This window comes from Sphingobium jiangsuense (assembly GCF_014196495.1).
In the GTDB taxonomy this organism is placed as follows: domain Bacteria; phylum Pseudomonadota; class Alphaproteobacteria; order Sphingomonadales; family Sphingomonadaceae; genus Sphingobium; species Sphingobium jiangsuense.
On record NZ_JACIDT010000026.1, the window covers coordinates 1 to 44,292 of the forward strand.

Sequence of the window (44,292 nt, forward strand, 5' to 3'; positions counted from 1 at the left end):
ATCTCCGGCGCGATCCAGCATCTTGCCGGCATGAAGGACAGCAAGACCATCATCGCCATCAACAAGGACGAGGACGCCCCCATCTTCCAGGTCGCCGACATCGGCCTCGTCGCAGACCTCTACAAGGCCGTGCCAGAGCTGACCGACAAGCTTTGAGGCAAGGCGGCATCTCATAGAAGAAGGCCCCGGTGCGCAGCATGCGCGCCGGGGCTTTTTTTCTTGACGACCATAGCCATTACTAATGGGTCCGGGTTTGTAAGCGACTACTTCCCCCCTGTTCGGGCTCAGCTTGTCGAAGCCTCGCCTTCCCTTGGGCCAAGAGAAAACAGCCCTTTGACAGGCTCAGGTTGCACCGTCCGGCTTTGGTCGGCCGCAGCTATCCCCGGCAATCCATGCCCTGTCGGAAAAACATTCCCAGCCCGCGCCGCCGGTAAAATTCCGCCAAAATGGATAATGTTTCATCCATATCGGCAGGAATGGGCTGGCCGATCCCGATCCTGCGCCCTATCACCACGATGAGGCGATTCGACGCGATATCAGGGCCATGCCATCCATGCCGGACCAGTTTCGGCGATTGAGGGCAGGCCGATCGCGGCGGACCTGTCGTCTCATGGGGGCATGATCTTGGACTGGATGACGGCAGCACTCACCGCTTTCGCGGCGGTGGAGCATGAAATCATGATGTTCGCTCTCGTCGGCCTGTTGATCGGCGGCCTCGACGATTTCCTGATGGATATGCTGTTCATCGGCCGCGCCGTCTGGCGGGGGCTGACCGTCTACACCCGCTATCCGCGCATGACCGCCGCCACCCTGCCGCCGCCGGAACGCCCCGGCCCGCTCGCGCTGTTCATCCCCGCCTGGCAGGAATCCGGCGTGATCGGCGCGATGCTGCGCCATTGCCTGCGCAGCTGGCGGGCGGAGGACATAATGCTGTTCGTCGGCACCTATCCCAACGATCCCGACACGATCCGCGCCGTTGCCGCCGTCGCGCGGGAGGACGCGCGCATCCGCCTCGTCGTGCTGCCGCATGACGGCGGCACCACCAAGGCCGATTGCCTGAACCATCTCTGGCCCGCGCTGCTGCGCGAGGAAGAGCGGACAGGGCGGCGATTCAAGGGCGTGATCCTGCACGATGCGGAAGATGTCGTGCATCCGGACGAGATCCGGCTGTTCGACCGGATGATCGAGCGGTTCGACATGGTGCAGTTGCCGGTGCGCCCGCTGCTCTCGCCCCGCTCGCGCTGGATCGCCGGGCACTACGCGGACGAGTTCGCGGAAGCCCATGGACGGACGCTGGTGCTGCGCGAGGCGATCGGCGCGGCGGTGCCCTCGGCGGGGGTGGGCTGCTGCTTCGACCGCGACCGTCTGGAACGGATCGCGCGCGACCGGGGCGGCATGCCGTTCGACCCCGCCTCGCTCACCGAGGATTATGAGATCGGCCTGCACATTCGCGAGCAGGGCGGGCGCACCGTGTTCGTCACCATGCTGGACGCGAAGGGCGGCCTCATCTGCACGCAGGAGCATTTTCCCGAAACCATGGATGATGCCGTCAAGCAGAAGGCACGCTGGTTCGTCGGCATCGCGCTCGCCGGGTGGGACAGGCTGGGCTGGCACGGATCGCTGCGGGAAAGATGGATGCGGCTGCACGACCGCCGCGCCGCGCTCGCTGCGCTGGTCATCTTGGCCGCCTATCTGGCCATTCCCGCCCATGCCGCCGTGCTGCTGCTCCGCCATATCGGCCTGCTGCCGCCTCCGGTGCCTTCCCCGCTGGTCGCGCTGGGGTTTCAGGTCACGCTGGCGCTGATGGGGTGGCGGCTGGCGAGCCGGGCCTTCTGGTCCGCCCGCGCCTATGGCTGGCCGCAGGGGCTGCTGGCCATCCCTCGCACCCTGGTCGCCAATTACATCATGATGAGGGCGATGCTGCATGCGATGCGCCGCTATGTCGGACAGTTGAAGGGCGGCGGCATCCTCTGGGAGAAGACCCGCCACATATTCCCGACGCTCCACCCGCCGGAAGCCCATGCCGCCAGCCTGTGACGGCGCGGCGGGGCAGGAAGCCGCCCTGCGCAACAGCCGCCCCCTGCGATTTCTGGCGATGGTGCTGCTGCTATGGGCGGGGATGCGGATCGCGCTTGTGGGCGGCCTGGCGGGCAGCGCGACGGAGGAAGAGGCGCCTGCCCGCAAAGCCGGCTCGACCGCGCCGCGCCCTGCGCGCCCGGCCCTGATCGCGCGGATGCAGCGGCGGCAGGCGCAGGGCGCCGGGACGCCGGCACTGGCGGCGATGCTGCCGGGCATCGGGCCGAGTGGCGGGCCGGGATCGGGCGCAAGGCTCGCGGGAAGGCCAGGCGCAGGCACGGCATCGGTTCCCGTCGCTTTCGCCGCGCGCCATCCGGCCTTGCCGAAGATGCCGGGCGCCGTCTCGCCTTCCATCCTGCCGCCGACGCCTGTCCGTTCCCCCGCGCCGGTCCAGCCCCCTGCCGCCACATTCGGGGAAGCCGGGCCGGGCGACGCCGCGCCGCCCGCCACCCTTCCGCCGGTGCCGCCATGGCCCGCCGATACGGAGGGCGGCCCGCGCAAATGGATCGGCTCCGCCTGGCTGCTCTGGCGGGAAAAGGCTGCTTCCGCCGGACTGGGAAGCGGCGGCCAGCTCGGCGGCGCGCAGGCGGGCATCCGGGTGGACCGGCTGCTCGGCGGCGGAAACGGACCCGCGCCGCTGTCGCTCTACGGCCGCCTGTCCGGCGCCCTGCGCACGCCCGTCGCGCCGGAAGCCGCGCTCGGCATCGCCGCCCGGCCCCTCGCCGGCCGGGTTCCGCTGTCGATCGGGCTGGAACGGCGCATCGCGCTCGACAGGGAGGCGCGCAACGCCTTTGCCGCGATCCTCGCCACCGGCCTCAACCCCACCCGGCTGGGCGGCAGCGTGACGGCGGAAGGCTATATGCAGACGGGCCTTGTCGGCCTGTCGCGCACGGACGCATTCGTCGACGGTCGCCTGTCCCTCACCGCCGCGCTCGACGGCGGAGAGAGGACGGGCGCGGGCCTCGGCCTGTCGGGCGGGGCGCAGCCGGGCGTGTCCCGGCTCGACATCGGCCCGGTGGTGCAGCTGCGCCGCCCGCTGGGCATGGCGGGCACGCGCGTCCTGCTCGAATGGCGCCAGCGCATCGCGGGCGGGGCCGCACCCGGCTCCGGCCCGGCAATCACCCTCGCCAGCGATTTCTGACCTGCGCGATCATCCGCCGCGCGGCCTGCGCCAAAAGGGTTCCGCCCGGACGTTTTGGCCTCTATGACCAGAGCATGGACCTGTACCTGCCCATCGCCAATCTGCCGGTCAACACCGTCTTCATCATCGGCCTTGGCGGGCTGGTCGGCCTGCTGTCCGGCATGTTCGGGGTGGGCGGCGGCTTCCTGACGACGCCGCTGCTGATCCTCTACGGCATCCCGCCGACGGTAGCCGCCGCTTCGGCCGCGACGCAGGTGACGGGCACCAGCGTCTCGGGCGTGATCAGCCATTTGTCGCGCAACACCATCGATGTGCGCATGGGCGTGGTGATGGTCGTAGGCGGCACCATCGGCGCGGTGATCGGCGCGGGCCTGTTCAGCCTGCTCCAGTCGATCGGCCAGATGGATACGGTCATCAGCCTGCTCTACGTGCTGATGCTCGGCTCGATCGGGGCGATGATGGCGTGGGAGTCGGGGCAGGCGCTCATCCGCATGAAGACCGGCGCCCGCCCGCCCGCCCGCAAGCGCCGCCACCATCCGCTGGTGGCGAGCCTGCCGATGCGCTGGCGCTTCTACAAATCGGGCCTCTATATCTCGCCGCTCGCCCCGCTGCTGCTCGGCATGGTGACGGGCATCATGACGATGCTGCTGGGCGTGGGCGGCGGCTTCATCCTCGTGCCCGCGATGCTCTATCTGCTCGGCATGACGACGCAGGTGGTGGTCGGCACCTCGCTGTTTCAGGTGCTGTTCGTCACCATGGCGGCGACGCTGGTGCACAGCCTCACCACCAAGGCGGTGGATTTCGTGCTGGCGCTGCTGCTGCTGATCGGCAGCGTCACCGGCGCGCAGATCGGCACGCGCATATCGCGCCGGATGCAGCCTGAATATCTGCGCGTCATCCTCGCCGCCATCGTGCTGGTGGTGGCGATCCGCATGGCGCTGGGGCTGGGCTGGCGGCCCGACGAGATCTACACGCTGGAAGTGCGCTGATGCCCGCTCGCGCTCTCCGGCTTGCCTGCCTTCCGGCCTTCGCGCTGATGCTCGGCGGCGCGAGCGCGCCCCATCTGGTGCCCGACGTGTCGCAGCGGCAGATCGACATCCAGTACAGCTTCAAGGGCGCGGAGCTGCTGCTGTTCGGCGCCATCGCCTATCCCGACGGCCGGCCGCCGGACAAGCCCGCCGACATCGTCGTCGTGCTGAAGGGCCCCGAACGCCCGATCCGCATCCGCGAGAAGCAGAAGGTGGCGGGCATCTGGGTCAATGCCGACAGCATGCAGTTCCAGTCGGTGCCCAGCTTCTACGCCATCGCCAGCTCCCGCCCGATCGAGCAGATCACCGACGAGCGCACCACCGCCATCTATGAGCTGAGCATCACCAACATCCAGCTGTCGCCCACCTCCTTTTCCGATACGGCGGAGATCGCGCGGTTCGAACGGGGACTGATCGACCTGCAACAGCGGGAGGGCCTGTTCGTCCAGCGGCCGGGCACGGTGGAGATCACCGACGGCCTGCTCTATCGCGTGCGCCTGCCGCTGTCGGCGCGGGTGGTGGTGGGCGACTATACAGCCGAAACCTTCCTCATCCAGGACGGACGCGTGGTGGCGGCGGCGGTGCGCGACATACAGGTCCGCAAATCCGGTTTCGAACGGTTCGTCGCGCTCGCCGCGGAACGCTGGCCGCTGCCCTACGGCCTTGCCGCAACCGCCATGGCGGTGCTGATGGGGCTGCTCGCGGGATGGGTCGGCCGCCGCGTCTAGAGCATTTTCAAGTCAGGCGGACCCACCTGACGACTCGGAAAATGCGGAAGCGAAAGATACTCAGAGCATGATCCGCTTCAGTTGAAGCGGATCATGCTCTGACGCGCGAAAGCGGCCTTTCAAGCTCTTCTTTACCTTATGCGCCTAAGACGGGCGGGTATTTCAGGGGCAAGGAGTGGGCTTACCATGAACGACATGACCGGGAGCTTTTCCCTCACGGCATCGCAACGTCTTGACGAAGCATCCTTTATCGACCGGCAGGTCGCCGCCACCATTCCGGCGATGGGGGTCATTTTCCAGATTTCGGGCCGAAGCTCCCAGGTGCTGATTCCCCTCGACAGCATCGATGCGCTGAGCCGTCACCCCGATCCGTGCATCGCCATGGCGGGACAGGTCGGCAGCCAGGTCAAGATCTGCATGGGAACGCGCTGGACGATTGCCAGCGTCCGCTCGCTGATCCTCGACCGGCGCGACTCCACCCGGCTGGTCGCCGACATCGACTTCCTCGGCGAAGGGGACGAGGAATTCGGCACCGGCAACATCATCAACTTCCGGCGCGGCGTGACGCGCTATCCCGCGCCGGGCACCGAGATATTCCCGGTGTCGAGCGAGGATATGAGCCAGATCTACGCCGCCAACGGCGACTCCCATGTGCAGATCGGCACCATCTTCCCCACCGCCGAGACCCGCGCCACGCTGGATGTCGATGCGCTGCTGGGCAAGCATTTCGCGCTGCTGGGATCGACCGGCACCGGCAAGTCGACCTCCGCCGCGCTGATCCTCCACCGCATCTGCGACATGTCGCCCAAGGGGCATATCGTGATGATCGACCCGCACGGCGAATATAGCGCGGCCTTTTCTTCCAACGGCGCGGTCTACGACACGACGAACCTCGCCCTGCCCTATTGGCTGATGAATTTCGAGGAGCATTGCGAGGTGCTGCTGACCTCGCACGGCAAGGATCGCGACATCGACCGCGACATTCTGGCCAAATGCCTGTTCGCCGCGCGGGCGAAGAACCGCATGGCCGAGGGGATGACGCGCCTGACCGTCGATTCGCCGGTGCCCTATCTGCTGTCGGACCTGACGACCATCATCTCCAACGAAATGGGCAAGCTGGAAAAGGGCACCAATTCCCTGCCCTATATGCGCCTCAAGACGCGGATCGACGAGCTGAAGTCCGACCCCCGCTACAGCTTCATGTTCTCCGGCATGCTGGTGGCCGATTCGATGCAGGCGTTCATCGCCAAGATCTTCCGCCTGCCCGCCTCCGGCCGGCCGATCTCGATCATAGACACCTCGGCCATGCCTTCGGAAATCACCTCGGTCGTGGTGTCGGTGCTCTCGCGCCTGATCTTCGACTATGCGATCTGGGCGCGGGGCGAGCCGAAGCGGCCGATCCTGCTCGTCTGCGAGGAGGCGCACCGCTACATCCCCAGCGACCGCAGCAGCGCGGGCCAGTCGGTGCGCAAGATATTGGAGCGCATCGCCAAGGAAGGGCGCAAATATGGGGTGTCGCTGGGCCTCATCACCCAGCGCCCGTCCGATCTCGCCGAAGGCGTGCTGTCGCAATGCGGCACGATCATCTCGATGCGCCTCAACAACGACCGCGACCAGAATTTCGTGAAAGCGGCGATGCCGGAAGGCGCGCGCGGCTTCCTCGATTCGATCCCGGCGCTGCGCAACCGCGAATGCATCATCTGCGGCGAGGGCGTTTCCGTGCCGATCCGCGTCGCGCTCGACGATCTGGAGGAAGGCCGCCGCCCGGCCTCCGCCGACCCCAGCTTCTCCCGCCTGTGGCAGGAGGAAGGCGGCGAGGAAGATATATTGGGCCGGACCATATCCCGCTGGCGCAATCAGGGAAGATAGACCCGCCCTGGAAGCCGTGGAAGTGTGGCGAGACGGCGCCCGCCATGATATAGGGCGGGGCATGCTGAAATATCTTCATACGATGATCCGCGTCAGCGATCCTGACGCCACCCTCCGGTTCTTCGGGCTGCTCGGCCTCAGGGAGGTGAAGCGCTATGAGAGCGAGACGGGGCGCTTCACCCTCATCTATCTGGCCGCGCCGGGCGACGAGGACGCGCAGGTGGAACTCACCTATAACTGGCCACCGGAGGACGGCAGCCCGGCCGAGGAGTATAAGGGCGGCCGCAATTTCGGCCATATCGCCTATCGCGTCGACAATATCTACGAAACCTGCCAGCGGCTGATGGACGCCGGCGTCACCATCAACCGCCCGCCGCGTGACGGGCATATGGCGTTCGTCCGCACGCCGGACGGCATCTCGGTCGAGCTGTTGCAGGACGGCCAGCTGGAACCGGCCGAGCCCTGGGCGTCGATGCCCAATGTCGGGGAATGGTGAGATGGGACTGGACGTCGCCTGCGTGCCAGTGCTGTCCGACAATTATGTCTGGCTGCTGCATGACGGGGACAGCGGCGAGACGGTCGCCATCGACCCTTCCGTGGCCGAGCCGGTGCTGGAGGCCGCCGCTGCGCGCGGCTGGACGATCGGCCAGATCTGGAACACCCACTGGCACGGCGACCACACCGGCGGCAATGCCGGGATCAAGGCGGCGACCGGCTGCACCGTGACCGGCCCCGCCGCCGAGCGGGCGAAGATCCCGACGCTGGACGTGGCGGTGGGCGAAGGCGACAGCGCGCGCATCGGCGCCCATGCCGCGCAGGTGTGGGAGGTTCCCGCCCACACCGCCGGACATATCGCCTATCATCTGCCCGATGCCGGGATCATCTTCGTCGGCGACACGCTGTTCGCCATGGGCTGCGGCCGCCTGTTCGAGGGAACGGCGGAGCAGATGTTCGCGAACATGCGGCGCCTCGCCATGCTGGACGGCGAGACACGGGCCTATTGCGCGCATGAATATACCCTCTCCAACGGCCGTTTCGCGCAGGCGATGGAGCCGGACAATGAAGACATCGCCCGGCGCATGGACGAGGTGCAGGCGCTGCGCGAGCAGGGTGTGCCGACCGTGCCCACGACCATCGCGCAGGAGCGGGCGACCAATCCCTTCATGCGCGCGGACAGCGCAGCGGAACTGGCGCGGCTGCGCGCGGCCAAGGACACCTTCTGACCTTTAATCCGCTAAACTTTTGCTCGCCTGCTCCATCACGTCGCGCGACAGCTTGGGCTGGGCGACGATCCGTTCCAGCTCCGCGCGCATCCTCCCGCCGCGCTCGACGTCGAAGCGGCGCCAGCGGCCGAGCGGCGGCACCATGCGCGCCGCCGTCTGCGGGTTGATCGGGTCGAGCGCCAGGATGAGGTCCGCCAGCAGGCGATAGCCCTCGCCCGCCCCGCCGCTGTGGAATGCCCACTGGTTCGCCGCGAACGCGCCGTAGAGCGAGCGGACGCGATTGGGGTTGGTCAGCGTGAAATCGCTGTGCCGGCCCAGTGCCCGCACGATTTCCACCGTATCCGGGTGGCAGGCCAGCGCCTGCGTCTGGAACCATTTGTCGAGCACCAGCGCATTGCCGTGATAGCGGTCGTAAAAGGCCGCCAGCGCGCGCTCCCGCTCCGCACTCATGCCGTTGGCCAGCACGCCGAGCGCGCCCTGCCGTTCGGTCATGTTGTGCGCCCCGTCGAACTGGGCGAAGGCGAGCGCGGCGGCATCCTCCGCGCCGCTCGCCGCGATATAGGAAAGGACGACGTTGCGCAGCTTGCGCGCGCCCTTGTCGCCCGCCTCCAGCGAGAAGGCGGGCCGCGCCGTCCGCTGGTGCAGGTCGCGCCACAGCGGTTCCAGCGCGGCGCCGATCGCCTGCTGCATCGCCTCGCGCGCGTCATGGATGCCCTGCGGATCGACGACCAGCATCTGGTCGCCGATATAGGCCTCGCTCGGCAGGCGGATCGCCTCGGCGACGAAGGCGTCGTCCAGCGACGGGTCGGTCGCGCTGGTGCGGATCGCCTCGATCACCGCCCCGGTTTCCAGCTCGCCGGAGGCGACGCCCTCGGTCAGCGCATTGACCATCAGTTGCTGCATCGCCTCATAGCGGGCGAACGGATCGTCGTCATGGGCGGAAAGGAACGCCAGTTCGTCCTGCGTGCGCGGCGCATCGACGATCACCGGCGCGGAAAAACCGCGATTGATCGACAGCACCGGCGCGCTGGTCATGCCCTCGAAGGTGAAGCTCTGCTCCGCCCCGGTCAGCATCAGCAGCCGCTCCTCCCGCCGCTGGCCGGACTGGCGATCGAACAAGGCGGTGCGCAGCGGCAGCACCATCGGCTTCTTGTTCGCCTGCCCCGGCGTGTCGGGAATGCTCTGGCTGAGCGTCAGCGTGACGCGGCGATGCTCGGGATCGTGGATCATCGTCGCGGCGACGCGCGGCGTGCCCGCCTGCGAATACCAGAGGCGGAACTGGGTGAGGTCCACCCCGCCGCCTTCCTCCATCGCGCGGACGAAATCCTCGCAGGTGACGGCCTGCCCGTCATGGCGCGCGAAATAGAGGTCGGTGCCCTTGCGGAAGCCCTCCGGCCCCAGGATCTGCGCCATCATGCGGATCACCTCCGCGCCCTTGTTATAGACGGTCGCGGTGTAGAAATTGCTGATTTCCATATAGCTTTCGGGCCGCACCGGATGGGCGAGCGGGCCCGCATCCTCCGGAAACTGCCCGGCGCGCAGCAAGCGCACATCCTCGATCCGCTTCACCGGCTCGCTGCCCATGTCGGCGGAGAAGCACTGATCGCGGTAAACGGTCAGCCCTTCCTTGAGCGACAGCTGGAACCAGTCGCGGCAGGTGACGCGGTTGCCCGACCAGTTGTGGAAATATTCATGGGCGACCACACCCTCCACCGCATCATAATCGAGATCGGTCGCGGTATCGGGATCGACCAATATGTAGCGGCTGTTAAATATATTCAGCCCCTTATTCTCCATCGCGCCGAAGTTGAAATCGGATACGGCGACGATGTTGAACACGTCGAGATCATATTCGCGGCCATAGACGCGCTCGTCCCACGCCATGCTGTTCCTGAGCGCGGCCATCGCATGTCGGGTCGCGGGCAGGTCCTCCTCCCGCACCCAGATGCCGAGCCTTACCTCGCGCCCGCTCATCGTCGTGAAGCTGTCCGCATTGCAGGCAAGGTCGCCCGCGACCAGCGCGAAGAGATAGCAGGGCTTGGGGAAGGGGTCGTTCCATTGCGCCCAGTGGCGGCCCTCCCCGGCCTCGCCGTTCGCCACCGGATCGCCGTTCGACAGCAGCACCGGGTAGAGCGTCTTGTCGGCCTCCATCCGCACCGCATAACGGCTCAATATGTCGGGCCGGTCGGGGAAGAAGGTGATGCGGCGAAAGCCTTCCGCCTCGCATTGGGTGCAGAGCAGGCCGCCGCTGGCATAGAGGCCCATCAACTGGCTGTTGCGCGCGGGCGCGATCGCCACCCTGGTTTCAACCACATGCTTCGCGCCGTCGAGCGGCAGGATCAGGCGGCCGCCTTCCGGCGCAACCTCCACCGGGTCGCCATCGACGCTGGCGAAGAGCAGGTCCAGCTCCTCCCCGTCGAGCACCAGCGGCCGGTCATGATCGCCATTGCGCTCGACATAGAGCCGCGCGGTGACTTCGGTCCGTTCGGCGTCGAGACGGAAATCGAGCGCGATTTCAGGGACCAGCCAGTCGGGCGCCTTGTAATCCTCGCGGCGGATGACGGGAGGGGTAGCGGGAACGGTGCCGGTCTCGGCGTCGGGCAGGATGTGCGCATCGATCATAATGCCCGGTTCTACGCCGCCCGATGCGGCGGCACAATCTCGAACCGGCGATTCCGGTCTGTCACATGATACAGGATGCGGGAATTATGTAGCATGCGCAACAAAAGCCCACCGTCCTCTCACGTCGTGCCAGCGCAGGCTGGCATCTCAGGAGGCGATGCGCGACATGGCCTGAGACCCCAGCCTGCGCCGGGTGATGGGCTGGCCCGACATCAACCAAAGAATCAGAACAGCCGCGTCAATAGATAGAAGAGCGCGCCCACGATGGCGGAGGCGGGGATGGTGATGACCCAGGCCGACACCACACTCTGCGCGACGCCCCAGCGCACGGCGGAGGCGCGCCGCGCCGTGCCCGCGCCGATCACGCAGCCGGTGATGGTGTGGGTGGTCGATACCGGAATGCCCATCAGCGACGCGGTGAACACCACCGCCGATCCGCCCAGCGAGGCGCTGAACCCCTGATGCTGCGACAATTTGGTGATGCGCGATCCCATCGTCTCGATGATCTTCCACCCGCCGGTCAGCGTGCCGAGCGCGATCGCGACATAGCAGGCGATGGCGACCCAGTGCGGCACCTCGAACTCGCCGCTCAGATAGCCGGTCGAATAGAGCAGCACGGTGATGATGCCCATCGTCTTCTGCGCGTCGTTGAGGCCGTGGGAGAGCGAATAGGCGGCGGAGGAGGCGAGATGCAGATAGCGGAAGCCCGTATCAGCGCCCCGTGCCGACGCATCGCGGCACAGCCAGCTCGTCACCAGCATGATGAGCATCGACAGCATCATGCCCAGCGTCGGCGACAGCACGATCGCGATCAGCGTCTTGTTGAGGCCGCTCCATTCGATGCCGCTGATCCCCGCATGGGCGACGCCCGCACCGATCAGCCCGCCGACCAGCGCATGGCTGGACGAGGACGGGATGCCCTTCAGCCAGGTGACGACGTTCCAGAACATCGCGCCGATCAGCGCGCCGAAGATGACGGCGGGCGTCACCAGTTCCTTGTCGATCAGCCCCGCGCCGATGGTTTCGGCCACCTTGTGCAGCGCCGGAAAGAACAGCGTGAGGAAATAGGCGGCGAAGTTGAAGAAGGCGGCGAACACCACCGCCTGCACCGGGCGCAGCAGCCGCGTCGCCACCACCGTCGCGATGCTGTTGGCGGCGTCGTGCAGCCCGTTGAGATAATCGAACGCCAGCGCGACGAGGATCAGCGCGGCCAGCAGCGGAAGGGCAAGGTCATGCATCGGGCCGGCGCGCGCTCAGGCGTGATCGATCACGATGCCGTCGATCGCGTTGGCGACGTCTTCCATCGCATCGACGATCCGTTCGAGATGCTTGAATATCTCGTTGCGCACGATGAACCCCATCGGGTCGGCAACCCCCTGTTCCTGAAACGCCTTCTTCACCCCGGCGGCGTGGATGGCGTCGGCATGGCCTTCCATCCGCACCATGCGCTCGGTCAGCTCGTGCAGCCGCTTGGCGTTGCGCGCGACGTCGCGCAGCAGCGGCATCGCCTCGGCCAGCACGCGGGTGCTGTCGACCACGATCGCCGCCATGTCGCGCATTTCCTGCCCGAAATCGGTGAAGTCGTAGAGGTCGATCGCGTTGACCGCCGCCTGCATCTCGTCGATCGCATCGTCCATCGATCCGATCAGGCTGATGATCGCGCCCCGGTCGAACGGGGTCAGGAAGGTGCGGCGCACCAGGTGCAGCACCTCGCGGATAATTTCGTCCGCGTCGCTTTCCCGCTCCTGCACCTCGCGGATATGATCGGCGCGGTTGTCGCCGTCGTGCAGCAGGCGCGTGAGGGCATCGGCCCCCGCGCCCACGGTCTGCACATGCGATTCGAACAGATCGAAGAAATTGCCCTGCTTGGGTAAAAGTCGCTGAAACCAGCCGAACATCCTGTTTATCCCCGATTTTTGCGCGACCGCACCGATAAGCGTCTGGCGCCCCGCCGCAGCCTTGAATTCCGACGCGGCGAAGGAGCGGATGAGATCGCGCAGGTCCGGCTCCTCCACCGCCTCGGCGGCTTCCTTCAGCCCGAACCAGCGCCGCTCGCGCTCGTCCCGTTCCTTCCAGTCGGCCAGCTCGCGATTGACGGCGAGGGGAAACACCTCCACGTCCACCATCAGCGACGCGCCGTTGCCGCGCCGCTTGCGATAGCGATAGGAACCGAGCGGCGTCGGGCATATCGCGCCCACGACCCCGGCTTCCTCCTCCGCCTCGGCCGCCGCGCTCTGGTGCGGCAGCAGGCCCTTGCCGGGGTTGCCCTTCGGGATCACCCAGCGTTTCGTCTCGCGCGAGGTGACCAGCAGAATCCGTATCGGCGCATCGAGCGCGTCGCTCTCCGCGCGATAGGGCAGGGCCGCTATCTGCCTGATCGGTTTGATCCCCAATGCCATGACGCCGCCCCCTTGTGACAGATTTATGACAGATGCAACCGTTAAGGCGCATTCCCGCCGCCGGGATGCGATTCTTCGCTTGCGCGGCGCGCGGCTTCGATTATTGTACACCAAGGATACAATTCCTGGGACAGCGGAGCGCCGCCGCCCTGCCCCTCAACCCTTTCAATGGAGTGGATCATGGAAGAACAAGACGTCGTTTCCGTTCATGTCGAGGACGGCATCGCCTGGGTGAATTTCGCGCGCCCCGAAAAGCGCAACGCGATGAGCCCGACGCTCAACCGCCGCATGATGGACGTTCTGGACGAGCTGGAGTTCCGCGAGGATGTCGGCGTGCTGGTGCTGGGCGGCGAAGGCACCGCCTGGTCGGCGGGCATGGACCTCAAGGAATATTTCCGCGAAACCGAGGCGCAGGGCCTGCGCGGCGTGCGCAAGTCGCAGCGCGAAAGCTATGGCTGGTTCCGCCGCCTGCGCTGGTTCCAGAAGCCGACCATCGCGATGGTCAACGGCTGGTGCTTCGGCGGCGGCTTCGGCCCTCTGTTCGCCTGCGACCTCGCGATCAGCGCCGATGAAGCGAAGTACGGCCTGTCCGAGATCAACTGGGGCATATTGCCCGGCGGCGGCGTGACCAAGGTGGTGGTCGACCTGCTGCCGATGCGCGACGCGATGTGGCTGACGCTGACCGGCGACCTGATCGACGGCAAGCAGGCCGCCGCGATGCGCCTCGTCAATGAAAGCGTGCCGCTCGACCGGCTGAAGGAGCGCACCACCGAGGTCGCGAAGATGCTGCTGGAAAAGAACCCGGTCACCCTCAAATTCGCGAAGGACGCGGTGCGCCGGGTCGGCCTGATGACCTATGACGAGGCCGAGGATTATCTGGTCCGCATGCAGGAAGCCTGCAATTTCCACGACAAGACCGACGGCCGCAAGGAAGGCATCCGCCAGTTCATCGACGAGAAAAGCTACAAGCCCGGCCTCGGCGCTTACGACAAGAGCAAGGCGCAGCCGCGCTGACCACCCGTCCGGCCGGAACCGGAAAGGGGGCGCCCACCGCTTTGGGGGCGCCCCTTTTTTTGTAGCCGGCCTTATAAAATCCGATCGCGTCAGAGCGGCGAAAGCTGCCCGGCCCAGAGCAGCGCGATGATGCCCAGCCCCATGGCGATGCGGTAGAGGACGAAGGGCAGATAGGTGCGGGTCGCGACCAGCCTCAGGAAGAAGACGATCACCGCATAGCCGACGACGAAGGCGATCAGCGTCGCCAGCGCGGTCTGCCCCGGCCCGACGACATTCTCCTGCCCGATGCTCTTGAACAGCTGGTAGAAGCCGGAGCCGAACACCGCGGGCACCGCCAGCAGGAAGGAATAGCGCGCGGCGGCCTCGCGCGTATAGCCCATCAGCAGCCCCGCGCTGATCGTCCCGCCGGAGCGCGACACGCCGGGGATCAGCGCCATCGCCTGCGCGAAGCCGAAGAGGATGCCGTCGCGCCAGGTCAGCCGGGCGAGCGGCAGGCGCTTGGAGCCGACGCGATCGGCGACGCCGAGGATGATGCCGAACAGCACCAGCGCGCTCGCCGTGATATAGAGGTTGCGCAGCCCGTGCTCGATCTGGTCCTTGAACAGCAGGCCCAGCACGACGATGGGGATCGATCCGACGATGATCAGCCACCCCATGCGCGCATGGTCGGCGTCATGGGTGGTGCGCAGCACGTTCTGGCGCAGCCATGCCTCGGCGATGCGGCGGATGTCGGACCAGAAATAGACCAGCACAGCCGCCTCTGTGCCGATCTGGGTGATCGCGGTAAAGGTCGCCCCCGGATCGGCCGCCGAGGGAAGGAATTCCCCGGCGATGCGAAGATGCGCGCTGGACGAGATGGGCAGGAATTCGGTCAGCCCCTGAATCAGGCCGAGGATTGCGGCATCGAGCCAACTGATAGTCACGCGGTCGGCATCCTTCGACAATGGAGTAACGGCGGCGGGCGTCCTTTTTGCAGCGCAACAGGCGGAATGCAATGGGCGCCTGCGATAAAATGAAGCGCTGCCCGCCCTTCCGCGATGGGCCGCGCCGGGCGGCAGCGCCGCAGCGAAAAACGCGCCGCATCGGGGGATGCGGCGCGTTTTTTAGTGGGCGCTATAGTGGGAGCCGCCCTTGCTTCCAGTCCGTCACCCCAGCGCAGGCTGGGGCCTCAGGCCATGTCGCGCGCCGCCTCCCAAGATGCCAGCCTGCGCTGGCATGACGAGATTCTCCCACTTTCTCAGCAGGAAATCAGCGCGTCCAGCGCCACCGCGCCCTGTCCCTTCGGCATCACCAGCACCGGGTTCAGGTCCACCTCGCGGATCGAGGGGGTGCCGCGCACTACCCGGCCCAGCGCCTCGACGATCGCCGCCAGCGCATCGAGATCGCACGGCGCGGCGCCGCGGAAGCCGGTGAGCAGCGGCGCCATGCGCAGCTTGCGCACCTCGGCGATGATGTCCTCGCGCGACAGGTCGGGCGGCAGCAGCGCCACGTCCTTCAGCAACTCGGCGGTCACGCCGCCGAAGCCGACCAGCACCACCGGCCCCCATTCCGGGTCCACGCGCGCGCCGACGATCATCTCCACGCCCTTGGGCGCCATCTTCTCGACCAGCACGCCGTCGAGCACGAGGCCGGGGCGATGCTGCGCGATATTGGCGGCCAGCCGGTCCCATGCCGCATCGAGCGCGGCCTCGTCGGCGATGTTGATGATCACCCCGCCCGCGTCGCTCTTGTGGCTCAGAAGCGGCGACTGCGCCTTCAGCACGACCGGATAGCCGAGCTCCGCCGCGATCCCGCGCGCGCCCGCGATATCGGTCGCCATCCTGCACGGCGAGAAGCTGACGCCATGGGCGGCGAGCAGTTCCTTCGACCGATATTCGGGAATGACTTCCCCGGCCGCGCCGCCGCCGACATCGACCGCCGCCTTGTCCGTCACGCCAGTGGAGCGGCGCGAGGCGTCGGCGAAGCGGGACAGCGCCTGCAACACGCGCTCCGGCGTCGGAAAATAGGGGACGCCGAGCTTGCGCAGCCGGGCGACGTCCTCTTCGCGCACGCCGCCGCCTTCGTCCACACCCGCGACGATGATCGGCTTGGTCGCCGGATTTTCCTCCAGGGCACCGGCCACCGCGCTGAACTTGATGCCCGACGTGCTGAAATCGGTCTGGATCAGCGGCACGAAGATGGTCGCGACGCGATCGTCGGCGTTGAGCGCGTTCAGCGTGCGCGAATAAATGCCCGGATCGACCAGCCCCTGCGCGGTCACGTCGAGCGGATTGGTGACGGGCACGAAGGGCGGCAGCGCCTCGCGCAGCGCCGGGCTGTCCTCGTCGCTCAGCTTGGGCAGCGTGATGCCCAGCTTTTCCGCGCGGTCCAGCACCATCGCCTTGAGCGCGCCCGATTCTGAAACGACCGCTACATTATCGACCGGCAGGGTCGGGCAACGCAGCGCGATTTCCGCGATGTCGCCCAGTTCCTCCAGCCCCTCGGCCAGGATCACGCCCGCGCGTTCGACCAGCGTGCGCATCACGTCATGGTCGCCCGCCATCGCGCCGGTATGGGTGGCGGCGCTTTCGCGGCCCGCCTCGCTGCTGCCGGGGTGGAGCAGCACGATCTGCTTGCCGCGCGCCATCGCCTTGGCCGCCGCCGCGAGGAACGCCTGCGGCTTGCGGAAATGCTCGACGATCATCGCGATCACGGCGGTTTGCGGATCGTCGGAGAGATAGTCGATATAATCCTCGACCCCGCTCGCCGCCTCGTTGCCGGTGGAGATGTAGCAGGACAGCGGCACCTCGCGCGCGATCATCGTCGTCGCGACCACGGCCGCCATCGCGCCCGATTGCGACACGACGCCGATGCGGCGGTCGCCCTGCGCCTTCGCCTCCGGCAGCTCGATGAAGGTCAGCGGCACCTTGTCGACGAAATTGACGAGGCCGAGGCAGTTCGGCCCCTCGATCACCATCCCCGCCTCGCGGGCGATGCGAGCGATTTCCTGCTGCTGGGCCATGCCCTCGGCGCCGCCCTCGGCGAAACCGGCGGAGAAGATCACCGCCGCGCCGCACCCGCGCGGGGCGAGCGAGCGCACCGCGTCCAGCACGCCCGCCTGCGGGATGGCGAGAATCGCGACGTCGATCCCGGCGGGCAGATCATCGACCGAGCGCACGCAGGGCCGGTCGCCGATGCTGTCGCGCTTCGCGTTGACGAGGTGGATATCCCCGTCGAAACCGGCGCGCACCAGATTCGCCAGCACCGAGGCGCCCAGCGATCCGGGCCGGTCGGACGCGCCGAGAATGGCGATGCTGCGCGGCTTCATCAGACGGTTGATCGCGGACCGGGCCAAAGCCTGCCCCGCGCCGGACGTATCTCCCTGCATGGTTTCTCCTAATGCACGCGCCGCCCGGAGGGACGGCCTCTCGCGAACTTTGTATCATTGGGATACAAATTGCGCAATCGGCCTTATAAACCTTGCGGAGAAAGCCGCCGCTATTCGACGCCCGTCCGCGCCTTGGCCAGCAGCGCGATCAGCATCTCCCCTTCCTCCGGGGTCAGCGCGGCCTGCATCTTCGCGTCCGCGCGCTTCAGCGCGGCGAAGAACTCGTCCACCATCCTCTCGCCCTCGGCGGTCAGTTGCAGCGCATTGGCGCGCAGGTCGGCCCCCGCCTCGCGCTTCACGAAGCCGCGCCCTTCCAGATAATTGACCAGCTTCATCGCGCTGGAGCGGTTGACGCTCAGCACCTCGCCCAGCGCGGTCTGGGTGCAGCCCTGATTGGCGCGGATCAGCAGCAGCGCGGTGACGCGGGCGGGCGAGATGTCATGGCGGGCCAGCGCCTCGCGCGCCAGCGACTGCGCCGCCAGCTGAAACATCTGGAGCTGGTATCCCAGCAGGCTGGACAGTTCTTTTCCTTCTTTCATCATCCCCCCAGGCACCTTGCCTGCACTGTATGCTTGGCGTACAAATAAAATCAATCCGGGATGGTTCCCTGATGAAGGTCGGCCCGATGGACGTCAATATCGCCGATGGAACTAACCGTAACGTCTGTTATGATTGTGCCGATTCGAAGGAGAGAGACAGTGACAGCCCAATTCAAACTGCTGATCGATGGCGAGCTGGTGGACGGCGTATCGACATTCGATGTCGTCAACCCCGCGACCGAGGAAGCGTTCGCCCAATGCCCGAAGGCCGACGAGGCGCTGCTGAACCGCGCCGTCGCCGCCGCCAAGGCCGCCTTCCCCGCATGGGCGGCGAAAAGCTTCGACGAGCGCGCGGGCTATATCAACCGCCTCGCCGATGCGCTCGAATCGCGCGTCGACGAATTCGCCCGCCTGCTCACCAGCGAACAGGGCAAGCCGCTCGACCAGGCCGCCTATGAGATCATGGGCAGCGTGTTCGTGCTGCGCGCCTTCGCCAATATGCGCGTTGCCGAAAAGACGCTGCGCGACGAGAACGGCAACACCGTGATCGAGCACCGCACGCCGCTGGGCGTCTGCGCGTCGATCACGCCGTGGAATTTCCCGGTCGTGCTACTGATGAACAAGCTCGGCCCCTGCCTGATCGCGGGCAACACCATGGTCGCCAAGCCCGCGCCGACCACCCCGCTCACCACGCTGCTGTTCGGCGAGCTGGCGCAGGGCATCCTGCCCGCGGGCGTGCTCAACGTGGTATGCGACCAGAATGAGCTGGGTCCGCTGATCACCGGCCACCCGGATATCGCCAAGGTCGCGTTCACCGGCTCCACCGGCACCGGCAAGAAGGTGATGGCGTCGGCGGCCGAGGGCGTGAAGCGCGTCACGCTGGAGCTGGGCGGCAATGACGCCGCGATCGTGCTGGACGACGTGCCCGCCGCGCTTGCCGCGCAGAAGGTCTACAACGGCGCGATGACCAATGCCGGGCAGATCTGCGTCGCGGTGAAGCGCGCCTTCGTGCCTGAAGCCATGTATGACGAATTCTGCGACGAGATCGCGAAGCTCGCCAGCGCAGCGGTGGTGGACGACGGGGCCAAGCAGGGCTCGACCATCGGCCCGGTCCAGAACAGGATGCAGTATGAAAAGGTCAAGTCGCTGCTGGAGGACGCCAAGGCGCGCGGCACGATCGTCGCGGGCGGCGAACTGCCCGACCGCCCCGGCTATTTCATCCCGCCGACCATCGTCCGCGACCTCGACGACGATGCGCCGCTGGTGAAGGAAGAGCAGTTCGGCCCGGTGCTGCCCGTGCTCAAGTACAAGGATATCGAGGAAGTGATCGCCCGCGCCAACGCGTCGGAATATGGCCTCGGCGGCACCGTCTGGGGCAAGGACCTCGCCCGCGCGATGGAGGTGGCGAAGCAGATCGACACCGGCACCGTCTGGGTGAACCAGCATCTCGCCATCGATCCCAACATCCCGTTCCGGGGCGCCAAGCAGTCCGGCATCGGCGGGGAACTGGGCGAGGCAGGCCTCAACGAATATACGCAGGCCCATATCGTCAACGCGGTTTCGCTCGAAACCGCCTGAACGCGGCGGTTTGCCGTCCAGGGAAAAGGCCGTCCCGCTCGCCGGGGCGGCTTTTTCACGAATGTGATATATACATATTCGTGACTTGATGCCATGTGTTGCACGGGCGAAACGCTCTGGAAGGGGATTTATTCATGACCATCGCCACCACCCATGTCGGCAGCCTGCCGCGCGGCGAGAAGCTGACGCCGCTGCTGCTGGCCCGCGACCATGGCGAGGCCTATGACGCGGCGGAATTCGACCGCGTGGTGCAGGAGGCGGTGGACGACGCCGTCGCCCGTCAGGTCGAGGCCGGCGTCACCATCGTCAGCGACGGCGAACTCGGCAAGGTCGGCTATTCCACCTACATGATCGAGCGGCTGTCCGGCTTCGGCGGCCATACCGACCGCCAGCCCGCCGCCGATCTCGCCCCGCTGCCCGACCTGCGCAAGAAGCTCGCCGCGATCATGGGCAGCCAGGAATTCACCCGCGCCTCGTGCATCGGCCCGGTGAAGCTGGTGACGCTGGAGCCGCTGCACGACGACATCCGCCGCTTCCGCGCCGCGCTCGATAAAAACGGCAAGGGGGTGCGCGCGTTCATGAACTCGGCCTCGCCGGGGCTCATCACCGCCTTCCAGGTGAACCGCCATTATCCCAGCCATGAGGCCTATCTCGCCGATATCGTCGATGCGATGCGCGAGGAATATGAAACCATCGTCAATGCGGGCTTCGACCTGCAACTCGATTGCCCCGACCTCGCCATGTCGCGCCACACCGGTTATCAGGACCAGAGCGAGGAGGAATTCCTGCGCACCGCCGCCGCCAATGTCGAGGCATTGAACGCCGCCACCGCCAACATCCCGGCGGAGAGGATGCGCATGCACATCTGCTGGGGCAATTATGAAGGGCCGCACGATCACGATATTCCGCTCGAACGGGTGATCGACATCGTGCTCCGCGCCCGTCCCGCGACCGTGCTGTTCGAGGCCGCCAATCCCCGGCACGAGCATGAATGGAAGGTCTGGCGCGACGCGAAGCTGCCCGACACGAAGATCCTCGCCCCCGGCCTGATCGACACCTGCTCCAACTATGTCGAGCATCCCGAACTGATCGCCCAGCGCATCGAGCGCTTCGCCGGGATCGTCGGCAAGGACCGGGTGATCGCCAGCACCGATTGCGGCTTCGGCACCTTCGCGGGCTATGGCAAGATCGACCCGGCGGTGACGTGGAAGAAGCTGGCCGCGCTGCGCGAGGGCGCGGATATTGCGGAGGCGCGGCTGTGACGCTGGAGGAGCGGCTGCTGATCGAGCAGCAATGCGCCCGGCTGGTGGCGCTCTACGCCAATCTCAACGACGCCGCGCGCTGGGAAGAGGTCGCCGCGCTCTATGCGGAGGATGGCCGCATGGCCCGCCCGACCGCGCCCGACGACTGGATCGAGGGGCGCGAGGCGATCCTCGCCGCCTTCACTGCCCGTCCGCCGCGCACCACGCGCCATTTCTGCTCCAACATCGTGATCGACGTGCTGAGCGAGGACGAAGCCGTCGGCGAATCGGCGATGCTGCTGTTCACCGTCGATAACGCGTCGAAGGCCGGGTCCTTCCACGACCGCTTCGTGCGGACCGGCGAGGGCTGGCGCTTCGCCGAGCGCCGGGGCAGCCTGACCTTCTGAGGGGGCGGCATGAACGGACCCACGCCCGGCAGCGCGCCCCCGACGGTCAAGTCCGCGATGCGGACGCTCGACATCATCGAATATGTCGTCGCCCATCCATCGGGCGTGATCGCGCAGGATATAGCGGGCGCGCTGACCATCCCGGTCAGCAGCCTGTCCTATCTGCTCGGCACGCTGGTCGAGCGGGGCTATCTGAAGCGCGACGGCCGCCGCTACCTGCCCGGCCCCGGCCTCGACCGGCTGCGCGCCGCGCCGCAGGAACGCACGCTGGCCGAGCGGGTGGAGCCGCTGGTCCGCTCGCTGCGCGCGCGCCTCAACGAAACCGTGTCCTTCTTCATCCAGACCGGGTGGGAGATGGAGGCGCTGGTCACCGAAACGGCGGAACAGTCGCTGCGTTATTCGATCGCGGTGGGCACCCGCACGCCGATGCACTGCCTCGCGGCGGGCAAGGCGATGCTGGCGGCGCTGACCGATGCGGAGATCGACGCCTATTTCGCGACCAGCACGCGGGACAGCTTCACCCCGCAGACCCGGTTCGACGAGGCCGCGCTGCGCGCCGAGATCGCGGCGACGCGCCGCACCGGCATCGCCCATACGAACGAGGAATATACGCCGGGCATTCACGGCATCGGCAAGGCGCTGGTGGTCGACGGCCAGCCGATCGGCGCCTTCGCCGCCGCCATTCCGGTGCCGCGCCTGACGCCGGAACTGGAGGAACGCACCGTCGCCCTGCTGAGCGAGACAGTGGCGCTGTTCGGCGCCGCGCAGGGCGGCTGAACATCGGAACAGCCGCGAATGCGGCGCCTCCTCCTCCTGCGCGAGACCGGATCAGCCTTCGCCTATCGCTGCCCGGCGCGCCTGCCGCAATTCGTCGCTCAGGACAGCGACCAGCGCGGCAGCGGGCATCGCGCGGGCCAGCGGCGCGCCCTGTCCGGCCCATTGCGCGCCGAAGCCATGCTCTCCCTTCGCCTTGGCCGCCGCATGCAGCGCCTTGCCCGCGTCATAGGCCATGGGATAGCCGGCCGGACGGCAGGCTCCCTCCTTGTCGGCGAGGGCGGTGAAGCGATTGGGCAGCGCCCTTGCCGGGCGGCCGGAAATGAGGGTGGTGAGCCGCGTATGCGCGCTGCCCGGCCCGGCGAGAGCCTGCCGATAGGCATCGTCCGCCGCCGATTCGGGGCAGGCGATGAAGGCGGTGCCCAGCTGCGCCGCGACCGCGCCGAGATCCAGCGCGGCAGCGATGCCCGCGCCGTCCATGATCCCGCCGGCGGCGATAACCGGTATGCGGCATTCCCTCGCCAGCAGGCGGGTGAGCGCCATCGTGCCCAGCCCGTCGTCCGGGGCGGCCGGATCGAATATACCGCGATGCCCGCCCGCCTCAATGCCCTGCGCCACCACCATGTCGATACCGGCGGCCTCCACCAGCCGCGCTTCCTCCGGGCTGGTCGCGCTCGCCAGCAGGAGGCTGCCGCCCTGCTTCAGCGCCGCGATCAGCGACGCGGGAGGGAGGCCGAAATGGAAGCTGACGACCGGCGGCCGCGTCTCCAGCACTATCGCCTGCATATCCGGGTCGTCGTTGAGGCTGGTATAGATCGGGCGGAGGGTCCGGGGCGGCTGCGCGCCGAACTCGGCGAACAGCGACCTCAGCCAATCGATCCACGCCGCTTCCCGCTCCGGATCGGGTTCGTCGGGCCGGTGGACGAAGAAATTGACGTTGAAGGCGCGGTCCGTCCGTTCCCGCACCTGCGCGATCATCGCGCGGGCGCCCGCCGCGTCGGTCGATCCGACACCGATGGACCCCAGTCCGCCCGCATTCGACACCGCCGCGGCAAGCTCCGGCGTGGAGGTTCCCGCCATGGGCGCCTGGATGACGGGAACGGAAAGGCCGAGCCGGTCGAGAATGCTCATAATATCCCTTTCAGGTTGAAGCATGACGGGACGGCGATACTCCGTTCCGCCGCGAATATCAGGTCTTTACTTCCCGTCCGCCCGGTTCCGGGCACGAAAAAGGGCGCGGAGTGACCCCCCGCGCCGTTTCCCTTGCGACCCGATCAACGGGGTGAAGGATCAGTCCTTCCTGGTGCGCCAGCCGTCGGCGTAGCTGTCGCGCGCGACTTCCGAATAGGGCGCGGGCGACACGATCGCCTTGATCTCGGTCTGGACATGGGGCTCGACGGTCGGCTTCTTCGTGCCGCCATTGGGCTCGCCCCACACCAGCGTGACCTCGGTGCCCGGCTCGGCGACCGACTGGTCGACCATGGCGAGGGTCAGGAAGCGGCCCTCATTGGCCGAATAGCCCGACCAGGTGGAGATGCCGACGCTCTTGCCGTCCTTGGTCACCAGATCATAGGGGTGCATCGAATAGACCGAGCTGGGGAACTCCATGAACTTGGCGCGGTCGCCCTTCTGGAGCATCGAGCTCATCACCCGCATCACGTCCTCATTGTCGAGCGCGAGCGTGACCTTCTGGCGGTGCGGCTGGTCCTTCATCTTCTCCAGCGCCTCGCGGCCGATGAACTCATGGTCGAACTTGACCATGATGCCGTAGCCCAGATCCCACGGGGTCAGGTAATAATCCTCGATATTGTCGGAAACGAAGCTGCCGCCGATCGAGGTGACGCCCTCATAGCTGTTGGCCTTCAGCCACGCGCGATAATCCTTCAGCGAGTCGCCCGTGTAGATGGCGGGCAGCGGCGAGGGAATCCACGCCGATTCCAGCGCGTTGGAGCTGTAGGTGCGGCCGCCGACGAGGGTGAGGCCGAATTCCTCGCCCGCCGCGATCAGCGCGTCGCGCACCGTGTCGTAATCCTTCCACGGGCCGAACAGCTCGTAACCGGGCTGGCCCGCCATGCCGTGGCGCAGCGCGCGCACTTCCGCGCCGTTGATGGTGATCGGCGCCATGTGGAAGAACTTCAGGTCCGGCGGGGTGGTGCCCATCGCCTTTTCCAGCGTCTTCATGGCGTTGGGGCCCTGAAGCTGGAAGCGATAGTTGCGGCGATAGCCCTTTTCGGCTTCCGGGCGCATCGCGGTGCGCTCGTCGCGCTCCACCTTCACGTCCCACTTGCCCGACGCGGCATGATATTCGACCCATTCGATCGACGGCGCGCGGCCGACCAGCTCGAACTTGTTCTCTTCGAGATAGAACAGGATCACGTCGCCGATCACATAGCCTTCCGGGGTGACGGGCGCGAACTGCTTGGCGCGGTTCGGCACGAAGCCCTTGAAGCTGTTGGGCGCGAGATAGGACAGCATGTCGAACGCGCCGGGGCCGGTGACGAGCAGGTCGACCATGTGATAGCTCTGGTTGAAGAGCACGCAGGTGTTGGCCCACGCCATCTGCTCGCTGCGCCAGTTGGAATATTCGCCCGGCACGCCCGGATAGACGTTGGGGCCGCTCTGCTGGTTGCGCAGGAACTCGACGATATTGCCTTTCTCGTCGAGCAGTTGCTGCAGGGATTTGTCAGTCATCAATGCCTCTCCTTACACATTCGGGATAAAGGTTGGGGTTGGGGGTAGTGGTCACGACGCGGCCGGCCAGTCGAGCCATTCGCGAAGGATTTGGTTGAACTGTTGCGGCTTTTCGGCGGGCGCCATGTGGCCCGCCCCTTCCACGACCCGCAATTGCGCGCCGGGAATCCGCTCGACCATGTCCGCATGCTGGTCGACCGGCGACCATTGGTCCTCGTCGCCGACGATGGCGACGGCCGGAACGCGGATCGACGCCAGCACCGCATCGGTGTCGGGACGGTTCAGCAGCGCCGCGATCTGGCGCTCGAACACGTGCTGCCCGGCATCGATGCACATCGCCCGCAGCGACGCCATCAGGGCGGCGTCGCCCCGGCCGGCCGCGCCGACCATCGGCGGCAGCCAGGCGTCGACCAGCGCGGTCATGCCCTGTTCGCGCCCGATGTCGCGCAACGCGTACCGCTTGTCCGCCTCGCCCGGCTTCACCGGATGGATGCCGGTGTCGGCCAGCGCGATGCGCTCGACCCGTTGCGGTGCCTTGCGAATCACCTCCAGCGCGATTCGCGCGCCCATAGAATGGCCGAGCAGCGCGAATCGCTCCGGCGCGCGGGCGAGCGCATAATCGGCCATCGCCTCGATCCGGTCGCAGCCCGCATAGAATCCGTCGACCGCCACGGCGCCCGGAAAAGCGTCGATCTGCGCGGCGAACATGCGCGAATCGCAGAGCAGACCCGGCAGGATCAGCAGCGTGCTCATTTCACCTCCTCGAACGCTTTCTTCGTATTCATGAAAATTTCATCTACCCGAAACGGATCATTCGCGCTAGAGGAAATCGCAAGGACCCAGAGGAATCGGCCTTCCCCCATGCCCACGGCAGGCAAAGGCCGCCCGCAGACCCTATAGGGAGAGAGAGATGAGCATACCGGTCATTCACCCGAACTGGGATCGCCCGCCCGCCGGGATCACCGACGGCTATTCGCTGGAAATCACCGCGAAGGATGTCGAATCGCTGCGCGAGGCCGCGCCGATGATCGCGCCCGAAACGCCGATCGCCGTCACCTTCCTGCCCGGCGAGGAAGCCCCCGCCCGCATCGCCGCGACCAAGGCGGTGCGCGAGCTGGGCTTCGAGCCGATGCCGCATTTCTCCGCGCGGCGCATCCGCTCGCACGAGGAATTCCAGTCCTATCTCTCCGCCGTCGTCAACGAGGCGGGGGTGCGCCGCTGCTTCGTCATCGCGGGCGACCCGGAACAGCCAGAAGGCCCGTTCGAGGACAGCAGCGCGCTGATCGCCACCGGCGCGTTCGAGCGCGCGGGCATCCGCGCGATCGGCATCGGCGGCCACCCGGAAGGCCACCCCAACATGACCGAGGCGCAATGCTGGGAGGTGCTGGAACGCAAATGCGCGGATATCGCCGCGCGCGGCATGGCGCCGCTGATCGTCACCCAGTTCGGCTTCGACACCGACCGCTTCCTCGCCTGGCTGCGGGAACTGCGCGCGCGCGGCATCGAGCATCCGGTGCGCATCGGCGTGCCCGGCCCGGCGGGCATCAAGACGCTGCTGCGCTTCGCCGCCCGTTGCGGCGTCGGCGCCTCGGCCTCGGTGATGGCGAAATATGGCATTTCGCTCACCAGGCTGATCGGCACCGCCGGCCCCGACAAGCTGGTCGACCGGCTCGCGACCGATTTCGGCAGCGAACATGGCCGGGTGCGCCTGCACTTCTACCCGTTCGGCGGGCTCGTCCGCACCGTCGAATGGATCAACGACTATGCAGCGCGCCATTGATGAACAATAAGCAGCCTTTCCGTGGAGATGAGATGTGACTGAAGTCTGTACCCTTACCCTGCAATGCGACGACCGGCCAGGGCTGGTCGCCGCCGTCGCCGATTTCCTCGCCGCCAATGACGGCAACATCATCGACGCGCAGCAGTTCAACGACCGCCTCAACGGCCGCTTTTTCATGCGCGTGGAATTCGAGCTGGGCGGCGGCAAGGCGGTGGACGCGCTGCGGGAGGGCTTCACTCCGCTGGCCGCGCAGCACGGCATGGAATGGAAGCTGCGCCGCAACCGCGACCCGCAGAAGGTGGTGCTGATGGTCAGCAAGTTCGACCATTGCCTCGGCGACCTGCTCTATCGCCACCGCATCGGCGAGCTGGACATGGAGGTCGTCGCCATCCTCTCCAACCACCCGAAGGAGGTGCTGCACACGACGATGATCGGCGACCTGCCCTATCATCATCTGCCGATCGCCAGGGACACCAAGCCGCAGCAGGAAGCGGAAATCAAGCGCATCGTCACCGAGACGGGCGCGGATCTCGTCGTGCTGGCTCGCTACATGCAGATCCTGTCCGACGACCTGTCCGCCTTCCTGTCGGGCCGCTGCATCAACATCCACCACAGCTTCCTGCCCGGCTTCAAGGGCGCCAAGCCCTATCACCAGGCGCATGCGCGCGGCGTGAAGATGATCGGCGCGACCGCCCATTATGTGACCGAGGACCTCGACGAAGGCCCGATCATCCATCAGGACGTCGAGGCGATCAGCCATGCCGACACGCCCGAAGACCTCGTCCGCAAGGGCCGCGACATAGAGCGCCGCGTGCTCGCCACCGCAGTGGAGCATCATCTGAAGGGCCGCGTGTTCCTGAACGGCGCGCGCACGGTCGTCTTCAAGGCCTGAGCCGGTGGCCGACATCATCGACGGCCGCGCGATCGCGGCCGGGCTGGTGGCGCGCACGGCGGCGGAGGTGCGGGCGATGGAGGCACGGTCGGGCGTCACGCCCGGCCTCGCCGTCATCCTCGTCGGTCATGACCCGGCGAGCGAGGTCTATGTCGGCCGCAAGATCGCCCAGTGCCGCAAGGCGGGCATCCGCTCGATCGAGCATCGCCTGCCCGCCGACACGCCGCAGCGCGACCTGCTGGCGCTGATCGACGCACTGAATGCCGACGCCGCCGTCCACGGCATCTTGATCCAGCTGCCGCTGCCCGCCCCCATCGACGCCGCGCTGGTGCTGGACCGCATCGACCCGCGCAAGGATGTGGACGGCTTCCACCCGGTCAATGTCGGGCGGCTGTCGACCGGCACCGGCGGCCTCGTGCCCTGCACGCCGCTCGGCATCATGATGCTGCTCGATACGGTGATCGACGATTATCGCGGGCTCGACGCGGTGGTGATCGGCAAGTCGAACATCGTCGGCAAGCCCGTCGCCATGCTGCTGCTGGAGCGGGAAGCGACCGTCACCGTCACCCATATCGAGACGCTGGACCTGCCCGACGTAGCGCGCAAGGCGGACATCATCGTCGCCGCCGCGGGCGCGCCGCATCTGGTGCGCGGCTATTGGGTGAAGCCGGGCGCGGTCGTCATCGACGTGGGCATCACCCGCGTCGCCGACCATGACGGGCGGACCCGCATCGTCGGCGACTGCGCGACGCATGAGCTGGACCATGCGCGGGCGGTGACGCCGGTGCCCGGCGGCGTCGGGCCGATGACCATTGCCTGCCTGCTCAGCAATACGCTATTGGCCGCGCAAAGGATGACCGCCCCATGACCGAGACGCCCCGGCCCGACCCGAAACAAGCGCAGTGCCTGACCTCGGTGCGGGTGCGCGACCTGCCGCTGCTCGCCGATATCGGCATCAACCCGGACGAGATCGGCCGCCGCCAGCCGCTGGTCATCAGCGTGGAGCTGAAATTGTCGGGCGGCCGGGTCGACGGCATCGAGCATACCGTCGATTACCGCCGCATCGCGCAGGCCGCCGAGGATCTGGCGGCGGTGCACATCCCGCTGATCGAAACCTTCGCCTACCGGCTGGGCGAGCAGTGCCTCGGCTTTCGCGACGTGGTCGAGGCGCGCATCAGCATCGACAAGCCCTTCGCGCTGACGCGGGGCCTTGCCGGGGTGGAGGTCGTCCTCCGCAACTAGAGCAGGCTCCGCTCAGCGCGCCAGCGCGGGCGCGGGACGGCCGATCACCGCCGCCATGATCGCCAGCACGATCAGGAAATCGGCGCCCAATATGCCGAGCAGCGGCAGCAGCGAGAAGGACGGGAACAGCGACACCGCCCCGCTCGCCAGCGCCGTCACCGCGAGCTGGATCGTCCCCAGCACGCCCGCCGCCGCCCCAGCGCCGGACCGCGCGGCGTCGAGCGCGCAGGTCGCCGCCGGGGTCAGCATCAGCCCGGCCAGCGCGAACAGCAGCATCGACCAGAGCTGGAACAGCGCCAGCGGCACCTGCGCCATCGCCAGCGCCAGCAGCGCCAGCGAAGCCGCCAGCCCGCACGCCGCCACCAGCACCAGCAGGCGGCGCCCGCCCAGCCTGCGCATCAGCCCCGGCGCGAACTGCGTGGCGACGATCGAAACGACGGCATTGAGCGCCAGCAGCAGGCTGTACTGAAAGCCGTCCAGCCCGAACACATGGGTATAGACGAAGGGCGCCGCCGTCACGAAGGCGAAGGGGATGGTCGTGCCGAGCCCCGCCACCACCGCCCAGCCGAGAAAGGCCGGGGTCGTCATCAGCTGACGGAAATCGTGCCACAGCGCCATCTTGCGGCGGGACCGGCGTTCGGGCGGCAGGGTTTCGGGCAGCAGCAAGGCCACCGTCAGCGCGGCGATCGCCCCGGCGGCGGCGAGGATCAGGAACAGCCCGCGCCACGGCATCAGCTTCAGCAGGAAGCTGCCCGCCAGCGGCGCCAGCACCGGCGAAATGCCGATGACGAGGAAGGTGAAGGCCATCAGCCGCGCCGCGCTGTGCCCGCTGTGCATGTCGCGGATCATCGCCCGCACGCTCGACGTGCCGGCGCAGGCGGCCATGCCTTGCAGGAAGCGCAGCATCACCAGCTGATCGAGGTCCGTCGTCATCGCGCAGGCGAGCGAGGTGGCCATGAACAGCAGCAGCCCGCCCATCAGCGGCCGCCGCCGCCCGAAGCGGTCGCCCAGCGAGCCCATCGGAATCTGCGCCACCGCCAGCCCCAGGAAGAAGGCGGACAGGGTGCGCTGCACCGCGCCGCTGTCGGCCGCCAGCGCCTGCGCCATCACCGGCATCGCGGGCAGGTAGAGATCGATCGCGAACGGCCCAAGCGTCGAGAGGAAGCCCAGCGCTATGCCGAACAGCAGGGTCGGTTCCCTGCCTTGCGGCGGCGGGGCATCAGCCTGTTCGGACATGCTTCGTCATTCCTTCATCCGCCGAAAGGCGCCTAATTTTTTCTGACAGGATAATTTCGCTGTATAATAACGACCGTTAACGTTCATGGAGAGATCGCACAAGCCCGCCCGTGCGGAATTCTGCCCGGCGCGGATGGGCACGTACGCCTTCTCCGCTTGCCAGCGGCATCGAATCCGATATTGTCCGCCCGAGAAACAATATCCGAAGGGGAGCGGCAGCGGCCGGCCGGGCGGAAGAACCCGCATCGCCCGATCTTCCCCCGCCGGAGCCTGAAGGACCTGACGCGCATGCCGACACCGCCCCCTTCCGCCGCCGCGCTGCCGGCCGACGATCCGCGCACGATCATCGCCGACAGCCCGATGCGCGCGCGCCAGATGATCGCGGTGGCGCTCTGCTGCCTGCTCAACGCGCTGGACGGGTTCGACGTGCTGGCGATCACCTTCGCCGCGCCCGGCATCGCGCAGGACTGGGCGATCGATCCCGGCGCGATCGGCTTCATCATCGCGATCGGCCTCGCCGGCATGGTCGTGGGGTCGCTGACGCTGGGGCAGCTGGCCGACCGGATCGGGCGGCGGCGGCAGATCCTCTTTTCCCTCGTCGTCATGACGGCGGGCATGTTCGCCTCCGCCTTCGCGCCGGACATCATCACGCTCAGCATATTGCGCGCGCTGACCGGCCTCGGCCTCGGCGCGATGCTGGCCTCGATCAACGCGATGGCGGCCGAGTTCGCCAACCGGCGGCGGCGCGACCTTGCCGTCAGCATCATGGCGGCGGGCTATCCGATCGGCGGCGTGGTGGGCGGCTGGGTCGCCTCGCACCTGCTGCGCTCGCACGGCTGGGAATCGATCTTCATCTTCGGCGGCATCGCCACGGCGGCGACGATCCCGCTGGTGCTGGCGCTGCTGCCCGAATCGATCGGCTGGCTGGCGGCGAGCGGACGGGCCGACGCGCTCGCCCGCATCAACGCGATATTGCGCCGCCTCGGCCACCCGGAAGGGGGCCAGCTCGCCCGCACCGAAACCCGCGCCATATCGGCCGCCGCGCTGTTCGGGCCGGAATTCCGCGTCACCACCATCGCGCTCATCATCATGTACGGCGCGCATATGATGACCTTCTATTATGCGCTGGGCTGGGCGCCCTCGCTGGTCGCCTCACTGGGCTTCGACCAGTCGAGCGCCAGCCTCGTTTCGGTGTTCATGAACCTGGGCGGGGCGACCGGCGGCTTCGTGCTGGGCTTCCTCGCGCCGCGCCTCGGCCTCAAGCCGATGCTGCTGCTGGGCATGGCGGGCGCGGCGGTCGCCGTCACCGCCTTCGGCGCGGTTCCGGCGCAGCTGCTCGCGCTCCAGATCGCGGCGGTGGTGCTGGGTTTCCTCTCCAACGGATCGGTGGTCGGCCTCTATGCGCTGATGGCGCGCGCCTACCCCACCGCGCTGCGCGCCGGGGGCACCGGCGTCGTCATCGGCTTCGGACGGATCGGCGCCGCCTTCGGCCCGCTGATCGCCGGACAGCTGCTCGCCTGGAACATGGGGCGGACGGTCACCTCCGCCGTGCTCGCGCTGGGATCGCTGCTCGCCGCGATCATCCTCGCCACCGTCGCCATTCGCGGCGTGCGGGAGGCGGACGTCACCGATTGAGGCCCTCCCCCGTCAGGCGGCGTCCTCGTCGTCATCGGCGGGCCGCGTGCGTTCGAGGAACAGCGAGCGGCCTTCCTCGTCTGTCGCCTCCAGCGTGTCGATCAGCGTGTCGAGCACCCGGTTCAGCATGTCCACCTCATCGGGCTTCAGCTCCGACAGCAAATAGGTGGCGACCAGGTCGGTCTGCGGCCGCATGACCTTGTAGAGCCGCTCGCCCTCCTCCGTCAGCGACAGCGTCTTGCGGCGGCGGTTGGCGGGGTCGCGGTTGACATGGATGCGGCCGTGCTTCTGCAACGCGGAAACCGCCCGCGACACGCTCATCGCGTTGACGCCGGTCATCTCCACCAGCTCATGGCTGGCGGCGGTGCCGTAGCGGCCGATCAGCATCAGCAGCCGGAATTCGTTGACGCTGATCTTGTAGCGATGCTCCAGATAGGTCGAGAACGGCGCCATCAGCCGGTTCGACAGCTTCAGGATGCGGTGCAGCGTTTCGGCAACGCCCATCGATTTTTCGACGGCGCGAACGGAAGCGTCAGAGGATTTGCGCATGGGTCGGTTAGAACTTTCTGACATGCTGGGATGTAGCGCGACAGGACCGGATCGTGTCAAGCGACCGCGGAAAACCGGCGCCGTTTTTCATCATCGCTCTCATCCCCACTCCACTCCCGTCATTTTCCAAGGCTAGCTATCACATGGGCCGCCCCCTTGTCGCCAATCATGATGGCGGTGGCGTTGGTATTGCCGACCGGCAGCATCGGCATGACGGAGGCGTCCGCGACCCATAGCCCCTCGACCCCGCGCAGGCGCAGGTCGGCATCGACGACGCCGTCCTCCTCCCCGCCGATGCGGCAGGTGCCGACCGGGTGATAGAGCGGGAAGCCCGCCAGATGCACATAGGCGCGCAGGGCCTCGCCCTCCATCGCGCGGTCCGGGCGGACGTCCTCGGTGATGTAGCCGCGCATCAGCGGATGGTCGAGAATGCGGCGGACATGGCGGATGCCGTCCATAATCTGGTCGACGTCGTCCTCCACCCCCAGCAATTCGTGGCGGATGACCGGCGGCGCGAGCGGATCGGCCGAGCGCAGCGACAGGCGGCCGCGCGACTGCGGCCGGGCGAGGCAGACCACGGTGCTGACCGCCGGGCTGCGCCGCATCTGGAGCTTGCCCTCGGCGTCGAGATCGAAGGCGAAGGCGGTGAAGCTGATCTGGAGGTTGGGCGCCGGCGCATCCGCCTTCGTGCGCAGGAAGGTCTGCCCATGCGCCATCGACGCCGTGAGGATGCCGCGCCGCCGCAGCAGGAAGTCGACCCCGTTGCGCAGCGCGGCCAGCCCGTGCGCCTCGCTGTTGATCGTCGGCGTGTTGACGCCGTTCACCACATGGACGCCGACATGCTCCTGCAGATTGCCGCCGACGCCGGGCCGGTCGACCAGCACCTCTATGCCATGGGCGCGCAGTTCCTCGCCGCCGCCAATGCCGGACAGCATCAGCAGGCGCGGCGAGTTCATCGCCCCGGCCGACAGCACCACGCCATGCCGGGCGCGCAGTTCCTGCCTCCGCCCGTCGCGCAGCACCTCGACGCCGACCGCGCGGCGGCCCTCGAACAGAATGCGCGACACCGGGCTTTCCAGCTCCACCCGCAGGTTGGGGACGGCGCGCGGCAGCTTCAGATAATTGACCGCCGCACTGCGCAGGCCGAGACGCTGCGTCGCCTGCGCATGATCGGTGCCCTCGCCGGGATGCTCGCCATTATGATCGGGCGTGCGGGGGACGCCGAGGTCCGCCGCCGCCTGCACCCAGGCATCGACGATCGGATAATGGACGCGCGGGTCGGACACGCCGATCGGGCCGCTGTCGCCGCGCCATGGGTTCGCGCCATGCTCGAACCGCTCCATGCGGCGGAAATAAGGCAGGCAGTCGTCATAGGACCAGCCGGCCGCGCCCATGCGCACCCAGTTGTCATAATCATGGCGGTGGCCGCGCACATAGATCATGCCGTTGATCGAGCTGCCCCCGCCCAGCCGCTTGCCGCCGGGCCACACATCGGCGCGGCCGCCGATGCTGGGGTCGGGCTCCGCCTTGTAGGCCCAGTCGAAATCCGGGTTCTGGACGACGGAGCTGACCAGCGCGGGAACTTTCAGCCGGATATGGCTGCCGGTCTTGCCGGCTTCCAGCAGCAGTATCTTCAGCCCGGATTCGGCGAGCCGCCCCGCCATCGCGCACCCGGCCGATCCGCCGCCGACCACGATGATATCCGGCTGCCTGTCCACCACTTCGCCCTCCCGCGCCTAAATTTTAACGATCGTTATCATTACAGATAAACCCTACACGCAGGAGCCGCAAGCCCTTGTGCGCGCCGTGGGCGCGGAAGGCGATTTGGGCTGGGTGACAAACCCCTTAAGCGTTCGCCCTGAGCTTGTCGAAGGGCTGTCCTTCTCTTGGGGCAAAGAACAAGACAGGGCTTCGACACGCTCAGCCCGAACGGGTCTCTTATGCGGGCACCCGCCCCCCCAAGCAGCAGCCTCCCAAACAATAAACGCCCTTCTTTTGATCCCGGTCAATGTCCCGAAGCGCCGCATCTGCCATCATAACGTCTGTTATTGTTTTGGGAGAGACGGAAATGACATCCCCCGCCGCGTCCGGCCCCGCGCCGCGCCGCCCGATGAGCCGCACGATACCGGGCACGCCCATATTCGACGGCGCCGCCGCCACGCAAGGCTATGCGCTGAACGCGATGTGCTTTTCCTTCAACGACCCCGCCAACCGGGAAGCTTTCCGCGTCGACGAGGACGCCTATTGCGACCGCTTCGCCCTCACCCCGCAGCAGCGCCGCGCGGTGAAGGATCGCGACATATTGGGCATGATCGCGGCGGGCGGGAACATCTATTATCTGGCCAAGCTGGCCGGGATCTTCGGCCTTTCGGTGCAGGATGTCGGCGCCGCGCAGACGGGCATGAGCGTCGAGGCGTTCAAGGCCGCGCTGCTGGCCCATCAGGAGGAAACGGCATGAGCACCATCGTCGGCGGCATCTTCACCAGCCATGTGCCCGCGATCGGCGCGGCCATCGCCAAGGGGGTGCAGCAGGAACCCTATTGGAAGCCCTTTTTCGACGGCTTCCCGCCCGTCCACCGCTGGCTGGAGCAGGCGAAACCCGATGTCGCGGTCGTGTTCTACAACGATCACGGCCTCAACTTCTTTCTCGACAAGATGCCGACCTTCGCTGTGGGGGCAGCGCCGCGTTATGAAAATGCGGACGAAGGTTGGGGCCTGCCGCTGTTCAAGCCGTTCGAGGGCGCGCCGGACCTGAGCTGGCACATCATCGACCATCTTGTCGGGTCCGATTTCGATCCGACCACCTGCCAGCAGATGCTGGTCGACCACAGCCTCGCCATCCCGTTCGAGCTGTGCTGGCCGGAGGCGGCGGCATGGCCGGTGAAGCTGGTGCCGATCGCGATCAACACGGTGCAGCACCCGCTGCCCAGCCCGCGCCGCTGCCTCGCGCTCGGCCGCGCGGTGGGCGCGGCGCTCGAAAGCTGGGACGGGCCGGAGCGGATCGTGATCCTCGGCACCGGCGGCCTGTCGCACCAGCTCGACGGCGAGCGGGCGGGCTTCATCAACACCGCCTATGACCGCCACTGCCTCGACACCCTCGGCCCCGATCCCGACGCGTTGGCGCGGCAGGACGCGCTCGACATCATCGAGCAGGCGGGCAGCCAGGGCGTCGAACTGCTGAACTGGATCGCCGCGCGCGGCGCCCTGACCGGCCGGGTGGAGGAGGTGACGCGCAACTATCATGTGCCGATCTCCAACACCGCCGCGGCCACCATGGTGCTCGCCAACGAAGCGCCGGTCCCGGCCTGAGCGCCGCCGCCGCACCCCTCCTCCCCAAGGAATATCCGATGGTCCATTTTCCCGAAGAACCGCTTTATCAGGACGTACTGCGGCTCGTCCGCCTCGAAGGCGACATCGCCGACCTCGAACTGGAAGGCGAGGTGCCGCCGGAGATCGACGGCGCCTTCTACCGGGTCCACCCCGATCCGCAGTTCGCGCCGCTCTATCCGCACGACCAGTTCTTCAACGGCGACGGCATGGTATCGATGTTCCGCATCCGCGACGGCCGCGTCGGCTTCCGCCAGCGCTATGCGCAGACCGACAAGTGGAAGCTGGAGCGGGCGGCGGGCAAGGCGCTGTTCGGCGCCTATCGCAACCCGCTGACCGATGACGAGAGCGTCAGGGGGCAGATTCGCGGCACCGCCAACACCAATGTGCTCGTCCATGCGGGCAGGCTGCTGGCGATGAAGGAGGACAGCCCCTGCCTGCTGATGGACCCGGTTTCGCTGGCGACCGACGGCTATACGGATTTCGACGGCACGCTGGACCTGCCGACCTTCGCCGCCCATCCGAAGATCGACCCGGACAGCGGCAATTTCTGCGGCTTCGGCTATGCGACCAAGGGCCTGCTGACGCCCGACGCCAGCTATTTCGAGATCGACCCGCAGGGCCGCGCGGTGCGGCGGATCGACTTTGCCGTACCGCATTACACGATGCTGCACGATTTCGGTATCACCCGCGATTATGCGGTGTTCCATGTCGTGCCCTATGTGTCGAGCCATGAACAGCTCGAACGCGGGGAGCCGCATTTCAAATATGACCCGGCGCTGCCCTTCTATCTCGGCGTGTTCCGGCGCGACGGCGACGGCAGCGACATACGCTGGTTCGTTTCGGACAAGAGCTTCTGCGGCTGCCATGTGATGAACGCGTTCAACGAGGGCACGCGCGTGCATCTCGACCTGCCGGTGTCGGAGAACAACAGCCTGCCCTTCTTCCCCGATGTGCACGGCGCGCCGTTCGATCCGGTCGCGGCGCGCACGGTGATGACGCGGCTGACCGTCGACATGAACGCCAACAGCGACGCCCTGTCCGAAATCCGTCCGCTCGGCACGATGGTGGGCGAGTTTCCCCGCATCGACGACCGCTTCGCGGGCAAGCCCTATCGCCATGGCTGGATGCTCTGCTACGCGTTCGACAAGCCCTATAACGGCCCGGCCGGCCCGTTCGCGGCGGTGCTGAGCACGCTCACCCATCTCGACGTCGGGACGGGCGAGGAACGGAGTTGGTGGGCGGGGCCGGACTGCGGAATACAGGAACCCTGCTTCATCCCGCGCGGCCCGGAAGCGGCCGAGGGCGACGGCTGGCTGGTCGCGCTGGTGGACAACCACATCACCAACTATTCGGACCTGTGCCTGTTCGACGCTCTGGATATCGCGCGCGGGCCGATCGCGCGGGCGAAACTGCCGATCCGGCTGCGGCAGGGGCTGCACGGCAACTGGACGGATGGCAGCCTGCTCGCCGCCTGAGGCGGGGGGCCTCGACGGCAAGGGCAGCGCGGCCGGGCGCGGAAGGGGATGGGCCTTCCGCGCCCCCTTCTGCCAGTGGGTGAGTTGGCTGCAGTTAGCCCCTCCCCTTCAGGGGAGGGGTTGGGGTGGGGTTCCGCCTCGGAATCCGGCATTTGCACCCAGCGGCACACACCCCACCCCTCGGTCCCCTCCCTTGAAGGGAAGGGGATGATTGATATACGTCCCTAGGCCGAAAGCGGTCATCCACCCAGAATCTCTGCAAAAGGATATAATCGCCGCTCTTTTTCGCGCATCTCACCCGCCATCGCTTGCACATAATGATAACGAACGTTACGGTATTAGCCGACAGTGAACCGAGGATGCCCCGATCATGACCAGCGCCACCACGGCCAGCCCTTTCCTGCGCGAGGCTGCGGCCCTGCTGGGCGCGGATCGCGTGTTCGCGCAGGAGGACGACCGCGCCGCCTATAGCGACCAGATGGCGTTCGCGCCCGAAGAGCATGCTCCGGCGGGCGCGGTCGCGCCGCAAAGCGTCGAGGAGGTGCAGGCGCTCATGCGCCTCGCCAATCGCACCGGCACGCCGCTCTGGCCGGTCTCGCGCGGCAAGAATCTCGGCTATGGCGGCTCCGCCCCGGCGATGAAGGGTTGCGTCATCCTCGATCTGTCGCGGATGAACCGGATTTTGGAGATAGACACCGATCGCGGCTATTGCGTGGTGGAGCCGGGCGTCGGCTTCTATGACCTGTTCGACGCGCTCCAGAGCCGGCACGGCATGAAGCTGTGGATGTCGGTGCCCGGCAATGCCTGGGGCAGCGTCGCGGGCAATGCGCTGGAGCGCGGCAAGGGGCCGCAGCCCTATGGCGACCATGGCGCGCAGATTTGCGGGCTGGAGGTGGTGCTGCCCGACGGCTCGCTCGTCCGCACCGGCACCGGGGCGATGGCGGGATCGAAGACCTGGAACCTCACCCATGACAGCTACGGCCCGGCGTGGGACCAGATGTTCTGCCAGTCCAATTTCGGCGTGGTGACGAAGCTCGGCCTGTGGCTGATGCCCGCGCCGGAGGCGACGATGACGCTGGACCTGCAATTGCCCGAACCGGGCGACCTCAAGCGCGGCGTCGACATGCTCTACCCGCTGCGGCTGCGCGGGCTGATCGACCATGATCCGGCCTGGGTCAGCTATGTCGGCATCGCCTCCTATGTCGGGCCGCGCTCGACATGGTATGAGGGCGGGGGCCTGCTGCCGGAGGAGAAAGGCGCGGAAATCCGGCGCACGCTCGGCATCGGCTGGTGGAACTGCCAGCTCAACTTCTATGGCCATGAAAAGGTGATCGCCGCCAAATGCGAGGCGGTGATCGACGCCATCGCGCCGCATTTCCCCAAGCGCCCGGAGCCGACCGTCTGGCGGCAGGGCGACCCCTTCGGCGCCAGCAAGGCGGGCATTCCCGGCACACGCGACATGGCGATGATCGACTGGTATGGCGGGCGCGGCGGGCATATGGGCTTCTCGCCGATCCTGCCCGCCGATGGCGCCGCCGCGCTCGCCCAGTTCGAGCGCACACAGCGGCGCTTCACCGAGGCGGGACTGGATTATTACGGCGCCTTCTCGGTCGGCGGCCGCGCGGTCGTCAACATCAACGAGATCCTCTACAACCGCGACGACGAACGCATGGCAGGCGCGGTGCCCCGGCTGATGGAGCATCTGATCGCCGACGCGGCGGCCGAGGGCTATTGCGAATATCGCACCCATATCGAATGCATGGACAGGGTTGCGGCGACGCTGGATTTCAACGAGGGCGCGATGGGGCGGCTCAACGGCCTGCTCAAGGACGCGCTCGATCCCAAGGGCATACTCGCGCCGGGCAAGCAGGGGATATGGCCCGCCCGCTATCGGCGCTAGGGCAGGCCGCCGATGCCGTCGCCCCAGCGCAGGCTGGGGCCGCAAGCCGTGTCGCGCACCATATCCGGCGATGCCAGCCTGCGCTGGCATGACGGTGACGGAGGGTCAGGGAATGATCGCGCAGCCGACGGCGGTGAACTTCCCGTCCGCCACATGATAATGGATATATTGGCGCATCTCCTGCACCTCGCCCGCCTTGATCGGGAAGAACTGGTGCAGTCCCTGCGCCGCCAGCGTATCGGCATCCAGATCGCGAATCGCCTCCACCCGGATGATCCCCTCCAGCGCGACCAGCTCCTCGCTTGCCGCGAAGCGCTCTATCGTCAGCGTCTCCTTCACATGGCTGTGGAGGAAGCCGTAGAATTTCTTGAAATCCTCCCGCGTCGCGAGGTCCACCCCGAAAAAGGCCAGCCGCGCGCCCGGCGCGTAGAAATCATAGACGGTGTCGTAATCCTTCGCATTGAATGCGGCGGCGTAGCGTTCATAATCGGCCCGGTTCATTTCTCTCTCCCCCGATTGCCTGCTTGTGTTAATTGATAACGAACGTTACGATCATTGCAGCAATGCGGGCCGATGAAAAGGCCGGATCGAAAAAAGGCGAGAGAAAGAGGAAAGGCCATGCGCGCATCCGACGCGAGGGAGCAGTTCGACTATATCGTGATCGGCGCGGGGTCGGCCGGATGCGCCGTGGCCGCGCGGCTTTCCGAAGACCCGCATGTCTCCGTGCTGCTGCTGGAGGCGGGCGGCAAGGACGATCATCCCTATCTCAAGATGCCGGTCGCCTTCCTGAAGGCGGTGATCGATCCGCGCTTCAACTGGCCCTATATGACGGAGCCGGAGCCGCATCTGAACGGCCGCCGGCTTCCGCTGCCAAGGGGCAAGGTGATGGGCGGCTGCTCGTCGATCAACGGCATGTTCGCGATGCGCGGGCATCCGGGCGATTATGACGAATGGGCGGCGATGGGCGCGGATGGCTGGTCCTATGCCGATGTGCTCCCCTATTTCCGCAAGCTGGAGGACAGCTGGCGCGGCGAGAGCCTCTATCACGGCAAGGGCGGGCCGATGCAGGTGAAGCCGATCGCCTCGCCGCTGCTCCACCATGAACCGCTGATGGAGGCCGCCGAGGCGGCGGGCTTTTCCACCAGCGAGGATCTGGGCGGCGCCGTCGCCGAGGGCTTTGCGCGCGGTGAGATGACGATCGACGACAAGGGCCGCCGGGTCAGCGCCTCCACCGCCTATCTGCGCCCGGCGAGAAACCGCAAGAATCTCGTCATCCGCTCGGGCGTGCTGGTGCGCAAGCTGCTGATCGAGGATCGCCGCTGCACCGGGGTCGAGATCGACACGCCCGCAGGCCCGCAGGCCCTTGCCGCGCGGCGCGAGGTCATCCTGTCGGGCGGCACCTATAATTCTCCGCACCTGCTGATGCTGTCCGGCATCGGCCCGGCCGAGCAGTTGAAGCGCCATGGCATAGAGGTGATCGTCGACAGCCCCGGCGTCGGCCGCAATCTTTCCGAACATACCAATGTGTCGATGGAATGGGACGCGACGAGGCCCGTCACCTTCCTCAACCAGCTGCGCTGGGACAAGATCGCCTTCAACGCACTGCGCTGGGCGACGATAGGCGGCGGGCCGCTGGCGCTGCAGCTCAACAGCTGCAATGTCGTGATCCGCACCCGCGACCATCTCGACCGGCCCGACATCCAGTTCATGGCGAACCCGATCCGCTTCGACGCCAGGCCCTGGTTCCCGTTCCTGACCGAACGGCAGAGCCATGTGTTCTGGGCGGGCCTCGTCGCGCTGCATCCCGAAAGCCGGGGCTGGGTCGAGCTGCGCTCCGCCGACCCGCGCGAGGTGCCCGCCGTCACGCTCAATCTGATGGCGGAGGAAGGCGACCTCGCGACGATGCGCGCGGGGATACGCGCCGCGCGCAAAATCTACCGCACGCCGCCGCAGAGCGAGCTGATCGGCAACGAGCGCCTGCCCGGCGCGGCGGTGGACGATGACGAGGCGCTCAATGCCTTCATCCGCGACACCTGCTATGTCGCGATGCACCCGACCGGCACCTGCTCGATGGCGATGGGCAATCACTCCGTGGTCGATCCGCAATTGCGGGTGATCGGCATAGAGGGACTGCGCATCGCGGATTGCTCGGTCATGCCGACGGTGCCGGGCGGCAATACCGGGCTGCCCGCGGTGATGGTGGGCGAGAAATGCGCGGACCTCATCAAGGGCCGCACGCTGCCCCGCGCGGAACTCCCCAGCGCGCAGGAAGCGGCATGAGCACCGACGCCCACACGCCGGAGGAAAAGGCCAATCTGCGCCTCGTGCTCGACATGTTCGACCAGGTGCTGAACGCGATGGACGCCGATGCGGTCGATCGCTTCATTGCGCCCGATTATATCCAGCATAACCAATCGGTCGGTCCCGGCGTCGAACCGCTCAAGGATCTGCTGCGCTTCATCAAGAAGGAAACGCCGCAGGCGGTGCATGATGTGAAGCGCAGCTTCGTCGACGGCGATCATGTGATCGTCCATTATCATGTACGGCGCTGGCCCGATGATCTCGGCTGGGCGGTGGTGGATATCTTCCGCATAGAGAACGGCCTGATCGCCGAACATTGGGACGTGCTGCAAAATCTGCCGGAAAGCAGCCCCAACCCCAATTCGCCATTCTGACGGGATAACAGAAAGAGGGAGAGGAACCCCATGCGTTTCAAGGACAAGGTCGTCCTCATATTGGGCGGCAACAGCGGCATCGGCCTCGCCAGCGCGAAGGCCTTTGCGGCGGAGAGCGGCATCGTCCACATTACCGGGCGCGATCAGGCGACGATCGACGCCGCCGTGGTCGAAATCGACGGCGCACGCGGCTATCGCGCAGACATGGCCGATCTGGCGGCGATGGAGGAGATGATCTCCGCCATAGAGGCGCAGGACGGGCGCATCGACGTGCTGTTCGTCAATGCGGGCGTGGGCGGCTTCGCACCGATCCGCGAGCTGACGCCGGAGGACTGGGACAAGGTCCATGACATCAACCTGCGCGGCGCGGTCTTCGCGATCCAGAAGGCGCTGCGCCTGATGGGGCGCGGCGGGGCGATCGTCGTCACCGGCTCGATCGGCGGCCATGGCGTGCTGCCCGGCAACGCCGCCTATGGCGCGGCCAAGGCGGGCCTTGCGATGGCGGTGAAGATCATCGCCGCCGAACTGGTGGGCGAGGGCATCCGCGTCAACATGGTCAGCCCCGGCCCGATCGAAACGCCGCTGCTCCACCGCAATCCCGGCATCAGCGGCGAGGCCGTCGCTGCGCTGCGGGAACAGATGATCGCCGCCGTGCCGATGCGCCGCATGGGGCAGGCGGAGGAAGTCGCCCGCGCCGTGCTGTTCTTCGCGTCGGAGGATGCAAGCTTTGTTACCGCCGCCAATCTGTTCATCGATGGCGGCGCCCTCGAACTGGGATAATCTGGAGACAGGATGATGGAAGGCCCTTTTTCTACCCTCGACAATCCGCGCCTCGAATTCGTGATGGAGGTGCGCCTCAAATTCCCGCGCGTGCAGATGATCGCCAACACGCCCTGGGGCGGCAACCGCAGCGCCGTCTATGTCGAAAGCGGCACCTTCGAAGGCCCCCGCCTGCGCGGCACGGCGGTGCCCGGCTCCGGCGGCGACTATGCCTATTTTCGGCCCGATGACGTCGCCTGCTTCGACGCGCGCTACATGCTGGAGGAAGAGGACGGCACGCTGATCCTGCTCAACAACAGGGGGTTCCTTTGGGGCCGCAAGCCCGACACGATGGAGCGGCTGCGCGACTGGGCGTTCAGGGGCGGCGAGCCGGTCGAGCAGCAGGACTATTATCTGCGCGGCCAGCCCAGCTTCGAATGCCCGGTCGGCAAGCATGACTGGCTGACCAAGCATGTATTCGTCGGCGTCGGCGAACGCCGCGCCGACGGCAATGTGCTGCGCTATTACGCGCTGACCTGAGCGGGAGGAGCAGGAGATGACGGATGCCGGACAATCGCCGGAGGACCGCAACACGCAGATCGTGCTCGCCATGTGGGAAGGCGTGATCGGCCGGGGCGACAGGGAAGCGGTGCTGAAATATATCGCGCCCGACTATGTGCAGCATGCGGTCAACCTGCCTTCCGGGCGCGAGCATGTGCTGCGCCTCGCCGACATGATCCGCGAAGGCAATGCCGATTTCAAGCCGCCCGCGCGCAAGACGCTGTTCAGGACGATCGCGCAAGGCGACATGGTGGTGGTGATCTGGGAGCAGCAGCAGGACGACCCCACCCGCCCCGGCGAAACCTATACCGGCCATGCGTTCGACATGTACCGGCTGGAGGACGGGATGATCGTCGAGCATTGGGACGACACCCGCAAATGGCCGACCGCATGGAAGGCGAAGGGCGAGGCGGCGGAATGAGCGGCGCGCGCCATCATACCGCGCCCTATCATACCGCGCTCATCCCGGCGGCGGAGGTCCCTGCGGGCCACACGCCGCCGATGGTCGCGGCGGACCAGCAGGCGCTGCTGGCGAGCGGCGACCCGGTGCTCGCGGCGAACAAGCGGCTGTGCTACGACATGTATCGCACCGTGTTGCAGGCAGGCCGCGCCGACCGGGTGCGCGACTTCATCGGCCCGCACTATATCCAGCACAACCCCAATGTGGCGAACGGCGTCGAGGCGCTGGAAGCGTTCATCCGCGCCTCCCGCCCAGAGCGCCCGATCGCGCCCACCATCGAACTGCCCCTCGTCGCGATCGTCGCGGAGCGGGACATGGTGCAGTTCACCTTCGTCCGGCAGGAAAAGGACGCGGACGGCGCGCCTTATTATACCAGCTGGTTCGACCTCTTCCGCATCGAGAACGGCCGGATCGTCGAGCATTGGGACCCGGCGCTCAAAAGCCCGGAGATGCTGAAGCTCGATCCTAATGAGAAGCGTCTGGGCGACCGATGATCCGGCTCACCCAGCCGGAATCCAGACCGCGCCCTTGATGTGGCGGATCAGGCCCCCGGCATCGAGCAGGTAGAGGATCAGGAACTCGACCTCGACCGCCTGCCCCTTCGCCACCGGGGTCATGCCGGAATAGCCTTTTTCCGCCAGCACATCCGGCGACAGATCCTCCAGCCCCTCGAAACGGATGACGACATTGGCGACGAAGCCGTCCGTGCCGGGGTAGAAGCCGCGGAACATCACCTCTTCGCGGCAATAGCGGTGGAAGAAGGCGTAGAAGGCGCGGAAGGCGGGCTTGCCCTCGACGCGGAAGCCCGCATTCTCCAGCGCGAAATCATCGGCGAAGAAGGTTTCGAGCGTCGCATAATCGCGCGCGTTGAACGCCTCGATATAGCGGTGATAATCCGCCTCGGTCATCATCATGGCTCTCTCCCTTTTCTATATGCAAAAAGGGCGGGAATTCGCATTCCCGCCCTTGTCCGTTGTCAGAAGCTCAGATTTGGGAAGGCATTCCATCGAGGAGGATGGTTTTGGTTTCGAGGAAGGGGGCCAGGCCCTCGACCCCGCCCTCGCGGCCGATGCCCGATTGCTTGAAGCCGCCGAAGGGCAG

The 44,292-nt window shown here is 66.9% G+C and carries 42 protein-coding genes and 1 pseudogene; 28 read left to right on the forward strand and 15 right to left on the reverse strand.

From position 1 onward, the window contains the following. The 8 genes and pseudogenes from GGR43_RS23625 to gloB form a co-directional block, all read left to right on the forward strand. Window positions 1-156 (forward strand): annotated as a pseudogene (locus GGR43_RS23625) (electron transfer flavoprotein subunit alpha/FixB family protein); the annotation flags it as partial. Window positions 157-633: 477 nt separating this feature from the next. Next, the gene (locus GGR43_RS21075; RefSeq protein ID WP_188073787.1) at window positions 634-2,037 is read left to right on the forward strand and encodes a glycosyl transferase family protein; all 1,404 of its coding nucleotides are present in this window, start codon (window positions 634-636) and stop codon (window positions 2,035-2,037) included. After that, a complete protein-coding gene (locus GGR43_RS23420; protein ID WP_223177555.1) occupies window positions 2,021-3,217 on the forward strand; it encodes a hypothetical protein in 1,197 nt (398 codons plus the stop codon). Before GGR43_RS21075 ends, GGR43_RS23420 begins: the two co-directional genes overlap by 17 nt. A 74-nt stretch (window positions 3,218-3,291) precedes the next feature. Then, entirely contained in the window at window positions 3,292-4,206 is a 915-nt protein-coding gene (locus GGR43_RS21085) for a sulfite exporter TauE/SafE family protein (RefSeq protein ID WP_188073788.1), read from the forward strand. After that, window positions 4,206-4,973 carry a TIGR02186 family protein gene (locus tag GGR43_RS21090; protein WP_188073789.1) on the forward strand — a complete coding sequence of 256 codons (768 nt, stop codon included), beginning with the start codon at window positions 4,206-4,208 and terminating at the stop codon, window positions 4,971-4,973. The genes GGR43_RS21085 and GGR43_RS21090 overlap by 1 nt, the downstream gene beginning before the upstream one ends. 282 nt (window positions 4,974-5,255) lie before the next feature. Beyond that, window positions 5,256-6,842: an ATP-binding protein gene (locus GGR43_RS21095; RefSeq protein WP_246343966.1), complete on the forward strand. Its 1,587-nt coding sequence runs from the start codon at window positions 5,256-5,258 to the stop codon at window positions 6,840-6,842. A 61-nt stretch (window positions 6,843-6,903) separates the two neighbouring features. After that, on the forward strand, window positions 6,904-7,338 hold the full coding sequence (locus GGR43_RS21100) for a VOC family protein (RefSeq protein WP_188073791.1): 435 nt from the start codon (window positions 6,904-6,906) through the stop codon (window positions 7,336-7,338). Window position 7,339: 1 nt separating this feature from the next. Continuing rightward, on the forward strand, window positions 7,340-8,065 hold the full coding sequence (gene gloB, locus GGR43_RS21105) for a hydroxyacylglutathione hydrolase (RefSeq protein WP_188073792.1): 726 nt from the start codon (window positions 7,340-7,342) through the stop codon (window positions 8,063-8,065). A gap of 3 nt (window positions 8,066-8,068) precedes the next feature. On the opposite strand, the gene pepN is transcribed toward gloB, so the two are convergent. From pepN to GGR43_RS21120, 3 genes are all read right to left on the reverse strand, one after another. Then, window positions 8,069-10,687 (reverse strand): aminopeptidase N, encoded by a 2,619-nt coding sequence (gene pepN, locus GGR43_RS21110; protein ID WP_188073793.1) that lies wholly within the window; start codon window positions 10,685-10,687, stop codon window positions 8,069-8,071. Between the two features lie 224 nt (window positions 10,688-10,911). After that, the gene (locus GGR43_RS21115; protein ID WP_188073794.1) at window positions 10,912-11,925 is read right to left on the reverse strand and encodes an inorganic phosphate transporter; all 1,014 of its coding nucleotides are present in this window, start codon (window positions 11,923-11,925) and stop codon (window positions 10,912-10,914) included. Between the two features lie 15 nt (window positions 11,926-11,940). Beyond that, on the reverse strand, window positions 11,941-13,086 hold the full coding sequence (locus tag GGR43_RS21120) for a DUF47 family protein (RefSeq protein ID WP_188073795.1): 1,146 nt from the start codon (window positions 13,084-13,086) through the stop codon (window positions 11,941-11,943). 180 nt (window positions 13,087-13,266) lie between these two features. Here GGR43_RS21120 and GGR43_RS21125 point away from each other — a divergent pair, with 180 nt between their 5' ends. Continuing rightward, window positions 13,267-14,100, forward strand: a complete 834-nt coding sequence (locus GGR43_RS21125) for a p-hydroxycinnamoyl CoA hydratase/lyase (RefSeq protein ID WP_188073796.1) — start codon at window positions 13,267-13,269, stop codon at window positions 14,098-14,100. Window positions 14,101-14,189: 89 nt separating this feature from the next. On the opposite strand, the gene GGR43_RS21130 is transcribed toward GGR43_RS21125, so the two are convergent. From GGR43_RS21130 to GGR43_RS21140, 3 genes are all read right to left on the reverse strand, one after another. Then, window positions 14,190-15,023: an undecaprenyl-diphosphate phosphatase gene (locus tag GGR43_RS21130; protein WP_188073797.1), complete on the reverse strand. Its 834-nt coding sequence runs from the start codon at window positions 15,021-15,023 to the stop codon at window positions 14,190-14,192. Between the two features lie 314 nt (window positions 15,024-15,337). Next, window positions 15,338-17,467 carry an acetate--CoA ligase family protein gene (locus GGR43_RS21135; RefSeq protein ID WP_188073798.1) on the reverse strand — a complete coding sequence of 710 codons (2,130 nt, stop codon included), beginning with the start codon at window positions 17,465-17,467 and terminating at the stop codon, window positions 15,338-15,340. A 110-nt stretch (window positions 17,468-17,577) separates the two neighbouring features. Continuing rightward, window positions 17,578-18,009, reverse strand: coding sequence for a MarR family winged helix-turn-helix transcriptional regulator (locus GGR43_RS21140; RefSeq protein WP_246343964.1), 432 nt, complete (start codon window positions 18,007-18,009; stop codon window positions 17,578-17,580). Window positions 18,010-18,165: 156 nt separating this feature from the next. On the opposite strand from GGR43_RS21140, the gene GGR43_RS21145 reads away from it, so the two are divergent. From GGR43_RS21145 to GGR43_RS21160, 4 genes are all read left to right on the forward strand, one after another. Continuing rightward, window positions 18,166-19,584 (forward strand): aldehyde dehydrogenase family protein, encoded by a 1,419-nt coding sequence (locus tag GGR43_RS21145; RefSeq protein WP_188073799.1) that lies wholly within the window; start codon window positions 18,166-18,168, stop codon window positions 19,582-19,584. Between the two features lie 134 nt (window positions 19,585-19,718). Then, on the forward strand, window positions 19,719-20,846 hold the full coding sequence (locus tag GGR43_RS21150; protein WP_188073800.1) for a cobalamin-independent methionine synthase II family protein: 1,128 nt from the start codon (window positions 19,719-19,721) through the stop codon (window positions 20,844-20,846). Continuing rightward, complete coding sequence (locus GGR43_RS21155) at window positions 20,843-21,232, forward strand: nuclear transport factor 2 family protein (RefSeq protein WP_284278214.1); 390 nt, start codon at window positions 20,843-20,845, stop codon at window positions 21,230-21,232. The genes GGR43_RS21150 and GGR43_RS21155 overlap by 4 nt, the downstream gene beginning before the upstream one ends. Window positions 21,233-21,241: 9 nt before the next feature. Next, a complete protein-coding gene (locus tag GGR43_RS21160; RefSeq protein WP_188073802.1) occupies window positions 21,242-22,009 on the forward strand; it encodes an IclR family transcriptional regulator in 768 nt (255 codons plus the stop codon). Between the two features lie 51 nt (window positions 22,010-22,060). On the opposite strand, the gene GGR43_RS21165 is transcribed toward GGR43_RS21160, so the two are convergent. From GGR43_RS21165 to GGR43_RS21175, 3 genes are all read right to left on the reverse strand, one after another. Then, a complete protein-coding gene (locus GGR43_RS21165; protein WP_188073803.1) occupies window positions 22,061-23,137 on the reverse strand; it encodes an NAD(P)H-dependent flavin oxidoreductase in 1,077 nt (358 codons plus the stop codon). A 159-nt stretch (window positions 23,138-23,296) separates the two neighbouring features. Next, window positions 23,297-24,697, reverse strand: coding sequence for a syringate O-demethylase (gene desA / locus GGR43_RS21170; RefSeq protein ID WP_188073804.1), 1,401 nt, complete (start codon window positions 24,695-24,697; stop codon window positions 23,297-23,299). 51 nt (window positions 24,698-24,748) lie between these two features. Further along, the gene (locus tag GGR43_RS21175; RefSeq protein ID WP_188073805.1) at window positions 24,749-25,450 is read right to left on the reverse strand and encodes an alpha/beta fold hydrolase; all 702 of its coding nucleotides are present in this window, start codon (window positions 25,448-25,450) and stop codon (window positions 24,749-24,751) included. A 157-nt stretch (window positions 25,451-25,607) separates the two neighbouring features. Here GGR43_RS21175 and GGR43_RS21180 point away from each other — a divergent pair, with 157 nt between their 5' ends. Genes GGR43_RS21180 through GGR43_RS21195 form a run of 4 tightly spaced genes read left to right on the forward strand, consistent with a single transcriptional unit; the run spans window position 25,608 to window position 28,611 of the window. Continuing rightward, window positions 25,608-26,477, forward strand: coding sequence for a methylenetetrahydrofolate reductase (locus GGR43_RS21180; RefSeq protein ID WP_188073806.1), 870 nt, complete (start codon window positions 25,608-25,610; stop codon window positions 26,475-26,477). A 34-nt stretch (window positions 26,478-26,511) separates the two neighbouring features. After that, window positions 26,512-27,369, forward strand: a complete 858-nt coding sequence (purU, locus tag GGR43_RS21185; protein ID WP_188073807.1) for a formyltetrahydrofolate deformylase — start codon at window positions 26,512-26,514, stop codon at window positions 27,367-27,369. Between the two features lie 4 nt (window positions 27,370-27,373). Continuing rightward, a complete protein-coding gene (locus GGR43_RS21190; protein ID WP_188073808.1) occupies window positions 27,374-28,237 on the forward strand; it encodes a bifunctional 5,10-methylenetetrahydrofolate dehydrogenase/5,10-methenyltetrahydrofolate cyclohydrolase in 864 nt (287 codons plus the stop codon). Next, a complete protein-coding gene (locus GGR43_RS21195) occupies window positions 28,234-28,611 on the forward strand; it encodes a dihydroneopterin aldolase (RefSeq protein WP_188073809.1) in 378 nt (125 codons plus the stop codon). The genes GGR43_RS21190 and GGR43_RS21195 overlap by 4 nt, the downstream gene beginning before the upstream one ends. A gap of 12 nt (window positions 28,612-28,623) precedes the next feature. Here GGR43_RS21195 and GGR43_RS21200 read toward each other — a convergent pair whose 3' ends face one another. Next, on the reverse strand, window positions 28,624-29,847 hold the full coding sequence (locus GGR43_RS21200; RefSeq protein WP_188073810.1) for a multidrug effflux MFS transporter: 1,224 nt from the start codon (window positions 29,845-29,847) through the stop codon (window positions 28,624-28,626). A 288-nt stretch (window positions 29,848-30,135) separates the two neighbouring features. Here GGR43_RS21200 and GGR43_RS21205 point away from each other — a divergent pair, with 288 nt between their 5' ends. Continuing rightward, window positions 30,136-31,482 carry an MFS transporter gene (locus GGR43_RS21205; RefSeq protein ID WP_188073811.1) on the forward strand — a complete coding sequence of 449 codons (1,347 nt, stop codon included), beginning with the start codon at window positions 30,136-30,138 and terminating at the stop codon, window positions 31,480-31,482. A gap of 12 nt (window positions 31,483-31,494) precedes the next feature. Here the strand turns inward: GGR43_RS21205 and GGR43_RS21210 are convergent, their stop codons facing one another. Together GGR43_RS21210 and GGR43_RS23915 are read right to left on the reverse strand one after the other, a co-directional pair. Further along, entirely contained in the window at window positions 31,495-31,986 is a 492-nt protein-coding gene (locus GGR43_RS21210; RefSeq protein ID WP_246343965.1) for a MarR family winged helix-turn-helix transcriptional regulator, read from the reverse strand. A gap of 164 nt (window positions 31,987-32,150) precedes the next feature. After that, window positions 32,151-33,752 carry a GMC family oxidoreductase gene (locus GGR43_RS23915; protein WP_284278645.1) on the reverse strand — a complete coding sequence of 534 codons (1,602 nt, stop codon included), beginning with the start codon at window positions 33,750-33,752 and terminating at the stop codon, window positions 32,151-32,153. Window positions 33,753-34,099: 347 nt separating this feature from the next. On the opposite strand from GGR43_RS23915, the gene GGR43_RS21220 reads away from it, so the two are divergent. The 4 genes from GGR43_RS21220 to GGR43_RS21235 all read left to right on the forward strand — a co-directional run bounded on the left by GGR43_RS21220 (window position 34,100) and on the right by GGR43_RS21235 (window position 38,736). Beyond that, window positions 34,100-34,489 (forward strand): protocatechuate 4,5-dioxygenase subunit alpha, encoded by a 390-nt coding sequence (locus GGR43_RS21220; protein WP_223177559.1) that lies wholly within the window; start codon window positions 34,100-34,102, stop codon window positions 34,487-34,489. Continuing rightward, a complete protein-coding gene (locus GGR43_RS21225; protein WP_188073813.1) occupies window positions 34,486-35,340 on the forward strand; it encodes a class III extradiol dioxygenase family protein in 855 nt (284 codons plus the stop codon). The genes GGR43_RS21220 and GGR43_RS21225 overlap by 4 nt, the downstream gene beginning before the upstream one ends. A 38-nt stretch (window positions 35,341-35,378) precedes the next feature. Further along, window positions 35,379-36,836 (forward strand): lignostilbene-alpha,beta-dioxygenase, encoded by a 1,458-nt coding sequence (locus tag GGR43_RS21230; protein WP_188073814.1) that lies wholly within the window; start codon window positions 35,379-35,381, stop codon window positions 36,834-36,836. A gap of 370 nt (window positions 36,837-37,206) precedes the next feature. Beyond that, the gene (locus GGR43_RS21235) at window positions 37,207-38,736 is read left to right on the forward strand and encodes an FAD-binding oxidoreductase (protein ID WP_188073815.1); all 1,530 of its coding nucleotides are present in this window, start codon (window positions 37,207-37,209) and stop codon (window positions 38,734-38,736) included. Between the two features lie 105 nt (window positions 38,737-38,841). Here the strand turns inward: GGR43_RS21235 and GGR43_RS21240 are convergent, their stop codons facing one another. Then, window positions 38,842-39,237, reverse strand: coding sequence for a nuclear transport factor 2 family protein (locus GGR43_RS21240; protein ID WP_188073816.1), 396 nt, complete (start codon window positions 39,235-39,237; stop codon window positions 38,842-38,844). A gap of 117 nt (window positions 39,238-39,354) precedes the next feature. Here GGR43_RS21240 and GGR43_RS21245 point away from each other — a divergent pair, with 117 nt between their 5' ends. The 6 genes from GGR43_RS21245 to GGR43_RS21270 are packed head-to-tail and all read left to right on the forward strand — an operon-like array spanning window position 39,355 to window position 43,685. Further along, window positions 39,355-41,016, forward strand: coding sequence for a GMC family oxidoreductase (locus GGR43_RS21245; protein WP_188073817.1), 1,662 nt, complete (start codon window positions 39,355-39,357; stop codon window positions 41,014-41,016). Then, window positions 41,013-41,411 carry a nuclear transport factor 2 family protein gene (locus GGR43_RS21250; protein WP_188073818.1) on the forward strand — a complete coding sequence of 133 codons (399 nt, stop codon included), beginning with the start codon at window positions 41,013-41,015 and terminating at the stop codon, window positions 41,409-41,411. The genes GGR43_RS21245 and GGR43_RS21250 overlap by 4 nt, the downstream gene beginning before the upstream one ends. A 30-nt stretch (window positions 41,412-41,441) precedes the next feature. After that, window positions 41,442-42,191 carry an SDR family NAD(P)-dependent oxidoreductase gene (locus GGR43_RS21255; protein ID WP_188073819.1) on the forward strand — a complete coding sequence of 250 codons (750 nt, stop codon included), beginning with the start codon at window positions 41,442-41,444 and terminating at the stop codon, window positions 42,189-42,191. A gap of 15 nt (window positions 42,192-42,206) precedes the next feature. Then, complete coding sequence (locus GGR43_RS21260; protein ID WP_188073827.1) at window positions 42,207-42,710, forward strand: DUF3237 domain-containing protein; 504 nt, start codon at window positions 42,207-42,209, stop codon at window positions 42,708-42,710. Window positions 42,711-42,726: 16 nt separating this feature from the next. Then, on the forward strand, window positions 42,727-43,152 hold the full coding sequence (locus GGR43_RS21265; RefSeq protein ID WP_188073820.1) for a nuclear transport factor 2 family protein: 426 nt from the start codon (window positions 42,727-42,729) through the stop codon (window positions 43,150-43,152). Continuing rightward, window positions 43,149-43,685 carry a nuclear transport factor 2 family protein gene (locus tag GGR43_RS21270; protein ID WP_188073821.1) on the forward strand — a complete coding sequence of 179 codons (537 nt, stop codon included), beginning with the start codon at window positions 43,149-43,151 and terminating at the stop codon, window positions 43,683-43,685. Before GGR43_RS21265 ends, GGR43_RS21270 begins: the two co-directional genes overlap by 4 nt. A gap of 6 nt (window positions 43,686-43,691) precedes the next feature. On the opposite strand, the gene GGR43_RS21275 is transcribed toward GGR43_RS21270, so the two are convergent. Then, window positions 43,692-44,105, reverse strand: coding sequence for a nuclear transport factor 2 family protein (locus GGR43_RS21275; protein ID WP_188073822.1), 414 nt, complete (start codon window positions 44,103-44,105; stop codon window positions 43,692-43,694). Window positions 44,106-44,175: 70 nt separating this feature from the next. Beyond that, window positions 44,176-44,292, reverse strand: a 117-nt coding sequence (locus tag GGR43_RS21280) for an aldehyde dehydrogenase family protein (RefSeq protein ID WP_188072397.1), incomplete at its 5' end; no start/stop codon positions are given.

Coding starts and splice junctions, on each gene's coding strand:
- GGR43_RS21120 (WP_188073795.1), bottom strand. CDS start 13,086: ATGGCATTGGGGATCAAACCGATCAGGCAGATAGCGGCCCTGCCCTAT.
- GGR43_RS21125 (WP_188073796.1), top strand. CDS start 13,267: ATGGAAGAACAAGACGTCGTTTCCGTTCATGTCGAGGACGGCATCGCC.
- GGR43_RS21085 (WP_188073788.1), top strand. CDS start 3,292: ATGGACCTGTACCTGCCCATCGCCAATCTGCCGGTCAACACCGTCTTC.
- GGR43_RS21115 (WP_188073794.1), bottom strand. CDS start 11,925: ATGCATGACCTTGCCCTTCCGCTGCTGGCCGCGCTGATCCTCGTCGCG.
- GGR43_RS21100 (WP_188073791.1), top strand. CDS start 6,904: ATGCTGAAATATCTTCATACGATGATCCGCGTCAGCGATCCTGACGCC.
- GGR43_RS21075 (WP_188073787.1), top strand. CDS start 634: ATGACGGCAGCACTCACCGCTTTCGCGGCGGTGGAGCATGAAATCATG.
- GGR43_RS23420 (WP_223177555.1), top strand. CDS start 2,021: ATGCCGCCAGCCTGTGACGGCGCGGCGGGGCAGGAAGCCGCCCTGCGC.
- GGR43_RS21220 (WP_223177559.1), top strand. CDS start 34,100: ATGACATCCCCCGCCGCGTCCGGCCCCGCGCCGCGCCGCCCGATGAGC.
- GGR43_RS21270 (WP_188073821.1), top strand. CDS start 43,149: ATGAGCGGCGCGCGCCATCATACCGCGCCCTATCATACCGCGCTCATC.
- GGR43_RS21180 (WP_188073806.1), top strand. CDS start 25,608: ATGAGCATACCGGTCATTCACCCGAACTGGGATCGCCCGCCCGCCGGG.
- GGR43_RS21230 (WP_188073814.1), top strand. CDS start 35,379: ATGGTCCATTTTCCCGAAGAACCGCTTTATCAGGACGTACTGCGGCTC.
- GGR43_RS21260 (WP_188073827.1), top strand. CDS start 42,207: ATGGAAGGCCCTTTTTCTACCCTCGACAATCCGCGCCTCGAATTCGTG.
- GGR43_RS21250 (WP_188073818.1), top strand. CDS start 41,013: ATGAGCACCGACGCCCACACGCCGGAGGAAAAGGCCAATCTGCGCCTC.
- GGR43_RS21245 (WP_188073817.1), top strand. CDS start 39,355: ATGCGCGCATCCGACGCGAGGGAGCAGTTCGACTATATCGTGATCGGC.
- gloB (WP_188073792.1), top strand. CDS start 7,340: ATGGGACTGGACGTCGCCTGCGTGCCAGTGCTGTCCGACAATTATGTC.
- GGR43_RS21265 (WP_188073820.1), top strand. CDS start 42,727: ATGACGGATGCCGGACAATCGCCGGAGGACCGCAACACGCAGATCGTG.
- GGR43_RS21135 (WP_188073798.1), bottom strand. CDS start 17,467: ATGCAGGGAGATACGTCCGGCGCGGGGCAGGCTTTGGCCCGGTCCGCG.
- desA (WP_188073804.1), bottom strand. CDS start 24,697: ATGACTGACAAATCCCTGCAGCAACTGCTCGACGAGAAAGGCAATATC.
- GGR43_RS21200 (WP_188073810.1), bottom strand. CDS start 29,847: ATGTCCGAACAGGCTGATGCCCCGCCGCCGCAAGGCAGGGAACCGACC.
- GGR43_RS21275 (WP_188073822.1), bottom strand. CDS start 44,105: ATGATGATGACCGAGGCGGATTATCACCGCTATATCGAGGCGTTCAAC.
- GGR43_RS21240 (WP_188073816.1), bottom strand. CDS start 39,237: ATGAACCGGGCCGATTATGAACGCTACGCCGCCGCATTCAATGCGAAG.
- GGR43_RS21165 (WP_188073803.1), bottom strand. CDS start 23,137: ATGAGCATTCTCGACCGGCTCGGCCTTTCCGTTCCCGTCATCCAGGCG.
- GGR43_RS21095 (WP_246343966.1), top strand. CDS start 5,256: ATGGGGGTCATTTTCCAGATTTCGGGCCGAAGCTCCCAGGTGCTGATT.
- GGR43_RS21090 (WP_188073789.1), top strand. CDS start 4,206: ATGCCCGCTCGCGCTCTCCGGCTTGCCTGCCTTCCGGCCTTCGCGCTG.
- GGR43_RS21225 (WP_188073813.1), top strand. CDS start 34,486: ATGAGCACCATCGTCGGCGGCATCTTCACCAGCCATGTGCCCGCGATC.
- pepN (WP_188073793.1), bottom strand. CDS start 10,687: ATGATCGATGCGCACATCCTGCCCGACGCCGAGACCGGCACCGTTCCC.
- GGR43_RS21205 (WP_188073811.1), top strand. CDS start 30,136: ATGCCGACACCGCCCCCTTCCGCCGCCGCGCTGCCGGCCGACGATCCG.
- GGR43_RS21175 (WP_188073805.1), bottom strand. CDS start 25,450: ATGAGCACGCTGCTGATCCTGCCGGGTCTGCTCTGCGATTCGCGCATG.
- GGR43_RS21235 (WP_188073815.1), top strand. CDS start 37,207: ATGACCAGCGCCACCACGGCCAGCCCTTTCCTGCGCGAGGCTGCGGCC.
- GGR43_RS21140 (WP_246343964.1), bottom strand. CDS start 18,009: ATGATGAAAGAAGGAAAAGAACTGTCCAGCCTGCTGGGATACCAGCTC.
- GGR43_RS21210 (WP_246343965.1), bottom strand. CDS start 31,986: ATGGGCGTTGCCGAAACGCTGCACCGCATCCTGAAGCTGTCGAACCGG.
- GGR43_RS21195 (WP_188073809.1), top strand. CDS start 28,234: ATGACCGAGACGCCCCGGCCCGACCCGAAACAAGCGCAGTGCCTGACC.
- GGR43_RS21150 (WP_188073800.1), top strand. CDS start 19,719: ATGACCATCGCCACCACCCATGTCGGCAGCCTGCCGCGCGGCGAGAAG.
- GGR43_RS21160 (WP_188073802.1), top strand. CDS start 21,242: ATGAACGGACCCACGCCCGGCAGCGCGCCCCCGACGGTCAAGTCCGCG.
- GGR43_RS21255 (WP_188073819.1), top strand. CDS start 41,442: ATGCGTTTCAAGGACAAGGTCGTCCTCATATTGGGCGGCAACAGCGGC.